General features: G+C 58.3%; 44 protein-coding genes and 5 pseudogenes (2 of these 49 cut by a window edge). 22 read left to right on the top strand and 27 right to left on the bottom strand.

What is annotated here, in order from left to right; all coding sequences use genetic code 11:
* The 5 genes from AC3ISI_RS10640 to AC3ISI_RS10620 all read right to left on the bottom strand — a co-directional run.
* On the bottom strand, positions 1 to 471 hold the 5' portion of the coding sequence (locus AC3ISI_RS10640) for a LysR family transcriptional regulator (protein ID WP_489336862.1). 468 nt of this gene lie to the left of the window's left edge; the window shows 471 of its 939 coding nt (coding positions 1-471); the start codon lies at positions 469 to 471; the stop codon falls past the left edge of the window.
* Positions 472 to 545: 74 nt separating this feature from the next.
* Positions 546 to 1496, bottom strand: a complete 951-nt coding sequence (locus AC3ISI_RS10635) for an aldo/keto reductase (RefSeq protein ID WP_489336861.1) — start codon at positions 1494 to 1496, stop codon at positions 546 to 548.
* A 31-nt stretch (positions 1497 to 1527) separates the two neighbouring features.
* Positions 1528 to 2994 carry an efflux transporter outer membrane subunit gene (locus AC3ISI_RS10630; protein ID WP_489336860.1) on the bottom strand — a complete coding sequence of 489 codons (1467 nt, stop codon included), beginning with the start codon at positions 2992 to 2994 and terminating at the stop codon, positions 1528 to 1530.
* A gap of 19 nt (positions 2995 to 3013) precedes the next feature.
* Positions 3014 to 4483, bottom strand: a complete 1470-nt coding sequence (locus AC3ISI_RS10625; RefSeq protein WP_489336859.1) for a DHA2 family efflux MFS transporter permease subunit — start codon at positions 4481 to 4483, stop codon at positions 3014 to 3016.
* Complete coding sequence (locus tag AC3ISI_RS10620; protein WP_489336858.1) at positions 4483 to 5616, bottom strand: HlyD family secretion protein; 1134 nt, start codon at positions 5614 to 5616, stop codon at positions 4483 to 4485. Before AC3ISI_RS10620 ends, AC3ISI_RS10625 begins: the two co-directional genes overlap by 1 nt.
* 227 nt (positions 5617 to 5843) lie before the next feature.
* On the opposite strand from AC3ISI_RS10620, the gene AC3ISI_RS10615 reads away from it, so the two are divergent.
* The 6 genes from AC3ISI_RS10615 (at position 5844) to AC3ISI_RS10590 (ending at position 12761) form a co-directional block, all read left to right on the top strand.
* Positions 5844 to 6467: a TetR/AcrR family transcriptional regulator gene (locus AC3ISI_RS10615; RefSeq protein WP_489336857.1), complete on the top strand. Its 624-nt coding sequence runs from the start codon at positions 5844 to 5846 to the stop codon at positions 6465 to 6467.
* A gap of 8 nt (positions 6468 to 6475) precedes the next feature.
* Complete coding sequence (gene mug / locus AC3ISI_RS10610; protein ID WP_489336856.1) at positions 6476 to 7000, top strand: G/U mismatch-specific DNA glycosylase; 525 nt, start codon at positions 6476 to 6478, stop codon at positions 6998 to 7000.
* 116 nt (positions 7001 to 7116) lie between these two features.
* On the top strand, positions 7117 to 8490 hold the full coding sequence (locus AC3ISI_RS10605) for a glutamine synthetase family protein (RefSeq protein ID WP_489336854.1): 1374 nt from the start codon (positions 7117 to 7119) through the stop codon (positions 8488 to 8490).
* A 7-nt stretch (positions 8491 to 8497) separates the two neighbouring features.
* The gene (locus AC3ISI_RS10600; RefSeq protein ID WP_489336853.1) at positions 8498 to 9889 is read left to right on the top strand and encodes an aldehyde dehydrogenase family protein; all 1392 of its coding nucleotides are present in this window, start codon (positions 8498 to 8500) and stop codon (positions 9887 to 9889) included.
* A 3-nt stretch (positions 9890 to 9892) separates the two neighbouring features.
* Positions 9893 to 11053 (top strand): iron-containing alcohol dehydrogenase, encoded by a 1161-nt coding sequence (locus tag AC3ISI_RS10595; RefSeq protein WP_489336852.1) that lies wholly within the window; start codon positions 9893 to 9895, stop codon positions 11051 to 11053.
* A 148-nt stretch (positions 11054 to 11201) separates the two neighbouring features.
* Positions 11202 to 12761: an amino acid permease gene (locus AC3ISI_RS10590; RefSeq protein WP_489336851.1), complete on the top strand. Its 1560-nt coding sequence runs from the start codon at positions 11202 to 11204 to the stop codon at positions 12759 to 12761.
* Between the two features lie 95 nt (positions 12762 to 12856).
* Here AC3ISI_RS10590 and AC3ISI_RS10585 read toward each other — a convergent pair whose 3' ends face one another.
* The gene (locus AC3ISI_RS10585) at positions 12857 to 13216 is read right to left on the bottom strand and encodes a DUF6124 family protein (RefSeq protein ID WP_007949545.1); all 360 of its coding nucleotides are present in this window, start codon (positions 13214 to 13216) and stop codon (positions 12857 to 12859) included.
* Positions 13217 to 13856: 640 nt separating this feature from the next.
* Here AC3ISI_RS10585 and AC3ISI_RS10580 point away from each other — a divergent pair.
* From AC3ISI_RS10580 to AC3ISI_RS10545, 8 genes and pseudogenes are all read left to right on the top strand, one after another.
* Positions 13857 to 14264: a hypothetical protein gene (locus tag AC3ISI_RS10580; protein ID WP_489336849.1), complete on the top strand. Its 408-nt coding sequence runs from the start codon at positions 13857 to 13859 to the stop codon at positions 14262 to 14264.
* A gap of 421 nt (positions 14265 to 14685) precedes the next feature.
* Positions 14686 to 14974, top strand: a pseudogene (locus AC3ISI_RS10575) (amino acid permease); the annotation flags it as partial.
* Positions 14975 to 15113: 139 nt separating this feature from the next.
* Complete coding sequence (locus AC3ISI_RS10570) at positions 15114 to 16058, top strand: chromate resistance protein ChrB domain-containing protein (RefSeq protein ID WP_489336847.1); 945 nt, start codon at positions 15114 to 15116, stop codon at positions 16056 to 16058.
* Complete coding sequence (gene chrA, locus AC3ISI_RS10565) at positions 16051 to 17409, top strand: chromate efflux transporter (protein WP_489336846.1); 1359 nt, start codon at positions 16051 to 16053, stop codon at positions 17407 to 17409. Before AC3ISI_RS10570 ends, chrA begins: the two co-directional genes overlap by 8 nt.
* Before the next feature lie 370 nt (positions 17410 to 17779).
* On the top strand, positions 17780 to 19456 hold the full coding sequence (phaC, locus tag AC3ISI_RS10560) for a class II poly(R)-hydroxyalkanoic acid synthase (protein ID WP_489336845.1): 1677 nt from the start codon (positions 17780 to 17782) through the stop codon (positions 19454 to 19456).
* 349 nt (positions 19457 to 19805) lie between these two features.
* Positions 19806 to 21338 carry a MocR-like pyridoxine biosynthesis transcription factor PdxR gene (gene pdxR, locus AC3ISI_RS10555; protein WP_489336844.1) on the top strand — a complete coding sequence of 511 codons (1533 nt, stop codon included), beginning with the start codon at positions 19806 to 19808 and terminating at the stop codon, positions 21336 to 21338.
* Between the two features lie 85 nt (positions 21339 to 21423).
* Positions 21424 to 22494, top strand: coding sequence for a sugar phosphate isomerase/epimerase family protein (locus AC3ISI_RS10550; RefSeq protein ID WP_489336843.1), 1071 nt, complete (start codon positions 21424 to 21426; stop codon positions 22492 to 22494).
* A gap of 33 nt (positions 22495 to 22527) precedes the next feature.
* Positions 22528 to 23793, top strand: a complete 1266-nt coding sequence (locus AC3ISI_RS10545) for an MFS transporter (protein WP_489336842.1) — start codon at positions 22528 to 22530, stop codon at positions 23791 to 23793.
* A gap of 248 nt (positions 23794 to 24041) precedes the next feature.
* Here the strand turns inward: AC3ISI_RS10545 and AC3ISI_RS10540 are convergent.
* From AC3ISI_RS10540 to AC3ISI_RS10530, 3 genes and pseudogenes are all read right to left on the bottom strand, one after another.
* A pseudogene (locus AC3ISI_RS10540) lies at positions 24042 to 24302 on the bottom strand (DUF6124 family protein); the annotation flags it as partial.
* A gap of 346 nt (positions 24303 to 24648) precedes the next feature.
* Positions 24649 to 26077, bottom strand: a pseudogene (locus tag AC3ISI_RS10535) (IS1182 family transposase).
* Positions 26078 to 26290: 213 nt separating this feature from the next.
* A complete protein-coding gene (locus tag AC3ISI_RS10530; RefSeq protein ID WP_489336840.1) occupies positions 26291 to 27934 on the bottom strand; it encodes a fatty acid--CoA ligase in 1644 nt (547 codons plus the stop codon).
* Positions 27935 to 28172: 238 nt separating this feature from the next.
* Here AC3ISI_RS10530 and AC3ISI_RS10525 point away from each other — a divergent pair, with 238 nt between their 5' ends.
* Positions 28173 to 29318, top strand: a complete 1146-nt coding sequence (locus tag AC3ISI_RS10525; RefSeq protein ID WP_489336839.1) for an AraC family transcriptional regulator — start codon at positions 28173 to 28175, stop codon at positions 29316 to 29318.
* 46 nt (positions 29319 to 29364) lie between these two features.
* Here AC3ISI_RS10525 and AC3ISI_RS10520 read toward each other — a convergent pair whose 3' ends face one another.
* The 7 genes from AC3ISI_RS10520 to AC3ISI_RS10490 all read right to left on the bottom strand — a co-directional run bounded on the left by AC3ISI_RS10520 (position 29365) and on the right by AC3ISI_RS10490 (position 38125).
* On the bottom strand, positions 29365 to 31332 hold the full coding sequence (locus tag AC3ISI_RS10520) for an acetoacetate--CoA ligase (protein ID WP_489336838.1): 1968 nt from the start codon (positions 31330 to 31332) through the stop codon (positions 29365 to 29367).
* 99 nt (positions 31333 to 31431) lie between these two features.
* A complete protein-coding gene (locus AC3ISI_RS10515) occupies positions 31432 to 32745 on the bottom strand; it encodes an MFS transporter (RefSeq protein ID WP_489336837.1) in 1314 nt (437 codons plus the stop codon).
* 125 nt (positions 32746 to 32870) lie between these two features.
* Positions 32871 to 33905 (bottom strand): beta-keto acid cleavage family enzyme, encoded by a 1035-nt coding sequence (locus AC3ISI_RS10510; RefSeq protein ID WP_489336836.1) that lies wholly within the window; start codon positions 33903 to 33905, stop codon positions 32871 to 32873.
* Positions 33906 to 33967: 62 nt separating this feature from the next.
* The gene (locus AC3ISI_RS10505) at positions 33968 to 34816 is read right to left on the bottom strand and encodes a TauD/TfdA dioxygenase family protein (protein ID WP_489336835.1); all 849 of its coding nucleotides are present in this window, start codon (positions 34814 to 34816) and stop codon (positions 33968 to 33970) included.
* Positions 34817 to 34882: 66 nt separating this feature from the next.
* Positions 34883 to 35854: a quinone oxidoreductase family protein gene (locus AC3ISI_RS10500; protein ID WP_489336834.1), complete on the bottom strand. Its 972-nt coding sequence runs from the start codon at positions 35852 to 35854 to the stop codon at positions 34883 to 34885.
* A gap of 211 nt (positions 35855 to 36065) precedes the next feature.
* Complete coding sequence (locus AC3ISI_RS10495; protein ID WP_489336833.1) at positions 36066 to 36386, bottom strand: hypothetical protein; 321 nt, start codon at positions 36384 to 36386, stop codon at positions 36066 to 36068.
* A 212-nt stretch (positions 36387 to 36598) separates the two neighbouring features.
* A complete protein-coding gene (locus tag AC3ISI_RS10490; RefSeq protein ID WP_489336831.1) occupies positions 36599 to 38125 on the bottom strand; it encodes a DUF1254 domain-containing protein in 1527 nt (508 codons plus the stop codon).
* A 489-nt stretch (positions 38126 to 38614) separates the two neighbouring features.
* Here AC3ISI_RS10490 and AC3ISI_RS10485 point away from each other — a divergent pair, with 489 nt between their 5' ends.
* Positions 38615 to 39421, top strand: a complete 807-nt coding sequence (locus AC3ISI_RS10485; RefSeq protein WP_489336829.1) for a lytic transglycosylase domain-containing protein — start codon at positions 38615 to 38617, stop codon at positions 39419 to 39421.
* A 224-nt stretch (positions 39422 to 39645) separates the two neighbouring features.
* On the opposite strand, the gene AC3ISI_RS10480 is transcribed toward AC3ISI_RS10485, so the two are convergent.
* Positions 39646 to 39954: a hypothetical protein gene (locus tag AC3ISI_RS10480; RefSeq protein WP_489336828.1), complete on the bottom strand. Its 309-nt coding sequence runs from the start codon at positions 39952 to 39954 to the stop codon at positions 39646 to 39648.
* A gap of 377 nt (positions 39955 to 40331) precedes the next feature.
* Positions 40332 to 40568: a hypothetical protein gene (locus tag AC3ISI_RS10475; RefSeq protein WP_489336827.1), complete on the bottom strand. Its 237-nt coding sequence runs from the start codon at positions 40566 to 40568 to the stop codon at positions 40332 to 40334.
* Between the two features lie 337 nt (positions 40569 to 40905).
* Between AC3ISI_RS10475 and AC3ISI_RS10470 the strand changes: the two genes are divergently transcribed.
* Positions 40906 to 41355, top strand: a complete 450-nt coding sequence (locus tag AC3ISI_RS10470) for a low affinity iron permease family protein (protein WP_489336825.1) — start codon at positions 40906 to 40908, stop codon at positions 41353 to 41355.
* A gap of 299 nt (positions 41356 to 41654) precedes the next feature.
* Here AC3ISI_RS10470 and AC3ISI_RS10465 read toward each other — a convergent pair.
* From AC3ISI_RS10465 to AC3ISI_RS10455, 3 genes and pseudogenes are all read right to left on the bottom strand, one after another.
* A pseudogene (locus tag AC3ISI_RS10465) lies at positions 41655 to 41844 on the bottom strand (hypothetical protein).
* 151 nt (positions 41845 to 41995) lie between these two features.
* Positions 41996 to 43186: a cation:proton antiporter gene (locus AC3ISI_RS10460; protein WP_489336824.1), complete on the bottom strand. Its 1191-nt coding sequence runs from the start codon at positions 43184 to 43186 to the stop codon at positions 41996 to 41998.
* Positions 43187 to 43453: 267 nt separating this feature from the next.
* Complete coding sequence (locus tag AC3ISI_RS10455) at positions 43454 to 43612, bottom strand: hypothetical protein (RefSeq protein ID WP_489336823.1); 159 nt, start codon at positions 43610 to 43612, stop codon at positions 43454 to 43456.
* 928 nt (positions 43613 to 44540) lie between these two features.
* Between AC3ISI_RS10455 and AC3ISI_RS10450 the strand changes: the two genes are divergently transcribed.
* The 5 genes and pseudogenes from AC3ISI_RS10450 to AC3ISI_RS10430 form a co-directional block, all read left to right on the top strand.
* Positions 44541 to 45392: a putative selenate ABC transporter substrate-binding protein gene (locus AC3ISI_RS10450; RefSeq protein ID WP_489336822.1), complete on the top strand. Its 852-nt coding sequence runs from the start codon at positions 44541 to 44543 to the stop codon at positions 45390 to 45392.
* Complete coding sequence (locus AC3ISI_RS10445; protein ID WP_489336821.1) at positions 45389 to 46186, top strand: phosphonate ABC transporter ATP-binding protein; 798 nt, start codon at positions 45389 to 45391, stop codon at positions 46184 to 46186. The genes AC3ISI_RS10450 and AC3ISI_RS10445 overlap by 4 nt, the downstream gene beginning before the upstream one ends.
* Positions 46180 to 47007, top strand: coding sequence for a PhnE/PtxC family ABC transporter permease (locus AC3ISI_RS10440; protein WP_489336820.1), 828 nt, complete (start codon positions 46180 to 46182; stop codon positions 47005 to 47007). Before AC3ISI_RS10445 ends, AC3ISI_RS10440 begins: the two co-directional genes overlap by 7 nt.
* Entirely contained in the window at positions 47004 to 47771 is a 768-nt protein-coding gene (gene phnE, locus AC3ISI_RS10435; protein WP_489336819.1) for a phosphonate ABC transporter, permease protein PhnE, read from the top strand. Before AC3ISI_RS10440 ends, phnE begins: the two co-directional genes overlap by 4 nt.
* 227 nt (positions 47772 to 47998) lie before the next feature.
* Positions 47999 to 48423 (top strand): annotated as a pseudogene (locus tag AC3ISI_RS10430) (DUF6124 family protein); the annotation flags it as partial.
* Here the strand turns inward: AC3ISI_RS10430 and AC3ISI_RS10425 are convergent.
* The 6 genes from AC3ISI_RS10425 to AC3ISI_RS10400 all read right to left on the bottom strand — a co-directional run.
* Positions 48341 to 48619 carry a hypothetical protein gene (locus AC3ISI_RS10425; protein WP_489337812.1) on the bottom strand — a complete coding sequence of 93 codons (279 nt, stop codon included), beginning with the start codon at positions 48617 to 48619 and terminating at the stop codon, positions 48341 to 48343. The pseudogene AC3ISI_RS10430 and the gene AC3ISI_RS10425 sit on opposite strands and share 83 nt — an antisense overlap.
* A gap of 237 nt (positions 48620 to 48856) precedes the next feature.
* Positions 48857 to 50977 (bottom strand): 3-hydroxyacyl-CoA dehydrogenase NAD-binding domain-containing protein, encoded by a 2121-nt coding sequence (locus AC3ISI_RS10420; RefSeq protein ID WP_489336818.1) that lies wholly within the window; start codon positions 50975 to 50977, stop codon positions 48857 to 48859.
* 73 nt (positions 50978 to 51050) lie between these two features.
* On the bottom strand, positions 51051 to 52829 hold the full coding sequence (locus AC3ISI_RS10415) for an acyl-CoA dehydrogenase C-terminal domain-containing protein (RefSeq protein ID WP_489336817.1): 1779 nt from the start codon (positions 52827 to 52829) through the stop codon (positions 51051 to 51053).
* 7 nt (positions 52830 to 52836) lie between these two features.
* Positions 52837 to 55329 carry an efflux RND transporter permease subunit gene (locus AC3ISI_RS10410; RefSeq protein WP_489336815.1) on the bottom strand — a complete coding sequence of 831 codons (2493 nt, stop codon included), beginning with the start codon at positions 55327 to 55329 and terminating at the stop codon, positions 52837 to 52839.
* A 28-nt stretch (positions 55330 to 55357) separates the two neighbouring features.
* Positions 55358 to 56431 carry a WD40/YVTN/BNR-like repeat-containing protein gene (locus AC3ISI_RS10405; protein WP_489336814.1) on the bottom strand — a complete coding sequence of 358 codons (1074 nt, stop codon included), beginning with the start codon at positions 56429 to 56431 and terminating at the stop codon, positions 55358 to 55360.
* A 109-nt stretch (positions 56432 to 56540) separates the two neighbouring features.
* A protein-coding gene (locus tag AC3ISI_RS10400) for a DUF1329 domain-containing protein (protein WP_489336812.1) crosses the window boundary here: on the bottom strand, positions 56541 to 57671 show its 3' portion. The gene runs 228 nt beyond the window's last position; the window shows 1131 of its 1359 coding nt (coding positions 229-1359); its start codon lies off the right edge, out of view; it ends in the stop codon at positions 56541 to 56543.

The following is a 57671-nucleotide window of genomic DNA, read 5'->3' as shown; positions in this document are numbered from 1 at the left end:
TTGCGCGACAAAGCCTGAATCGGGTAAGTCCCGCGCCAACACAATCGACATGTCATACCCCTCTTCCAGCAAGTCCGGCAGCCGATTGGTCAGGGTCAAATCAAACATCACCGAAGGATGCGCCTCTCTATACCGGGCGATGGCGTTGATCACGTAGTGATTGCCAACGGCTGACATCGCATGAATTTTCAGCCGGCCCACGGGCCTGATCTGGGCCGTCCCCGCTTCTTCATCGGCTTCACGCATCTCTTCAATAATCTTCTCGCAGCGTTGCAAATAGCGCAGCCCCGCTTCGGTCAGGGCCAGGCGCCGGGTCGTGCGGTTGATCAGGCGTGTTTGCAGCCGGGCCTCCAGGCTGGAAACCGCTTTGGAAATGTTAGTGGTCGAGGTGTCCAGCATCACCGCTGCGGCCGTGAAGCTGCCGCTCTGGGCCACCGCTATGAAACAACGCATGGTTTGAAAAACGTCCATCGTTTTTGCCTCGGCGCACAATTGACCAGTAAAAAAAACGGCGGCCTGTCATCAGGCCGCCGCTTTGGCATGGGTTACTTTGAACCCGGGATAAAGCCGGGGATACCGGTTTGCACAACCGAGTTGAAGCGCACCCGAGTCGTAATTTCCTCCTTGATTTCAAGCATGGCCCGGTGCGGCAGCGTGGCAATATCAAAGTTTTCTTTAATATGGCTCAGTGTTGCAGACGTGGTCAGAAACGCGACACCGCGCTGTACCGACCAGGCCAAAGCGACTTGAGCCGGGGTTTTCTGCACCCGTTGCGCGATGCCGGTAATCACCGGATCTTCCAGTACGGCAGGCTGCATGCCATGACCGAGCGGCGCAAATGCGAGGACGATGATGCCGTGCTGTTTGCAAAACTCCAGCAGCTCCCACTCCGGCAGATACGGGTGGGATTCCACCTGCACGACGGCGGGTTTTATCCGCGCTACTTCGACAATCGCCTTCAACGCCTGCAAGGTGATATCCGACAAGCCGATGGACTTGCAGCGCCCTTCATCCACGAGCTGTTCAAGCGCCCGCCATGTCTCGATCAAGGTCACGCCCGAGTCGTAGATCATGTGCCCGAACGGGTCTCTGGGTTCCTGGTCATCACCGGGTTGAAAGGCGAACGGCGTGTGGATCAGGTAGCAATCAATGTAATCCACCTGAAGCCGGCGGCAACTGGCCTCAAAGGCCGGCAACACGCGCTCGGGACGATGGTTGGTGTTCCACAGTTTGGTGGTGATGAACAGGTCCTCGCGCCGGGCCTTGCCCGTGTCCAGGAAAGCCTTGAACGCCACGCCGACCGCGTCTTCGTTTCGATATCGCTCGGCACAATCGAAATGGCGAAAGCCTGTTTCCAGCGCGTGGGTAACCGCTTGGGTCGTAACGCTGAGGTCACGGAATAACGTGCCAAAGCCTACGGCGGGCATCTCGGCCGAGCCGTGGTTCAGCGCAAATGTTGTCTCGCGAAGTTCGTCGTGAAAGGCTTCGTAGGTCATGTCTTTACTCCACTCTCTGAGGCCGCAGCCTTTACTGATATGAACGTTTGGATTCTTCGCGACTGGCCACTCGTTGCTCGAACACGCCGACGGAATTGCCGCCGAGGGCGACAAACAGCTGAACGGTGTCGAGGTACTGCGCGGTCTTCACTCTGATCTGCCCTAACAACGCCTGCTCATAGGCGCGCTCTGCTTCCAGCACCTGGAGAATGCTGTTCTCCCCTTGGCCGTACGCTTGCTGGTTCAAGCGAAAACTGCTGTCGGCGGCACGCAATGCGTCTTCCTGGGCGAGGTTTTCCTCGGCGTCATGGTTGATGGCTTGCAGCGTGTCAGCGACCTGACCGAACGATGTGATGACGGTCTGCTGGTAGTCAGCCAGCGACGCGTTGTAGCCGTCGACCGCTGCCTGGCGTTCCGCCTTGAGGGTTCCGCCATTGAAGATTGGCCCCGCCACCCCGGCGGCGAAGCCCCAAAGCGCGGCGCCGCCATTGCCTGTCGCCGACTGTGCGAGAAATGCGGAAAGCTCCACATGAGGATAGAGGTTGGCGGTTGCGACACCGACGGTGGCGCTGGCGATGTGCAGTTGCGCCTCGGCTTGCAGCACGTCCGGCCGGGTGTGGGCCATTTCCGAGGGCAGACTGACGGGGACATTGGCCGGTAAGGCAAATTCGCCCAGGTCGAAGTCCGGCGCGATCCAGTCAGCCGGTCCTTTGCCCGTCAGGATCGACAGCGCATGCCGTGCCGAATCACGCTGTTGAGCCAGCGGCGGCAACAGCGTGCGGTCCTGCGCGAGCCGGGTTTCGGCCAGCGACACATCGATCTGCGTGGTGCTGCCATTGAGGTGCGCCATGCGTACCAGTTCGAGGTTCTTGGTGTCTATGGCCAGCAGTTTTTCCACGGCTTGCATCTGTGCGTTCGCGGATGCCATCAACAACGCCTGGCTGGCGACGTTCCCCGTGAGCGTCAGATATGCCGCTTCGTAGCGATGTGTTTGAAAGGCCGTCAGCGCTTCCTGTTGTTCGACCTGGCGCTTGTTACCGCCGAACACGTCCAGGTCGAAGCCGACCCGTGGCCCGATGGCATAGAAGTTGGAAACGACAGGGTCACGACTGTTGTGCGTACGCACTCGGCCGGCCTGGGCGGAAAAATCCACCTGCGGATACAGCGCCCCCTGCGCCGCCGCTACGGAGGACGCCGCTTGGCGGATCGTGGCATCGGCAGCGACAAGTTCCAGATTGCCGTCGATGGCTCGGCGCACAACGTTGTCGAGTTTGGGCGAACGAAACGCAGTCCACCAATCGCCACTGACCTGCTTGCCCAGGTCAATGCGCTGGCCAAGCCGCTGCTCGGCCTGTTGATCGTAGTGCTGCGACGAGCTGGGTGGCGGCATTTGGTAATCGGGACCCACCGTGCAGGCGGTCAGGAACATCAGCACCGACACTGCACCGAACGTGGTGTTTATCGTCTGTCTGTTGAGAAAGCGCGCATTAAATGTCATGAGGCAAACTCCACGAAAACTAGTTGGTCGCAACGGGCTTGCGAAGGAAGATCACCAGTGGGCTGACCACCAGCATCGCGAACATCAAAATCTTGAATTGGTCGATCACCGCAATAAACGCCGCCTGGCCGGTGATCATTTCATTGAGCCCCGCCATGGCTTGCAAGGACGTCGCCGCCGAATGTGCCGCTGAGCCATAGGGCGTCAGGTTGCTGGCCAGCGCCATGTGCATCGCGTGGGTGTTGTTGAAGAAATACAACTGCACGATCGCCACACCGAGGGTGCTGCCGTACACACGCGACAAATTGAAAAGACCAGTGCCTTCCGGGCGCAGCGCCGGGTCGAGCGTGCTGAACGCGACCTTGGTCAGCGACGGCATCAACATGCCGATGCCTATGCCCTGAATCGCGCCGGCTACTGCCACCGGCGACCAGTCCATCAGCGGCGAATAGCCGAGCATGAGCCAGTTGGCATACACCACGATGGCCACGCCCGCCGCGACGAACAGCCGACGGTCTAAACGCTCCGGAACACGGCCCATCAACAGAAACGCACCGACCAGCCCTATTCCGCGCGGTATGGTCAGCGAACCGGTGGTGTCAGGCGGGTAACCGAGGATTTCATCGAGCATCGGCGACGTCAGCGCCATGGTCGACAGCAACACGAAACCCACGGCGAAAAAGATCACCGTCGACAACACGAAGTTGCGGTCGCTGAACAAACGCTTGTTGAGGAAATGCACCTTCGCGGTCAGCACATGCACCAGGAACAGGTAAAGCCCGAGCGCACAGCCGATCGCTTCCAGACAGATCTCGGTCGAGGCAAACCAGTCCAGGCGTTCACCGCGATCGAGCAACATTTGCAGGCTGATCAGCCCCAACGTGAAAGTGCCGAAACCGAAGAAGTCGAACGTTGGGCGTTTCTCGGCCTTCTTCTCGGCCAGCAACAGTGCGACCACCAGGAAGATGTACGTCGACAGCGGCAGGCTGATGTAGAAGATCGGGCGCCAGCCGAAATGTTCGGCGATCCAGCCGCCGATGCTCGGGCCGCTGACGATGCCCAACAGGACGATAGCCGTCCACGTCGCGCCGAACTTCGCGCGTTTCTCCAGTGGCAACGTTTCCAGGGCAATAGCCATCGACAGCGGCGCCAGCACGCCACTCGCCAGGCCCTGGATAATGCGCGCACCGATGAACTCCAGCGGCGTCGATGCCAGGGTGGCGAGCAGCAAGCCCAGGACGAACACGGCCAGCGCGGTTTGATACACCCGCTTCAGGCCGTAACGCCCAGCCAGCCATTGCGCAATTGGCATGGTGATCGCGCTCGCCGCAAGGTACGAGGTGAAAACCCATCCGGCCTGATCGTCGGTCATCGACATACTGCCCTGGATGAATCTGAGCACGGCATTGGGCAAAGGCAGGTTTGCCGATTGCATATAAGTCGCGAGCAATGCGGCGAACCTCAATGAACCCGCAGGGTTGGTGTTCATCAGGAGGCTCCAGCGGTCAACAGTTCCTTGAGCGGATGCCACCACGGCGTGCGGTGCCCGGTATCGACCTTGACCGTGGCGCTGATCCCCGAATAGAGCGGCATCTGCGGGTCGAGCTCGTCGAGTTCGAGCCGCACCGGCACCCGCTGCACCACCTTGACCCAGTTGCCAGTAGCGTTTTCCGGCGGTAGCAAGGCGAAGTCCGATCCGGCACCGGGGCTCATGCTGACCACGTGGGCTTTGAATTCGTGATCCGGGTAGGTATCGAGGTGAATGGTCGCGGCCTGCCCCGGATGCATGTGCGTCACCTCCGTTTCGCGGAAGTTGGCTTCCACCCACACCTGGCGATCGGACAGCAGCGCAAAGGCCGGTGCGCCGTTGTTCAGAAAATTGCCCACCTGCAAATCATCGACCTTGGCGACGATGCCATCGTCCGGCGCGTATACCGTGGCGTACGAGAGGTAGAGCTGCGTTTCATCCAGCTGCGCCTTGGCCTCGCGAACGGCCGGGTGGCTGTCAACGTCGATATTCGGATTACCGCTCAAGGCCACCACCGTGCTGGCGATCTGTTGTTCGATGGAGGCTATTCGTTGCCGCGACACTTTCAGGTCGGTGTCTGCGCGCTCATAAATCGACTTCGACACGAACTCGGAAGCGACCAGCGCCTTCTTGCGGCCAAATTCCTTTTGATCGAAATCGGCTGACTCTTTGGCCGATTGCAGTTCGGCCTGTTGCTGGCGGTAGCTGGCCTTGAGCCCATCGATGCGCAACCGCGCGACGCTCAGCTGGGCCTGCGCGCGGTCAACGGCGATCTGCAACGGTTTCGGGTCGATGCGGAACAACACTTGACCCTTGCGAACTGGCTGGTTGTCCTCCACTGCAATCTCGATGACCTGGCCTGACGTGCGCGCATTGATGGATGCCTTGGCCACTCGGGCGTAGGCGTTATCGGTCGAGATGTAAGGCTCGCCGACCACATAGTGTGCGTACCCGACCGCGGCGAAGAGCGCCGGGACACCCACCATCAGCAGTGGTCGAACGGTTTCTTTAAGCGTTTTTTTGTCGGGCGCTGTCGGGTTCGGCCCTGGGTGCTCAAAGGTTTGTGAAGCCGGGATATCGAACTGTTTAGTCATGATCGAAAACACCTTTAACCGGGAAGTCAGGGGCTAATACCCATAAAAAACAGCCATACCGTGCGCAGTCAGAAGGATCGCTCCGCCGCACCCTGTTTCGTCGCCGCTATACCCAGTTCGAGCTCCGCTACAACAAACTTCAAATTCAGGAACTTCTGGTTCCTTAATTTTGTGCGATGGTGTAAGAATATGCCTGACCCCACCTTCACACAAGGATTTTGTACGCCATGGCACAAAAAAAGATTACCGAAGCAAAAGGACGTGGACGCCCCCGCGCCTATGACCCACAGACCGCGCTGCAGCAAGCACTGGGGGTGTTTTGGAGTACCGGCTATTCCGCCGCGTCGCTGGACAGCATCGCCACGGCAGCAGGCATGAATCGCCCGAGCCTCTATGCCGCGTTCGGTGACAAACACGCGCTCTATATCAAGGCGCTGGAGCAGTACTGGGAATTCGCCGCCGCCGACATGCACACGGCGCTGACAGACAGCCAACTGTCCTTGAGCGAGGCGTTGATGCGTTTCTATGAGGGGCAGCTGTCGATCTACTTCTCGGGTGACGGCCAACCCCGTGGCTGTTTTGCGATTGGCACGGCAACCACCGAAGCCGTCGAGGATGTGGAAATCCGCGAAGTACTGTCAGATCGTCTGAGCCGGCTCGACGCCGATCTTGAAGCGCGTCTGCGAACGGCTGTTACGGCTGGCGAACTCAAGGACGACGTCGACCCGTCCGCCCTCGCCGTCCTCGCCTCCTCCCTGCTGCACAGCATTTCGATCCGGGCACGGGCAGGCAAATCCCGAGAGGAACTGACCGAGCTGGCGCGCAACGCAGTCAACGTGATCTGCGCTTGAGAGGCTTTATGGCGGGTGAAGGACTTGAAGACATTTTGGCCGATCAGCTCGACGTGATTTTCTGTGGGATCAATCCGGGCATAACAGCCGCCGCTCAAGGGCATCACTTTGCGGGCCGGGGCAATCGCTTCTGGCGCACGCTCCATCTCGCCGGGTTCACGCCAGAGGAAGTGCGCCCGGAAAACGACCGGACGATTTTGCACTACCGCTGTGGATTGACCGCCGTGGTCGACCGGCCCACGGCGCGCGCGGATCAGCTGTCATTGCACGAGTTCATCGCCGCCGCTGCGGACTTTGAACAAAAGATCTTGCGCTACGCCCCCCGCTTCGTAGCGTTTCTCGGCAAGGCCGCGTACTGCGCCTTATCCGGCCAGCGAAACATTGCCTGGGGGCTTCAACCCAACACCTTCGGCAACGCAAAAGTCTGGGTCTTGCCCAACCCGAGCGGGCGAAATCTTGCGTTCTCGCTTGATCAATTGGTGGGTGCGTCTCGCCAACTCCATCAAAACTTGCAAAAAACGACAGTAGGCTAAGCTAAGGATCAGCTTATTGCGCACGATGCTCGCTCCGGCAGGGTTTGGGTTTTTCTGAAGAGCGTCTGCAACAGCTATTTCAGACAGGCCCACACTATTCACGCAGGACTGACGTGATGACCGAGCCCCTCCTCAGCTTTGAAGAACTGAAGCGTGCCGCCGTTGCCGGCGAAATCGATACCGTACTGGTCTGCATGGTCGACATGCAGGGACGTCTGGTCGGCAAGCGATTCCAGGTCGAGTTTTTTATCGACAGCGGCCATGAAGAAACCCACTGCTGCAACTACCTGCTGGCCGACGACATCGACATGGAACCCGTGCCGGGTTACGCCGCCGCCAGTTGGAGCAAGGGCTATGGCGACTTTGTGCTCAAACCCGACATGTCCACCCTGCGCCGGGTGCCATGGCTGGAATGCACGGCGCTGGTGCTCTGCGATGTGCTTGATCATCACCATCGCCGCGACTTGCCGCACAGCCCGCGGGCGATCCTGAAAAAGCAGATCGAACGCCTGCGCGAACGTGGCTACACCGGCATGTTCGCCTCGGAGCTGGAGTTCTATCTGTTCGACGAGAGCTACGAGGCCATCCACGAACGCAACTACCACAAGCCAAAAACCGCAGGCCACTACATCGAGGATTACAACATCCTGCAGACCACCCGCGAAGAGCCTGTGCTGCGGGCGATTCGCAAGCACCTGCAGGCCAGCGGCATTCCCGTGGAAAACTCCAAGGGTGAATGGGGGCCAGGCCAGGAAGAGATCAACATCCGCTACGCCGATGCCCTGACCATGGCCGACCACCACGTCATTATCAAGCACGCCTGCAAAGAGATCGCGCAACTGCAAGGCAAGGCGATCACGTTCATGGCCAAGTGGCGCTATGACGCCGCCGGTTCCAGTAGCCACATCCATAATTCGCTGTGGGACAAGAACGGCAAGAAGCCGTTGTTCTTCGACGCCAAGGCCGAGTTCGGCATGTCGACACTGATGCGTTCCTGGGTCGCCGGGCAGCTCAAGTATGCCAACGACATCACCTGTTTTCTCGCGCCCTACATCAACTCGTACAAGCGCTTTCAGGCCGGCACGTTTGCGCCGACGCGGGCGGTGTGGAGCCGGGACAACCGCACCGCCGGCTTTCGCTTGTGCGCAGAAGAGAGCAAATCCATCCGCATCGAATGTCGCATCGGCGGCGCCGACCTCAACCCGTATCTGGCCTTTGCCGCGTTGATTGCCGCGGGCCTGGCCGGGATCGACGAGAAGCTCACCCTCGCACCGCCCTTTGAAGGCGACGCCTACCTCGACGAACACTTGCCGGAAGTTTCCAAAACCTTGCGCGAAGCCTGCGCCGCACTTCAGACCTCCAGCATGTTGCGCGAAGCGTTCGGGGATGAGGTGATCGACCACTACGTGCACACCGCCGAATGGGAACAGAAAGAGTACGACCGGCGGGTCACCGACTGGGAACTGCAGCGCGGCTTTGAACGCTATTGAGGTCACCATGACGGCAACCATCAAACTCATTTCCCCGGTCGATGGCCGGGTCTATGCCGAGCGCCGCTACGCCGACGCAACGCAGATCGAACAGGCACTGACAGCCGCATCCACCGCCCAGGCGCAATGGAAACGCCGGCCATTGAGCGAGCGCGCTGCTTTTTGCAGTGCGGTGGTGGACGCGATGCTGGCGATGAAAACTGACATCGTGCGGGAACTGGCCTGGCAAATGGGGCGCCCGGTACGGTTTGGTGCGGGCGAATTGCGCGGTTTCGAAGAGCGTGCCCGCCACATGATCGCCATTGCGCCTGAAGCCCTGGCAGCGATTGAACCCACGCCAGTCAGCGGTTTTCGACGGCACATTCAACGTGATCCATTGGGGACAGTGCTGGTCATTGCGCCATGGAATTACCCGTACCTGACCGCCGTGAACACGATCATTCCGGCGCTGATGGCCGGCAACAGCGTCATCCTCAAACACGCATCACAAACGCTGCTGGTGGGTGAACGGTTCGCCGAGGCCATGGCCAGCGCCAATTTGCCGGCCGGTCTGTTTCACAACCTGCTGCTCGATCACAGCCAGACCGCCGCGATCATTGGCTCCGGACGTGTTCACCAGGTCAATTTCACCGGTTCCGTCGGCGCCGGCAAGGCCATGGAAACCGCCGCCACCGGGCACTTCCTCGGCGTGGGCCTGGAGCTCGGCGGCAAAGACCCAGCCTACGTGCGCGCAGATGCCAATATCGACCATGCCGTAGAAAATCTGGTGGACGGCAGCTTCTTCAATTCCGGGCAAAGCTGCTGCGCCATCGAGCGCATTTATGTCGACAAGAAAATCTACCCTGCATTTATCGAGCGTTTCGCTGCCCTGACCCGCCAATACGTGCTGGGCAATCCGCTGGACGAAGCCACCACACTCGGCCCTATGGTCACTCCGGCCGCCGCTGATTTCGTACGCGGTCAGATCGCCGAAGCGCTGGCCCAAGGTGCCAAGGCACTGATTGAACCTCTGGCATTTCCCGCTGACGTGCCGGGCAGCGCCTACCTCGCGCCACAGGTCCTGGTCGACGTCACCCACCACATGTCAGTCATGCGCGAAGAAAGCTTTGGCCCGGTGGTCGGCATCATGCCGGTGGAGGGTGATGACGAAGCCATCGCCTTGATGAACGACAGCGAATTCGGGCTCAGCGCCTCAATCTGGACCCAGGACCTTGCCGCCGCCGAACGCCTGGGCAATGAGATCGACACCGGCACCGTATTCATGAACCGCTGCGATTACCTGGACCCTGCCCTGGCCTGGACCGGGGTAAAAAACAGCGGGCGCGGCGTCACCCTGTCACGCCTCGGTTATGAACACCTGACCCGCGCCAAATCCTTCCATTTGCGCCACGAGATCTGAGCCATGAGCCTGACCGCGAACTGGAATTACCCCACGAGCATCCGCTTTGGTGTCGGCCGCATCGCCGAACTCGCCGAAATCTGTCGCAGCCAAGGCATCGAGCGCCCGCTGCTGGTCACTGACAGTGGCCTGGCGCGTGCACCGATGACCATCGCCACCCTGGAAGCCCTGCGCGCCGCCGGACTTGGCGTCACGCTGTTTTGCGACCTCAAGCCTAACCCGGTCGAAGCCAACCTGGCTGGCGGGCTCGACGCTTGGCGCGCCGGCAATCACGATGGCGTGATCGCTTTCGGTGGCGGCAGCGGCCTGGACATGGGCAAGCTCATCGCCTTCATGAGCGGCCAGACGCGCCCGGTCTGGGATTTCGAAGACATCGGCGACTACTGGACCCGCGCTGACGAAAGCCGCATCGCCCCGGTGATTGCGGTGCCCACCACGGCGGGCACGGGCTCGGAAGTGGGCCGTGCAGCAGTGATCATCGACGAGGCCACCCACACCAAACGCATCATCTTCCACCCGAAAATGATGCCGCGCGTGGTCATCAGCGACCCGGCCCTGAGCGTCGGCATGCCGGCCAAAGTCACCGCCGGTACCGGCATGGACGCCTTGGCCCATTGCCTGGAAGCCTACTGCGCCCCCGGTTTCCACCCCCTGGCCGACGGCATCGCCGTGGAAGGCATGCGCCTGGTGGCCAACGCACTGGTGCGCGCCGTGCACACGCCCTCCGACCTTGATGCGCGCGCGCACATGCTCGCAGCGGCGGCGATGGGCGCCACCGCGTTTCAGAAAGGACTGGGCGGAATGCATGCCCTTTCGCATCCAGTGGGCGCGCTGTACGACACCCATCACGGCATGACCAATGCGACCTTCATGCCCTACGTCCTGAAATTCAATCGCCCGGCCATCGAAGAACGCATCACGCGTCTGGCTGCGTATTTGCGCCTGCCCTCCCCCGGTTTCGACAGTTTCCTGGCCTTCATCCTCAAGCTGCGCAAAGACATCGGCGTGCCGCACACACTGGTGCAGTTGGGGGTGGATGACCGACAGGCCGACCTGATCGCGGACATGGCCGTTGTCGACCCCTCTGCCGGCGGCAATCCGCTGCCCCTGACCAAGGCCGGCGCGGCAGAGATTTTTGACGCGGCATTTCACGGCCGCCTGTAGAGCAGTTGCCTGTCAGTGCTCGACATGTGAATGCCGGGCACGGGCAGGTTGTACCGGTTGGAGACAGGAGCAGTACGACAAGGGGTTGAAAGCCAGCCCGTCCGGCATTTCGGATGGATGCGTATCAAAACCTGATGGGGCACACAACATGAATCAAGCAAGCCAGCCCGGCACCGACGCCTCGCATGACGATGACGTCAAGGCGCTGCACAGCATGGGCTACGCCCAGCAGCTCTCGCGACGAATGGGCGTTTTCTCCAACTTTGCGATTTCCTTTTCAATCATCTGCATCCTCTCCGGGGGCATCAACTCCCTCGCCCAAGGCACCTCCGGTGGGGGCGGCGCCTCCATCGGCATCGGCTGGCCAATCGGCTGCCTGATCTCCGGGGTGTTCGCCATGGCCATGGCGCAGATTTCTTCGGCATATCCCACCGCTGGCGGGCTGTATCACTGGGGCTCGATTCTCGGCAACCGCTTCACCGGCTGGCTGACCGCGTGGTTCAACCTGTTGGGATTGGTCACCGTGCTGGGGGCGATCAATGTCGGCACCTATTACTTCTTTTTCGGTGCCTTCGGCCCGGCGCTGGGCATGGAGGACACGACCACCGTCAGGGTGATTTTTCTCGCCGTGCTAACCGGTCTTCAGGCCTTGTGTAACCACTTGGGCATCGGCCTGACCGCCAAGCTCACCGACTTCTCCGGCTACCTGATTTTCGCCACCGCCCTGGCGCTGACCATCGTCTGCCTGATCTCGGCACCGAGTTATGAATTCGCGCGGTTGTGGACCTTCAGCAACTACTCCGGCGATGCCGGCGGTGCGGTCTGGCCACAGGTGTCGAACGGCTGGGTGTTCATGCTCGGCTTGCTGCTGCCGATCTACACCATCACCGGCTACGACGCCTCGGCGCACACCTCCGAAGAGACGCGTAACGCAGCCATTTCAGTGCCACGCGGCATGGTCATGTCGGTGGTCTGGTCGTTGCTGTTCGGCTGGGTGATGCTGTGCTCGTTCGTGCTGATGCTGCCGAACATGGACGAGGCGGCCAAGCAAGGCTGGAACGTGTTTTTCTGGGCCATGAACACCCAGGTCAGCCCGACGCTCAAGCTCGCGCTGTATGTGGCGATTTTCGTCTCGCAGATCCTCTGCGGCTTGGCGACCGTGACCTCGGTTTCACGCATGATCTTCGCCTTCTCCCGTGACGGCGGCCTGCCCTGCTCCAAAGCGCTGGCCTCGGTCTCGCCGACCTTTCGCAGCCCGGTGGCGGCGATCTGGACCGGTGCCACCCTCGCCGTGTTGTTCGACTGGGGCTCGTCGGTGATCTCGGTCGGAGCCACGCCGGTCTATACCATCGTCGTTTCCTGCACGGTGATCTTCCTGTTCTTTTCCTTCATCATCCCCATCGTGCTGGGCCTGTTTACCTACGGGACCTCAAAGTGGCCGACCATGGGACCGTGGAACATGGGGCGCTTCTGGTACACCGTGTTTTCCCTGCTCTCGGTCCTCTCGATGGTGATTATTTTCATCATCGGCATCCAGCCACCGAACGACTGGGCGCTGTACATCACCATCGGTTTCCTGGTGCTGACGGCGATTGTATGGTTCGGTTTTGAAGCCCGACGCTTCCAGGGGCCGCCGGTGGGCGACGTGATTGTCCAGCGCCAGGCGCAAATTGCGGCGGCTGAGGCGGCGTTGAATAAGCGCGTTTGAAGCGGATCGCTGAACGCCAGCTGCTACAAAAATTGCGTTAGCGCAGAAATTGCTTAACTGATGAGGGAACAAGTTCCCTCATCACAGAACAGCGATTACACGGATGGCTCAACTTTATCCAACACTCGGTTCGCCGTGATCTCCGCCACCATGATGCTGTTGGAAATGCCCAGCAAGGCATAACGCGACTCACCCTCCAAATGGTCCACCAACTGATGGACCATCACATCGACCGAGGCCAGCGTCTCGACCAAAAATACCGCCAGGGTTTCGGCAGTGGCTTCTGGGTCCACGGAAAACAGGGTGCTGCGTGTTCGCTTGGTGGCTTTGATGTCGGCGTTCGATGGGAAGTGGAAGTTGAGGGCGCGTTCGGCGGCTTCGTTGAGTTTTTTTGAATCGGGTTCGTACGGGGAAACTGGATCGGTGTCTGGTGGATTGGGTGTGACCTTGAACATAGTTGCAAACTCCCTGAATGGAGCCTCAACCACTTCGCGACTAAACGAGTGGTGGCGGCTGTGCGCAGGTTAGTCGACCGGGGGAGTTAGCAAAACCGGCGCGCCCGAGGGCGCCCTGCGCACAACCACCATTAAGCACAGGACTGAAATACCTGACTGAATGACGCGCTATGCACCTTACTAACAACCCCGGGCGACTAAACCCGATCACTGATGGGCAGTGACGGGAATCAAGTTACCGAGCAGCACCAAGGCGCACAAGCCGGCGGATTCTGGCGTAGCCGTAGGCAACGGCGCAAGGATTTGTAGCTTTCAGGACGTAACCTTGAGCGCGTTTAAACAAGCACCCTCAAGCGTTGTTGAATGAGCTGACACGCACATCCTACAGGCGATGAAAACTGGGAAAGCACCCAGGAAGCCACTGCCGTATTTATAAGGGTGATCGTCGCGATGTGGTGGCAATGTGGTCTCTTGAGTCAGTCAGCTATCGGCCAGAAACGGGCATTCGCTCCCAAATCGCGCGCCCTATAGGCAGACGGTCTATCCTGTCACTGAACACAGGTAGAAAAAATCAGAGATCCGCTATTACATTAGTAACTACCACCTCATTCATTGCAAATCGTCAAAGGAACGTCCCACGATGCGAAATCAACTTAACTATTCGAGACTTCGTTTTTGTTTTTTAATTTGTGTTATCTCAATGGGATTGACTGCTTGCAGCAGCGATAAAAATATTACTTCACCTAATAAAGAAATCACTCAACCACCTGTCGATGACAGCGAGACTTCGTCTGTGCGTGTAACGACGAGTTGGATACAACACTCGCTTAGCCAAACTGACTGCCTGAAACACGCCAGTGCGGCTCTTACCAAAGCGAGATATTTTGTTGATGCAGGAGACCGATCAGTCTATGGGTTGCGTGAAGGTATGACTTTTTCGATTCGCTGCGACTACGAAGGCGTTGCTTTTTTGGCAGTAGCTTATCGCCACAGACCCAGTACTCAAACCCAGGACCGGATCTTGAATGAAATCACCAGGCTATTTTAAGGACTCCAGGCTAGAGGCATAGGGGCTCTCCACAGCGAGTTCAATGCCGGTCCTCTTTTATGAGGCAACGACTTTGACTTACCCCTCCTAGACGATACCCAGGAATACATTTTCGAGAAATATGAAACCGCTTCTGGGGCGTGCCTGGCCCGTTCTCAGTCCAAACGGAATTGCTGGGATGGTAGGTATTTATTATTTTTTCGAAAGTTGAATACATAAACGCAACAACTGATCTGTTTTGTTATTTTTATCACCCTATTGGGGACGTACACTTCTGACATTTTCATAGCAATTAAAAACAACAACACAACGCACCTACAATTCGTCACTGACTGGGCCGTAGAAACCATCAGTACGATCTACATTTGCTCTGGAGTACTGGGAGCAGTGACGAAAAATAGCACTCGAAAACGCGAACAAAAGTTTTCCTTTAGTCACGAAGGGTTTTACACATGGCACTGCAGACAGCTTCTGGTACACCGTGATTTCCCTGCTCTCGGTCCTCTCGATGGTGATCATCTTCATCATCGACATCCCGCCACCGAATGATTGGGCGCTGTACATCACCAGCAGCTTCCTGGTGCTGACGGCGATTGTCTGGTTCGGCTTTAAAGTCCGACACTTCCAGGGGCCGCCGGAGGGCGAGGTGATTGTCCAGCGCCCAGGCGCAAATTGCGGCGGCTGAGGCGGCGTTGAATAAGCTCTGTTGAAGCGGATCGCGGGGTGGCTGCTGCTCGCTCTCTGGTCTCCAGTTGGTCTCGCCAAACTTAGAGTGTTAAAGGACCGCTTCCCAAGCGCCAAAATCAGGTATAGCGTAGTTATTACTACATAATAAATAGCTGACTCTACATGAATAATTGGCTTGCTCTGATTCTTGGCTTACCCACCGCCAATGCCACCGAACGCATGCGAGCCTGGCGTGCCTTGAAAGCTTCAGGTGCGGCGGTCTTGCGCGATGGCGCCTATCTGTTGCCTGACACCACTTTCTGCCGTGAAGTGCTGGCGTCTGTCGAGCGTGACATCCTTGCCATCAATGGCACCGCGTTCATCCTGCCCGTCGTCGATCCTGACGGTAAGCGCTTTGTCGAATGCTTCGACCGAGGCGATGACTACAGCAAGCTCCGTGCGCAAATCGAAGAATGCCGTGGGCAGTTGAATGCTGAAAATGCGCTGGCAACGACCAAACAAATTCGTAAGTTGCGCAAAGCCTACGATCAACTGGTCAGCATCGATTACTTCCCGGGCAAGCCGATGCAGCAGGTGGATTCGGCGTTGCAGGAGCTAGAGACGGCGGTCAGCAGAGCCCTATCGCCGGATGAGCCACACAGCAGCAACCAACCCATCACTGCGCTCAGTCTTGGCGATTATCAGGGTCGTGTCTGGGCAACACGTAAGCGTCCCTGGGTCGATCGGCTGGCTTGTGCCTGGCTGATTCGGCGCTTCATTGATGCGCAAGCTCAGATCCTCTGGCTGAACACGCCCCAGGACTGTCCCGTAGATGCACTGGGTTTTGACTTCGATGATGCGACCTTCAGTCATGTCGGCAACCGCGTGACCTTCGAAACCCTGCAAGCCAGCTTTGAACTTCAGGAGCCAGGCCTGAACCGCATTGGCGCACTGGTGCACTACCTCGATATCGGGGGCATTCCGCCTGTGGAGGCCGCGGGCATCGAACGTGTATTGGCTGGGCTGCGCGAAACCATTACCCACGACGACCATTTGCTGGCGGCTGCGAGCGCCCTCTTCGACGGTCTGCTTGCCGGGTTTGTGAAAGAGGAACAACCCAATGAATAAGGTTTTCGCACCCGCAGCTGAAGGTGATCTGTCGAAGCCAAAGCCGATCAGTTTGCGTGAGGCATTCTGGTTCTGGTTGAAGCTGGGTTTCATCAGCTTCGGTGGGCCAGCAGGACAGATTTCGATCATGCACCAGGAACTGGTGGAGCGGCGGCGCTGGATCTCCGAACGACGCTTTCTGCATGCCCTCAATTACTGCATGTTGCTGCCTGGACCAGAGGCACAGCAATTGGCAACTTACATCGGTTGGCTGATGCATCGAACCTGGGGCGGAGTCATTGCAGGTGCATTGTTTGTGCTGCCCTCACTGTTCATCCTGATTGCACTGTCCTGGATGTACATTGCCTTCGGCGAGGTGCCCGTAGTGGCCGGGCTCTTCTATGGCATCAAGCCCGCCGTGACGGCCATCGTGGTACAAGCAGCCCATCGAATCGGCTCTCGGGCGTTGAAGAATAATTGGCTGTGGGCGATAGCGGCGGCGTCATTTACCGCGATCTTCGCCTTCAATGTCCCCTTCCCGTTGATCGTGTTGGGTGCAGCATTCATCGGCTATGTCGGTGGACGCCTGGCGCCCGAGAAGTTCAGAACCGGGGGCCATAGCGCTGCCAAAAAGTCCTTTGGCCCGGCCTTGATTGATGATGACACTCCGTCCCCGGCACATGCCCGCTTCAGCTGGTTGAAACTGGTGTTGCTCGCACTGACCGGCGCCGCACTTTGGGGGTTGCCAATGGGGATTTTGACCGCCCTCTTTGGCTGGGAAGGCACCTTGACCCAGATGGGCTGGTTCTTTACCAAGGCCGCGTTGCTGACCTTTGGTGGGGCCTATGCTGTGCTCCCTTATGTCTACCAAGGCGCGGTCGGTCATTATGGCTGGCTAACCCCGACGCAGATGATCGACGGGCTGGCGCTTGGAGAAACCACACCAGGGCCACTGATTATGGTGGTGGCTTTTGTCGGCTTTGTCGGCGCCTATGTCTTGCAAGTATTCGGTGCCGATCACGTATTTCTGGCGGGTGCTGTGGCTGCCTCCCTGGTGACCTGGTTCACTTTCCTGCCCTCGTTCCTGTTCATTCTCGCGGGTGGCCCGCTCGTAGAATCGACCCATAACGAACTCAAATTCACCGCGCCGCTCACCGCCATTACGGCCGCCGTCGTTGGTGTAATCCTCAATCTGGCGTTTTTCTTTGGATATCACGTGCTGTGGCCAAAAGGCTTCAGCGGCAACCTCGACTGGCCTTCGGCACTGATCGCCATCGCAGCGGCGATTGCCTTGTTCCGCTTCAAGCGGGGCGTCATCCAGGTGTTGATGGCCTGCGCACTCGCCGGGTTGGCAGTACATCTAATGCGCTAGACCGCACGAGTGGATTAACCCTCTCTGGCGGGCACGGGGTCCGCCAGATCGCCCAGCGCTCCGGAAATACAGCCTGGCGTGAGCCCAACCTTTTTGCAGCATTCAGCACAGGGTGATGATGCCGCGTAACTGGCCGTCCGCCCGCTTGAGACGTGCACAATCCCGGATCAAAGGTCATGGATTGTCATGAATTGAAAAAGCGTTGTCGTCAAATGAAATGTTGGCCGCCCTCCCTTCTATATGCTCGTCAAGATCTGCGTGGCAAGCCCTGCCTTTCTGCTGCTCGCCCGACCGGCACTATTTCCGGTCGCTTGCCCGCAGCCATATAACTACCGGGCGCCCGTCCTGGTTGCCTTACCGGAATGTCACAATGAATAAGAAAGATAAAGAGATCTCCCAACAAGCTGCGATGCACACGTTGAGCCTGAATCCGGCGTTCGGTCCTCGCGGGCGCGACCTGCTCGGCACCGCCCGCATGGTCCTGCGACAAGCGTTGAAGCAACCCGTGCATAGCGCTCGGCATATGGCTGCATTCGGTATTGAGCTGAAAAATGTCCTGCTCAACCGCTCGCAGCTCGAGCCAGCGGCGGGAGACAAGCGCTTCGACGAGCACACCTGGCAGCACAACCCGCTATACCGTCGCTACAAGCAGACTTACCTGGCCTGGTGTCAGGAGATGAACGACTGGATCAGCACCAGCAACCTAAGCGAACAGGACGCTCAACGTGGTCAGTTCGTCATCAGCCTGCTGACCGAAGCGATGGCGCCGACCAACACCCTGGCCAACCCGCTAGCGCTCAAGCGCTTCTTTGAAACCGGCGGCAAGAGCGTTCTGGATGGCTTCTCGCAGCTGACCCGGGACCTGATCGAAAACGGCGGCATGCCCAGCCAGGTGGACAAGAAGGCTTTCGGGGTGGGCCATAATCTGGGCATCACCGACGGTGCGGTGGTGTTTCGCAATGAGGTGCTGGAGTTGATCCAGTACAAGCCCCGTACCGAACGGGTGCATGCACGTCCGTTGTTGGTGGTGCCGCCACAGATCAACAAGTTCTACCTGTTTGATCTGACGCCGGAGAAGAGCCTGATCCGGTTTCTCCTCGACAGCGGTATCCAGACCTTCGCTGTCAGTTGGCGCAATCCGGGCAAGGCACAGCGTGAGTGGGGTTTTTCCAGCTACGTTGAAGCCCTGAAGGAAGCGATCGAAGCGGTTCTTGCGATAACCGGCAGTGCCGACCTGAACACTTTCGGAGCCTGTTCCGGAGGCTGCACCATGTCCTCGCTGTTGGGTCACTACGCCGCCCTGGACGAGAAAAAGGTCAATGCCTTTACCCTGGCGGTCAGTATGTTGGACATACGCCCCGACACCCAGATCGGGCTGTTCGCCGACGAGAAGACCCTGGAGGCAGCCAAACGCCGCTCCTATCAGGCTGGCGTGCTGGAGGGCCGCGAGCTGGCCAAAGTCTTCGCCTGGATGCGCCCCAATGACTTGATCTGGAGTTACTGGATCAACAACTACCTGCTCGGCAAAGCACCGCCGGCATTCGATGTCCTCTACTGGAACAACGACACCACCAACCTGCCCGCCACGCTGCACGGCGAATTCATTGATATGTACCAGGCCAATCCGTTTGCCCGTGCCGGTGCCATGGAGGTCTGCGGCACTCCGATAGACCTCAGTCAGGTCACCAGTGACTTCTACTGCATCGCAGGCCTGACCGACCACATCACCCCGTGGGACGCCTGCTACCGCTCCATGCATCTGTTTGGCGGTCAGGGAGAGTTTGTGGTGTCCAACAGCGGGCATATCCAGAGCATCCTCAACCCGCCGGGCAACCCCAAGGCGCACTTCATGACCGGCAGCGACCTGCCAGTCGAGGCTCAGGAGTGGATGGAAACTGCCAGCAAACAGGCGGGTTCCTGGTGGTCCCACTGGCTGGCATGGCTGCAGACACGTTCGGGCGATCGCAAAAAGGCTCCCGCTAAACTGGGCAACAGGGCTTATGCCGCTGGCGAGGCTGCACCGGGTACCTACGTGCACATGCGCTGAACCTGTTGTCATCGGATGGGCGTCTGTGCCCGGCGCCCCATCCATTCCTGGCTTTCTGCCCCATGGCCCTGCGCCGCAGTACGCAGTGAGCTATTGGATTAGACTCTGGTTCCAGCATCCCAATGGTGTGTTTTGCGGTACAGGATTACTAAATAAATCCCTTTTCGCGGGCTTTTTCATCGAGCGGGTCAACGCCGTAATCATCGCCCTGTTCAGCGGCATCCAGCGACCAGATTGCGCCAAACCTCAACCCCAGACAGATGACTTATCAGGCACCGCTCGATACCCTTCCCTCTCCATCGCCTGACGGCTTCCAGGTCAAATCCCACTTCATCCAGACGAGCATGTCATGAAATCCCCCGCAGGTTTGCTGCTGTCGGCTATCGAGTTGGACCGTGCCAGTGCCATTCCCCTGTACCGCCAACTGTATCTGCAAATTCGCAAACAGATACTCAACGGCAGAATCCAGGGGGGCGTGCGCCTGCCATCGACCCGGACCTTAAGTAACGAGTTGGGGTTGTCGCGGATCACCCTTCTCAATGCATTCGATCAGCTGATTGCCGAAGGCTTCCTGGCCTCGCGCACGGGCGCCGGTACATTTGTCGGCACTGAGTGGGAAAGCCGGGGGAGCGAGGACGAGCAACCGCACCAGCCACCGCGCCTGTCCGACCTGAGCCAGTCGATGCTGTCGCTGCGCAGCGATCATTTTCGCGGGGTGTCCTATGCCGACTGGGACCCCGCGACCCCGACCTCCTTCCTGCCCAGTCACAGCACTTATGACGCCTTCCCGCAGGCGATCTGGCGGCGCCTGATGAACCGCCATCTGCTCAAGCCAACCAAGGCCATTCTGGGTTATGGCGAGTTGCAAGGCTTGCAAGCGTTTCGCAGCGCAATTGCCGAATACGTCTTCGATGCGCGTGGCATCGACTGCGATGCCGGGCAAGTGGTGATCGTTTCCGGCGCGCAACAGGCGTTCAATCTGCTGGGCATGCTGCTGCTCAATCCGCAGGACAGCGTCTGGATGGAGGATCCGGGGCACATCGCCGCGCGCATTGCGTTGCAGGCCCAGGGCGCTCAGGTCATTCCCTTGCGTATCGATGAACAGGGGATCGATGTCCAGCAAGGCCTGACCGAGTGCCCTGATGCCCGCTTGGTGTTTTGTACGCCGTCGCGCCAGCATCCGTTGGGCGTCACCCTGAGTTATGCGCGGCGCCAGGCACTCATCGACTGGGCTGCGCAGCATCAGAGCTGGATTATCGAGGACGATTGCGACAGTGAGTTTCGCTACAGTGGCCGTCTCCTGCCGGCGCTGTATGCCATGGACCAGATGGCCCGGGTGATCTACGTCGGCACGTTCAGCAAAGTTCTCTTTCCGTCACTGAGACTGGGTTACGTGATTCTGCCGCAAGCACTGGTCGAACCCTTTTGCACCCTGCGCGCGGTCATGGATCGCAGTCCTCCCACACTGCTTCAGGCGACAACCGCGGACTTCATGGGCGAAGGCCACTTCCTGGGGCACATCCGCCGCATGCGTGCGCTGTACAAGGCGCGCCAACAGGCATTGATCGAACAGCTTGAAAAGCAGATTGGCAGCTTCTTCAGGATCACCCCGGCGGACGCCGGCATGCACCTGATCGCCTGGCTGCCCCCCGAACTCAGTGACACTGACATCGCCCGGCAATTGGCCCGGCACAACATCCACACTTACGCCTTGAGCGACTACCGCATCAAGCATGCCCTGCCGCCGGCCCTGTTGATCGGCTTTGCCGGCACGCCTGAAAACCAGGCCCGGGAACGAGTCGAGGCGCTGGCCCAAGCCTTGCGCACATTGGGTTATCTGCCGCCGACCACTGGAGGCCAAGCAAGTGGTCTTATCAAATAACTGATAGTGGATCTATCGAGAGTTCCTGACTGGCGCGATAAAGGCTGCGCCGGTAGACCCGGTGTCTGAACCAGGAACGACTCTAATGAACAATAAGATCCAGGAACGATTCAACGCCTTGCTGAGCCATAAGGTGGTCGAACACGGGGCTGCTCCCGTGCTGACGGACGCACTGGCCCGGCGGTTGCTTGAGCGTCTCGGGCAATTGCGTCTGTTTGCCCACGCCTACCCGCTACTGACCAACCTCACTCACGGTCGTGTCACCCCGGCCGACTTGCTGGACTTCGCCTATCGCCACGAGCTGCAAGGCCTGAGCCTGCACTTGCTCGACGGCGAGGAAAACAGCCTGAGCCAGATGACACCCGCGCAACTCCAGGTGTTTGCCGCCAAGGCCAAAGCGCTGGGGCTGGATGTGCACCTGGAAATCAGCAGCACGCTGAAAAAGGATGTCGACCAGGTGATCGCCATCGCCAGGGCGCTGGGGGTGCGCAACATCCGCGTCTACTCACGTTACGAGGGCACGCTGTCGCGGGTCATGGACGTGATCGAGACCGACCTGCACTACCTCGCGCAACAGGCCGACGAACACGATCTTTACTTTGACTTCGAGCAACATGAAGAACTCAAGAGCGGCGAAATCGCGCAACTGCTCAACCGCCTCAACCACCCTCGCCTGCATGCCCTGTTCGACTTCGGCAACATGATCAATGCCTGTGAACAACCCCTGCAGGCCCTGCGCAACCTGGCGCCACACATCCGCCAGACTCACCTCAAGGGCGTGCGCATCGTCCCCGAACACAACGGCTTCGGCCATTACGGCGTATTACAGGGCAGCGACGAAGACGATCTGCCCAGCGCCCGCATGCTGTTCGAGCTGTTGATGCTGGGCGAAGCAACCCCGCAGGTGATCGCGTTCATTCTTGAGCAGGAAAACCACTACGTGGCCCCGGCCTTCCGCCAGAGCCTTGAGGCGGCCGATCCCTTCATTGCTTACCGGGAGATGAGCGAAACGCTGCTCCCGAACGGCTACTCGCTTGAGCAAATGCTGGCCGATGAACACCGCTGGGCGAACAACCAGGTCGCCTATGTCCGAAGCCTGCTGGCCGAATTTCGCACCCTGGCCGAACTGACCCTGGCCCGCCCTTCCAACGCCTGAACCTGACAATACGATTACGCCCGGAGAACAATAATGACAATTCAAAACAAGGCCAAATGGCTCAGATTCCTGATCCTCATCCTCGGTGGCGGCACCATCTACAAGCTGGCGAACCTCAAGGACGCCTTCTATGTCCCCATGCAGGAGTTCATGGGTCTGAGCCACACTGAAATCGGCATGTTGCTGAGCGCCAACGCAATCATCGCGACCGCACTGTTTGTGCTGGGCGGCCTGCTCGCCGATCGCTACGACACACGCAAACTGATCCCCCTCGGCCTGATCGGAACCGGTGGCCTGGGCTTGTACCTGGCGACCTTTCCGCCCTTCAGCAGTTTGCTGATTGTGTTCAGTCTGCTGGCCGTCTGTGCCGACTGCCTGTTCTGGCCATCGCTGCTCAAAGCCATCCGCAACCTGGGTGACGATCAGGAGCAAGGCCGGTTGTTCGGCCTGCTCGAAGGCGGGCGTGGCGTGGTGGATACACTGGTGGCCTTTTCCGCCCTGGGCGTGTTCGTCGCCATGGGTTCGGGTGAAACCGGCCTGAAGTCGGCGATCCTGTTCTACTCGGTGATCGACATTCTGGCCGGCACCCTGACCTGGTTCCTGCTCAAGAGCGGCAACGCGCAGTCAGTGGCCAAGCCGAAAAATGGCCTGGCGAACCTGATGGAAGCGATCAAGGTTCCGGGCATCTGGCTGGTCAGCCTCAACGTGTTCATGGTCTACATCGTCTACTGCGGCCTGACCTATTTCATTCCCTACCTAAAGGAAATGTACGGGTTGCCCGTGGCGTTGGTGGGCGCCTACGGCATCATCAACCAGTACTTCCTGAAAATCCTCGGCGGGCCTGCCGGCGGTTTCATTGCCGACAAGCAATTCAAGAGCACCAGCCGCTACCTGAAGTGGGCATTCCTGGCGCTGTTGCCGCTGATGGGCGTGATCATGCTGATTCCGAAAAGCCCGGGCTTCATCTATGCGGGCATGGCCGCCACCCTGTCCTTCGCCCTGATCGTGTTCTCCATGCGTGGCGTGTTCTGGGCGCCCATGGGGGAAGTCGGCATTCCCCAACACATCACCGGCTCGGCCTTCGGCATCGGCTGCCTGATCGGCTATGCACCCGGTATGTTTGCCTACGTCATCTATGGCGCGATCCTCGACCACTTCCCCGGTCAACAGGGTTACAACTATGTCTTCAGCCTGATGAGCCTTCTGGCCGTTGCGGGCTTCATGGTGTCCAGCCTGCTGTATCAAGCAGTGCGCAAAAAATCCATGGCCACTGGCGGGATGAGCGCGGCGCAAGCCTGATCATCGGCATGGCATCCATGGAGAAGGTGCTTCGACAATAAGTCCCATGGGCAAAACGGGACGTTTAGCATAGTGCGGATCAGTTAAGGAGCAAAACCTGTGGGAGCCGGCTCACTCCCACAAGGACTGCGGCGTTCAATGCCTTATCTGATCGGCATTAAACGCTGAGTGTCCCGTTTTTATAAAAATAGAAAGATCGATGATCAACCTGCGGTGAGGGAAATGCTTCCCCCACCACAGGTCAGCGACTACACGGATGGCTCAACCTTATCCAACACCCCGTTCGCCGTGATCTCCGCCACCATGATGCTGTTGGAAATACCCAGCAACGCATAGCGCGACTCCCCCTCCAAATGATCCACCAACTGATAAACCATCACATCAACCGAGGCCAGCGTCTCGACCAAAAACACAGCCAGAGTCTCAGCGGTGGCTTCTGGGTCCACGGAAAACAGCGTACTTCGCGCTCGTTTGGTGGCTTTGATATCGGCATTCGACGGGAAGTGGAAGTAGCTTTCAGGGCGTTACCTTGAAGGTGTTTAAACATGCGCCTTCAAGAGTTAGTTGTCGAATAAGCTGATACGCACTTCCTACAGACGGTGAAAACTGGAAGCATCCAGGAAGCCTCTGTCGATTTTATAGGGGTGGCCGTCGCAAATGTGGTGGCAACGTGGTCTCTTGAATCAGTCGGCTATCGGCCCAGAGTGTGTAAAAACGCATTCGGGCCTTGTCGGCGCGAAGAGCCGACGGCTGTTCGCTGAGTGAGTCCGCTTAAGGCACCCTAGTTGATCAATATCGCATCGGTGCCCTTCCGCAAGGTTCTACAGCTATCTAGATCGTCCAGAACGAACCTTTTCAGGCCGACAGCGCCTTCATCAAACCATCAGCACCCATGATTTTCATGACCCGTTTCAAGTTGTAGGCGAGCACGTTCAAGCTCATCTCTGCACTTACCCCTGCCAGCTTCGCGTCAGGAAATGCGTTGCACCTATCCATTGTTTAAGCGTCCCGAAGGGATGCTCCACCGTCCGTTTACGGATTCGCATCATGTCCGGCGCATTGCGCAGCCTGTCCTGCATTTGTTCCAGTACGGCCTCATGTTCCCAACGTCGAACCCGTCGCTCCGTGCTCGGTGTGCACTGCGACTTCAGCGCGCAGCCCTGGCATTTCGAACTCAAGTAACGGTGCAGCTTCAGGCCTTTTTCAACGTAGGAGTAGTGCCAGATCAGCGCTTCGCCAGCCGGGCATATGTATTCGTTTTTTGCCGAGTCATAGATGAAGGCATCGATATTGAAACGCCCGTACGCCTTGGCTCCAGAGGTCATTGGCTTGGGCACATAGGCGGTGATGTTGGCATCGTGACAAGCCAGGATTTGTTCGCTTTTGAAGTAACCTCGGTCAGCCACTACCGACAGCGTTTCCGATGCCATCGCCTCGCGGGCCTGCTTGGCCATCGAGCTGAGTTGATCGCGGTCGGAACCGACGTTAGTCACCTCATGTGCAACGATCAAATGGTGCAGAGTATCGACTGCCGTCTGCACGTTGTAACCGACGATTCCGGTGCCGCGCGTCATCATGGAACGGGCGTCTGGATCGGTCAGTGAAACCTGTTTATCCGGCGATTCGTTGAGCTGGATTTCAATCGCTTGAAGCTCCTTCATTTGCGTCTTCAGCTTGGCGATTTTCTCTTCCAGTCGCACGGCGTTGGCCTCTGAGACATTTGGTGATTGCCGATCGGCAGTATCGAGCGCGGCCAGGTAACGGTTGATGCTCGACTCATGTCCTCCATTCGCCATTTCAGTTTGGCGCTGGTGAAGTTTCGGTCGCGATTGTTGACCGCCTTGAACTTGCTGCCGTCGATGGCGACCAGATGTTCTCCGAACAGCCCCAACTGCTGACAGAGCACAACGAACTGACGGCAGACGCCTCGGATCGCCTTGCTATTGTCTTTTCGGAAGTTGGCGATGGTCTTGAAATCGGGTGTCAAACGCCCGGTCAACCACATCAACTCGACATTGCGCTGGGCTTCTCGCTCCAAGCGTCGGCTCGACTGAATGCGGTTGAGATAGCCGTAGATGTAGATCTTCAACAGGACTGCGGGGTGGTAAGCGGGACGGCCTGTGTCAGCCGGAATAGCACCGTCAAAACCCAAGGAAACCAGGTTGAGTTCATCGACAAAGACGTCGACTACGCGCACCGGATTGGTATCGCCGACGTAGTCGTCGAGGCTTTCGGGAAGTAAGGTACCTTGGCCTCGATGTTCACCTTGGATAAAGCGCTTCATAGCGATCCCTGCGATGAATTCCTCAGAAATCATAGCAAGGGTTCACGAATGCGTTTTTACACACTCTGGGCCATTATCGGTCATTGGGGGTGCGTACAATTACACCCCCTGTAAACCTCTGCCCAATTGTCCAAATCTCTATCAAAGACTGCGCACGCAGCTCACCTCACGGACGATACTGTGCATTTGAGAGGGTCTGCATTCCCAGGGAGTTCAGCTGGATTCACATTCTCGGATCAGTTTTTTGTTGATCTTTCCAACGCTGGTTTTTGGAATCTCTGCAACGAACTTGAACTGCCGGGGAATCGCCCATTTGTTGATACGGCCGGACGCTACAAACTGCTGTAAATGGGCCTCGAGCTGCGCTTGATCAAGGTACTTGCCTGGCACGCAGACCACTATTGCCATGGGTCGCTCACCCCATTGCTCATCGGCGATGCCGACTACAGCGACAGCGCTGACAGATGCGTGCTCGCTAATGAGGCTTTCCAGCTCCAGCGAACTGATCCATTCCCCTCCCGTTTTGATCACATCCTTGATTCGATCCTTGATTTCCACCACGCCTGCTGGATCGATCGAGGCCATGTCACCGGTGTGCAGCCATCCGTTGCGCCAGAGTTCTGCACCCATGTCCTCATCCTTGAAGTAACCCTGGGTCAACCATGGCGCTCGTACCACGACTTCGCCCAACGATTCACCGTCATGTGGAACGGCGTTACCGCCGGCATCGATGATTTTCAGGTCGACCAGCGGTATTGGCGTCCCCGTCTTGATACGAGCGCCAAGCTGGGATAACGCAGGCTGCTCAAGATCCTGGGCATGCAGATAAGTGGTGCAGAGCAACGGGCAGGTTTCCGACATCCCGTACGCGCTATGCAGGCGAATACCTCGGCTGGTGGCTTGCTGTGCGATGCCCATGGTCATGGAGCTACCGCCCAGTAGCATTTTCCAGCGAGCGAAGTCGGTATATTTTGCCTCTTCACAGCCAAGGATCATCTGCAGAATCGTTGGTACGCAGTGAGAAAACGTAACCTTCTCTTCCCGGAAGAGTTTTACCAGGCGATTGGGTTCGTAGCGACCGGGGTAAACCTGCTTTACCCCCATCAGAGTGGCTACATACGGTACACCCCAGGCATGTACATGAAACATGGGGGTGATGGGCATGTAGACGTCGTCGGAGCGCAGTAGCGGCTGGCCTTGAAAGGCGCTCAACGTGCCGACTGCGTTCAAGGTGTGCAGCACCAATTGACGGTGCGAGAAATACACGCCCTTGGGGTTACCGGTAGTGCCTGTGGTGTAAAAAAGTGTCGCTACCGAGTTTTCATCAAAATCGGGAAAGTCGTATTGCTCACTGGCCGCTGCCAGCAAGTGCTCATACTCCCCCAGCACCGGCAGGTCGGTAGCGGTAGCCTCGTCGTCAGTCAGTTGAATGTAACTTTTGACGGTCGGCAACATCTCGTGAATCTGCTCGATCAGGGGGAGAAAGTCGTCATGGACCAGCACCACATCATCTTCGGCGTGGTTCATGGTGTAGCGTACCTGGTCTGCGGACAGCCGGATGTTCACCGTATGCAGAACCGCACCAATCATCGGCACAGCAAAAAAACACTCCAAGTACCGATGGCTATCCCAGTCAAGCATCGCTACGGTATCGCCTGCCTTGACGCCCGCCGCCGTCAGGGCGTTGGCCAAACGCTGTATCCGTTCATTTAACGTGCGATAGCTGTAGCGCAACTTGTCGGCATAGACAATTTCCTGCTCTGGCTCGTACCGCCCCCCTGAAAGCAACAAGCGCTTGATCAATAAGGGGTAGGCATAAGCGTCTGACGCTGGACTGATTATTTTTGTTTTCAGCATGGTGTAACTTCTCACTCCTGTCTCTCAGGCATTGGCCCGGCTTCCTCTCGCCGATAAACAGCCAGATTGAAGCCGCATACAGTTCAAACCGTGGTGAGGCACAGTAGGTTTTGCCTGTTAGACAAGCTGTACATTCGGTGTCAGTGGTTACTCTTTTGATGACAGAAATCAATGAGTTCCTTGTCCCGAATGACGACAGGACAGGTTTGCACACTCACTTGGAGGGAATACTGCCCAGGTGGTTTTCATTTTATATTCAACCCTCTATAAAGGGTTCGACGCTGCAGACTCGCTTGCCATCGACGACAACTACTATCGCCCCAGGCATTTCGCAGTAGAGGCAAGTGAACATAAAAATAATGAGGCAACCTTAATGGCCCTGATGGCTCGTACCGCGGCCCTGACGAATTACCTGGAACTCTGTACGCAACTCGGGGCTAACCCTCAGCAGCTGCTATCCGAGTTCGAACTCAGCGCGCCGATGTTAAAGAACCCGGAATTACGTATTCCCATGACAGTCGTGGCTTTGCTGCTGGAAGCGACTGCAAAAGCCAGCGGTTGCGAAACATTCGGCTTGCGCATGGCCGAGTCGCGACAGCTTTCCAACTTTGGTGCAATAAGCCTGCTGCTGACCCACCAGCCCACCCTGCGAGACGCCTTGAATGTCATCGGGCAGTATCGACATCTGCTGAACGAATCCCTGGCAATGGATATCACCGAGACAGACAAGATAGTGATCATTCGCGAGGAAATCGTAATCGACCCGTCTACGCCGAAGCGGCAGAGCATCGAGTTGGCTATTGGCGTGCTGCATCGGTTATGCGGTGCACTGTTGGGTAAGAGCTGGCGCCCGCTGAGCGTCAGTTTCACTCACCCGGCGCCGAAAGATTTAAATGTTCACCGTCGGGTTTTCGGTTGCAACGTTGAATTCAACGAGCAGTTCAACGGCATTGTCTGTCTGGTGTCGGATCTGAATACCAGCAACCCAAACGCAGACCCGGCGATGGCGAGTTATGCACAGGGCTTTTTCGAAGCGCTGCCTGGCGCAAACAAGAGCTCCACACTCAATGAAGTGCGTCAGGCCATTTACCTGTTGTTGCCCATGGACCGTGCCACGATCAGGCAAGTAGCCCCATCCCTTGGCATGAATGTACGTACCTTGCAGAGAAGGTTGGAAGAAAGCGGTGTCAGCTTTTCTGAACTGCATGAGCAGGTACGGCAAGATCTGTTGATGCGCTATATGGAAAATCCACGGTATTCGTTAAGCCAGGTTGGCGGGCTTCTGGGCTACTCGACGCCCAGCTCGTTCACCCGCTGGTTTACGGCCCAGTTCGGTATGGCACCAGCGACCTGGCGGCGCCAGCATTTAAAGAACGGCGAGTAATGGAAGTCACTGCTGATCCACAGATCAGCAGCTCAGGCTCAGTCCTTCAGACAGCCAGCTCCTTTCGACCCCGGAAGTATTCCAGGGCCTCGGGATTGGCCAGGGCCTCGACGTTCTTGACCGCCTCACCATGCACGACGTTGCGAACCGCCAATTCGACAATCTTGCCGCTCTTGGTACGAGGAATGTCCACGACCTGGAGCACCTTTGCAGGAACATGGCGTGGCGTAGTGTTGTTGCGGACCTGCTGTTTGACCCGCGCCACCAGATCCTCGTCCAGCTGCTCGCCCTCTCGCAGTTTCACGAACAACACAACGCGGGTGTCGCCTGCCCATTCCTGCCCGATCACCAGCGACTCGACAATCTCCGGCAACAGTTCAACCTGGCGGTAAATCTCCGCGGTGCCGATGCGTACGCCTCCGGGATTGAGGGTGGCATCGGAGCGTCCATAGATAGCAAAACCACCTCGACCATTAATCTCGGCGAAATCACCGTGGCACCAGATATTGGCAAAACGGTCGAAATACGCCGCGTGATAACGCGAGCCGTCAGTGTCATTCCAGAAACCTACCGGCATGCACGGGAACGGCCGGGTGCACACCAGCTCGCCTTTGACTTCCCGGACGGACTCCCCCTGCTCATCGAACACCGCCACCGCCATGCCCAGGCCCGCACGCTGGATTTCGCCGCGATACACAGCCTGGACAGGTACGCCGACCACGAAGCCCGACAGGATGTCGGTGCCCCCGGCGACCGATGCCAGGTGCAAATCGCTCTTGATCTCGCGATAGACGTAATCGAACCCCTCTGGAGCCAGCGGACTGCCGGTCGACAGGAACGCCCGCAACGTCGTCAACGAATGGCTCTGTCGTGGTGAAAGACCCTGCTTGAGCAACGCATCGATAAACTTGGCAGACGTGCCGAAATGGGTCATGCCTTCGTCGTCGGCGTAATCAAAAAGAACGCTGCCAGCACGCCCATCCCGACCGGCCAGGAACGGTGACCCGTCGTAGAGCAGCACGGTGGCGCCGGAAGCCAGGGCGGACACCAGCCAGTTCCACATCATCCAGCTGCAGGTGCTGAAGTAGAACAGGCGGTCATCGGGATGCACATCCGTGTGTAGCTGGTGTTCCTTGAGGTGTTGCAGCAACGAGCCGCCGTGACCGTGAACGATGCATTTGGGGATACCGGTCGTTCCCGAGGAAAACAGGATGAACAACGGATGGTCGAATGGCACATGGACGAATGCGATTTCGCCAGCGGCATAGGGCTCGATAAAGTCGGCGAAACGAACAGCGCCGACAATGTGGGCGACGTCCGGCACATCCTCCACATAGGGCACGACCACAGTACGCAGGAGGGTCGGCAGTTGCGCCGCGATTTCGCTGTTTTTCGCCAGGCAATCGACGCGTTTGCCGTTGTACCAATAGCCGTCTACGCACAAGAGCAGCTTGGGCTCGATTTGGCCGAAACGGTCGAGCACACCCTGCACTCCGAAGTCTGGTGAGGCAGAGGACCAGACTGCACCCAGTGAAGCGGTGGCCAGCATGGCAACCAGCGTTTCGGGCATGTTCGGCATTACGGCAGCAACACGGTCCCCTTTGCCGATTCCCAATACCTGAAGCCCCTGGCGAAAGCGCGAAACCTGAGCATAGAGTTCTGCACGGGACAAACGGCGTCGGACCTTGTCTTCACCCCAGAATACCAATGCATCATCGTCGTCACGACGGGCCAGCAGCGATTGTGCATAGTTCAGTTGCGCATCCGGAAACCAGCGGGCTCCGGGCATCTGCCCTGGGTTTTCCAGGACGGCATCGCCCAGTTCGCCGACTCCGCCACAGAACTCCCACACCAGTGGCCAAAACTGCTCGATGTCCTCGACTGACCAGCGCCACAGCGCGTCGTAGTCGGAAAATTCACGCCCGGTACGCGTCTGCGCCAGTTGCATGAATGCCTTCAGGCGCGTGTTGGCGATGCGCTCGGCGCTGGGCTGGAAAATGGGTTGTTCGTTCATATCAGTCTCTCTCGGTACAGGCAGACGGCCAGAGCGAAACGGCCGAAACAAAAGGTGTGTAGGTCAGAACCTGGATGCAGTAACAAAAACGGCTGAGTTTCATGGCGCCGCGGCCACCATCTGGGCGGTAGCATCTGTTCCCATCTTTGCGATATCGCGGTGGTAGTGGCGCTTGCCGTACCAGAACACCAGGGCAGATGCGCCCGCCATCAGCGGGATGATCTGGAAAGCGTGGTCCAGACTGACCGCGTCGGCCAGCATGCCCGTGACCAGCGGGCCGGGCGCCAAGCCCAGAATATTGTTGGCCAACGCCAGCACCGCGAATGCCGTGGCGTGCACCGAGGGATGCGTCAGGTTAGCCACCATGGCACCGGCCGGCCCGCAGGTTCCACTGGCAACCAGCATCCCCATGCCGATCAAAGTGAGTTGCGCGACACCGGGCGGCAAATGGAAAGCCACCACCAGTAACAAACCGCTGATCAGGCAATAGGCGATGGCCAGGGCAATTTTGCGGTCGGGTGCATTGCGGCACAGGCGATCACTCAACATGCCGCAAAAAATCATGCCTCCACCGCCAATCAGGACGATCAATGCCGACAGCATGCCGGCCTTATCGGTGTTCATGTGGTAGTAGCGATTCAAATAGCTCGGAAACCAGGCGAGCACCGAGCCAACGACAAAAAGCTGGAGGCCGTTGCCAACGTAGGCGCAGATCACCGAACGACTGGCAAACAGTGTGGCCAGAGGGCGTTTAATGGCGGCGGCCTGGCCCCGGGAATTGCATGGGCGTTGTGCGGTGATGCGCCGCTCGCGAACCACAATCAGGTAAATCACCGCCAGGCACATTCCGAACAGCGCCATGCTGGTGAACGCGACACGCCAACCCAGGTGCGCGGCGATGACGCCGCCCAACGCCATGCCCAGCACCGAGCCAAACATGCTGCCGGCCATGAAGGCACCCGACAGGGACGCGCGCATATCCTTGGGGAACACGGATAACACAACGGCAATACCGACACTGCCATAGGCTGCTTCGCCGGCACCGACCAGAAAACGCGCAACGAACATCTGATTGAAATTTTCCGCAATGGCGCAGCCCAGTGTTGCCAGGCTCCAGAACATGGCCATCAGCACCAGACTTTTGACACGGCCCCAACGGTCTGCAAGCAATGACAATGGAATGGTCAGCAAACCGACCATGACCGAGACGATACTGCTGAGCATCCCCAATTGTGCGTCACTCAGCGCCCATTCGGCCTTCAGCAGCGGAAAAACTGCGTTAAGCACCTGGCGTGACATGTAATCGGAGATCAGCAGGCCAAAGGTCAGTGCGAACACAACCCAGGCAAACGTGCGAGGAACGCTGACGGCGACGTCCGCGCAATCGCCGACAGTGGCGTGATGGAAAGCCATGGCAGATCCTTGAGTCGATGTGTCTTGTTGTTATTGGGTACAGCGACAGGGAACGTTTAACGTTCCCTGCCTTGGCCAGTCTGACTGGCCATCGATAGCACAGGTCTTGGGCGAAGGTAGATCGATTACTGTCGCGGCTTGCGATTGGGTGCGAATCCGTTGGCGGCCAGGGTTTCGTCCGCGTCCTTGTAGAATGTACCGATCTTGTAGATTTCCCGCGCTTCCTTGCCGTTGGCCACCGGTCGTGCGCATTCATTGGCGATGCGCACCAGTTGCTCGATCTGCTCCACACTGCTCATTTTGCGCGAGCGATCAGGCGTCCAGATCGTGTCTTCGATACCACAGCGCACATGCAGGCCCATGGCAATAGCCATCATGTTCAGCGGCAGCACGTTGTTCATCTGGCCTTCGAATGTCAGTACAGCACCGTCCGGCACTGCCCGCATGAAGTTGGTCATGTTGTAGGGCGTCATAGAGTCTGCGCCGCCACCGATGGGAATCCAGGTCAGAATCAACGGCACGTTGCACACACCACGGCGCATCATGCGCTCGACGGTTTCCAGCGAGTTGATGTTGCCCATCTGGAATTGCACCTGAATGCCGTTCGCGCTCAGGCGTTTGACGTGCTCTTCGACCCATCCCGGGCCGGCCGGAATGGTCATTTCGCGGTAGGCGATCTGCTTCACCGGATCTGCGAACGAGGTGCCGGCAAGATCGGTATCGGACAACGCCTCGATGATGTTGAACTGGTTTGAGTTGATAGCCAGCGTTACCTGATCCGGCTTCGGTGTCAGCTCGGCCAGCATGTGGCGTGTGTCGTCGGACAGCCATTTGGCGACTTCGCCGTCCGACTCAGGCGCAAATGAAATCGAGCCTCCCACCTGAATGATCATGTCCGGTACGGCCTCTCGCACTCCGGCGATCAGCTCGTTGAACTTGGACAAGCGCTTGGAGCCTTTGCCGTCGAGTTCACGTACATGCAGGTGCAGCACGGTGGCACCCGCTTCATAGCAGTCGACCGCCTTCTGTACTTGTTCATCCATGCTGACCGGAATGTCTTCCGGAAAGTCGCTGACCTCGAACTGAGGACCATAGGGAGCCACAGTAATGACCAGCTTTTCCTGGTTTTCGGGGTACAGCGATCCGTCAATGAAATTCATCGTTATCTCCGAGGACTTATTGTCTGGTTAAGCGTTTTTTGTCTGTCGACTGGAAGAAATAGCTAATAGGGCTTGGTGCCTATGATTCCGGCACGATCCATCTTTCGATGGCACGGCGGGTAATCCATGACTGCGTAGTGCTGCGTAGCGCTGTTGTCCCAGATGGCGACACTGTTGGGCTGCCAGCGCCAACGCACCTGATATTCAGGGATATAGGCCTGACTGATCAGATAGCGCAGCAATTCCCCGGCTCCGGGGTTCGCGTCCTGCCCATAACGGACATGTTCACTGGTGTGAAAGTTGGTGAAGTGAGTGGTAAAGACGTTGACGTACAACAGCTTCTCGCCGGTTTCCGGATGCGTTCGCACGACTGGATGCTCGGCGTCTGGATATTGGGCTTTGAGTGCCAGGCGCTTCTCCACCGGCATCGTTGCACCAAAGGTGGCCTCGATGCTGTGGCGAGCCCTTAAATCGGCAATCTTTTCCTTGATGTGGGCAGGCAGATTTTCATAAGCCAGCGCCATATTTGCCCACATGGTATCGCCCCCGACGGGAGGGCATTCAACGCACCTCAAGACAGCTCCCAAGGGCGGTGCTTCCCGCCAAGTCGCGTCGGAGTGCCATGCATTTTCGTAGCGGTCCGGTGCTTGATCCGGTGTCTTGTAAATACGGACCAGGCCTGGACAATCTGGATCACTGCCCGCGACCGGGTGATCCTCAAGTTCACCAAATCGCCGGGCAAACGCCACGTGCTCCGCGCTGCTCAGGTCCTGATCCCTCAGGAACAGCACACGATACTTGAGCAATGCGGCACGGATTTCGGCGAACAGTCCGTCATCGTGAATGGCATCCACCAGCTTCACGCCCTCCAGTTCGGCGCCGAGTGCACAGGTCTGTGGTTTTATGTGCATTACGCAAATGTCTCCCAATTCTTCCAGGTGCAAGCCTCAAGCAAGAGCGTCGGCGCCCCTGCGACGTTACGGAACCAGTACAGTCGCCCCGACCGTCTTGCGCGACTCGAGCATGCGATGGGCTTCGGCGGCTTCGGCAAGTGCGAAGGTCTGTTTCGGGTCGCTCGAAATCTTCCCGGCAAGCACCAGGTCGAACAGTTCGTTGGCCATGGCGAGCATGTGCGAGCGAGGCTTGATGTAATGCACCATCGCCGGACGCGTGAACCAGATCGAACCCTTGAGGGCGAGTGTCAGCGCATCGACGTTGACGGGGCCGGAACTCGTCCCGTTGCTGACCAGCGTGCCGCGCACCTGCAGGCTGTCGAGCGACGCCTGCAGGGTGTCCTTGCCCACAGAGTCATAGACGACCGGCACACCCTGTCCATCCGTCAGTTCGCGCACACGCTCCGCGATGTTCTCGCGAGAGGTAACGATGGTATGGGTGCAACCGTTGGCCTTGGCTATTTCCGCCTTTTCGTCACTGCTGACGGTGCCGATCATCCTTACCCCAAGCGCCCGCGCCCATTGGCAAGCGATCAGGCCTACGCCACCGGCAGCAGCGTGGTAGAGAATCGTCTCGCCACCGTTCAAAGGATAAACCTGACGGAAAAGATATTGAGCCGTCAGGCCCTTCATGATGAGCGTCGACGCCGTGCGATCCGAAATCCCGTCAGGCAGCGGAATCAGCACCTCGGCGGGAATCAGACGCACGTCGGAATAGGCACCCTGGGGCCCCATCAGGTAACCGACCCGATCTCCGACCTTGATGTCGATCACGCCCGGCCCTACCGCCTCGACGACGCCTACAGCGTCCGAGCCCAGGCCGCCCGGCAGCTGTGAAGGGTAATAGCCGGTGCGATGGTATATGTCGATGAAATTGACGGCGATGTAACTGTGTCGAACGCGAGCCTGCCCCGCCCCCGGTTCACCGACCTCGACGTCTTCATAACGAAGCACCTCGGGTCCACCGGTTTCGTAAAAGCGAATAGCTTTGGCCATCTCGTTTCTCCAATCTGAATGTTCTTGTTGGGCTACGGCCCTTTGGACTGGAATATACGAATGTTCGAGCGCGGTTTATGTACATCTGGTGACGGAGGCTGTCCAGTGCATGACAGGCCGCTTCGCAAAACCAAGGAAAACTTTGGCTCGCCGAGACTGATTGGGGCCAAGATCGAAGAGGTAAAGAATGGCTGCTTTGGGTCGGTGTCAGTCAAGGCCCATCCTTGAGATTGAGATTGAAATAGACGCAATGCGTTGAGGCGTTAGGGGTGGTGAACTGAAACTTCCAGTCAGAGGACTTTGACCAGAAAAGGATGTCGTTGTAGTTGGCCTTCGCATCACGAAAGAGCGCTTCGCGCATGACATCGATACTGACCATGGGCATGCCCCAGATCGCCGCCTCGACCGCGCGCCGCTCCACCATTCGGCGGGTCAATTGCTCGGCGCTGAGGTCTTGGGCGGCAATAGGGGAAACGATCACCGTCAACCCCGAGAGTACCAACAAGAGCGCCTGCACAAGACTCGCGTTCATCCTTCCTCCAACACTATTTGCCAAGTGGTTTAGAGGATAGGTGATGTCTTTAAACAGGCTTGCCCATGCAGTCGGCTTGAGTCGATCTCCGTCCTTCGGCTCAGGCAGAGATCGGCCAATAGCCGCCCTTTATGATCGGCTGCTATTGGCAAAAAGGTAACTGGCCTACACTGACCTACGGCGAGTGCCAGCAATGGGTCGCAAGAGTCGCACTACTTCGATACCACCAGCGCCGGCGGCTGCCAGCTGCCCGCGCCAGCGGGAAGAATCGAAGGTGGCGTGGCCTTCGGCCAATAGAGGCGCATCACCAGATAGGCCGTGTCGTCAGGCGCGGGCAACCAGTTGGACTCCTTGCTCTTGCCTGGCGAATCCTTCTGGACGTACAGCGTCAGTGAACCATCCGCATTCTTTTTCATGGCCGACAGCATCGGTGAATTGATCAGGTAGCGGTTGATCGGATTCTTAATCAGCAGTTGGCTCTTGCCGTCGTACATGGTTACCGACCAGAAGGCATTGACCGGAGGCAATTTGCCGGCGGGAAAGGTGAGCGTGTAGCGGTGCTTGCCGGTATTCAACGTCTGGCCGGTGCCATCGGTACGCGTAATGGGGTACATCGCCTCGACGGCGTCATTACCGTACAGACCAGCCTTCGCAGCGCCGGCACGCATCAACCAGTCGCCTTTGTAAAACGCCTGGTCGCCGAAAAACGCGCCGACGCTCCAGCCGTTGATATTCTTCATTCCGCTCGAGAGGAATTTGTCGACCTTCTCGTCGCCAGCCTTCATCCCGAGCAGGACCACGGCCTTGTGCTCAAGCGAGAGGTCTTTGAATTCGAAATTCCGGCCTGGGCCTACACCGATGCTGGCCAGCCTGGCGCGGATCTCCTTGTCCTCCGCTGATGGCGGCACAAACTCCAACGCGGCGGACAGGTACTCGAAGAAGTTGGCCTTGATGCCCTCCGTGGTGGCCGGTACGAAATCAATCTTCGATGCAGCGGGCGGCGCAGGTTGGTGGAGGAAGGCGGACAGCGGCTGGATCTTGTAGCCCGCCTGCAACTTCTCGACATTGGTTATGTCGGCCGGGTTGAACAATTGGGTCCGGATCAGGGTCAGTGCGAAGGGAGTCGTGGAGCTGAACACCTTCTGTATGCCTGGAGGTGTCGCACCCTTCCAGTCAGGGCCTGCAATCAGATAGCTCCCGGGGGCGCTGGCCGTTGCCCGGCTCCCGACGTAGCCGTAGTTATAGGTGTTGCCGTCGATCAGTTGCACCGAGTAGTAGCGATTTTTGGAGACGGCCGGCACGGTGATCACGAGCGGTTCTGCGCGCAGGTCGGCCCAGAGTATCGAGTACGGCGTGTCGCTGTTGGGTGTAATGACGGCTGTGTCAGCCGGTGTCGCGACCCGATGCTCATTGTGCAGTTGGTTGAAAGGCGCCTTGAACTGGCTGGACTTGGAGTCCACCGCGAATTCGTTCATCACGGCGTAGTTCATGACCAGCGGCAAGCCGTAAATAAAGCCTTCCTCGGCGATCGCCTTGGTTTGCTCCAGACTCGGCGCGGGCACGCCCTTGGCCACATCCGCCTTGTCTGCCTGAGCGATCGGATCGTTCTTACCTGCACACCCCGCGAAAAGCGTTGAACCCAGTACGACGACTGCCGCAGCTATTGTCCAGCCCTGGTTTGACTTCCTGTTCATTTCCACCTCATTAGTTTTGACCAAGCTGGCAACGTGAGTGTTCATGACCACGGTGAGTTAATTTGAAGCCTGAAACCCTCCCGACTCTTTTCAGTAGCGACTAAGCAAATCCTGTGACGAAGCGCCAACTCACGCGCCCAGGGAGTGTAGATCACAATAAGGCTTCGTCCCTTGTGCAGATATTTCGCGCCCGTTATTTGTACGTCTTATTGCCACACTCTAAAGGCCTGCCACCGACCGCTATGGGTCGACACCTGCCCTTCACGACAGGCAGAAATCGGCCAGAAGGAGACATTCGTTTGCGTCGGGATGCGCCCTGCCCTGACAAGCCGGGACGACGCGTCGTACGAGCAATCAGGCCTGCGCCTCGCCTGGGAACGCCGGCAGCCCGTACGTCAACGCAAGTTCCAAGACCGGTTACAAGGGGTATAACTATCAGAACAAAAGACCGGTCACCCAGAATAGATCCTACAAAGACAGCGCCCGGACCAGGCGCCCCAAACCTGATCGGCGCCTTCGGCGCGGAGCGATGTGATGAGTTCCAGAGCATGGCGATGGGCTCGCAAGAGCCTTCTTGGCTGTATCGAGTTGGCCTTGCTGGTCGCTCCACTGTGCGCCAGCGCCATGTTCAAGTGCCAAGCCAGGGATGGAGTCATCAGCTACACCAGCGAAGCCATCGCCAACGCCCGTTGCACTCGCCTGAATGGAATGGCGGGCTCCGGTGTCGGCGCCAAGGCAATGGCCCTGCCACGGCTTGCGCGGGACGACAACTCAGGCGCGGTGCGGATTCGGGTGTTCACCTTCATCCACAAGGGTATTCGTCAATATGTGAGCCGACGCCCCGTCGGGATCTCCGCACGGGTCGATGTCCTTGAGCTCTATGTCATCAAGGACTGCTATCTGTGCATGGCGCCGAAGGATTTCAAGGTCGCCTCACTGCGCCTGGACACCTATTCCTATCGGCGGGAGATCGAAGCCGCTTCGGATCATTATGGTGTCGACAGCGCGCTGGTCCGCGCAGTGATGCATGCCGAATCGGCGTTTCGCCCCAACGCCATTTCCGAAGCCGGCGCCCAAGGGCTGATGCAGTTGATGCCCGCCACCGCCGAGCGCTTCGCCGTGGACGATCCGTTCGACGCACGACAGAACATTCTTGGCGGCGTGCGCTACCTGGCCTGGCTGCTCAAGCGTTTCAACGGCAACCAGGTACTGGCGTTGGCAGGTTACAACGCCGGCGAAGCGTCCGTGGTCGAGTACAACGGGGTGCCTCCCTACGCCGAGACGCAATCCTACGTCACCCTCGTGCAGTCCTTGACCGAACGCTATCGCAACCATCGTTAGTACCGTAGGGCGCATAACCCGGAATAGGTAATACGCCGGGCAGGGAATGGCTCAACCGAACTTCCACGTTCACCGGGGGGATATCGACCCAGGTTGTGTGAAAACGCATGGAACGTTTTGTAGCCTGCGTTGCTACATAAGTCTATTGTCGGTTCACGCTAGTAGCGTGGCCTCAAACCAATGCCTGTATTAAAACAGCCGGCCATGCGACCGGCTGGAAGCGGTTAACTAAACGCTATGCAAACAGGTTCCATCTCTACCAACGCATTTTCACAAGTACCTACGAGATCTCGCACGCAGTAAAGTATCCATCCGTTACCCGATCCCCACTTGGCAGCGACCGTTTCAAACGAAAACTCCTCCTGCGTTGCCCGAGTCCAATCATCGTGCCCGATCTCAGCGATCAGTTGCGCCTGGTAGACCTGCAAAAATGGAAGCAAGCTTTTCGCTTGTTCTACATCTATGAGGACAAAGTCTGCTGTATCGAGTTGCTGTTTAACATTCTCGATCAGTTCGTGAGCCTGCAATGGCATCTAACACTGCCTCCAAGGCTGATCCCGACTTGTCGGCACTTTGGTACGTACCGCAAAGGATATTCCCACCTGCCATATCCTTTTCCCTGTCGTGACTTCAGAGGCTAGATTAGGCACCTCGCGATCAAGTGTCTATCGTCAACTCTCGGCTGATTTATGCCCGTCATGAGCGACCATTTGGTCCCAGGCTTGGTGCCCCCCCCCAATTGTCTAACCTTCTGAACGCCGAGGTAGTAACGGGGACAGTCATGAAGCGATTCATTGAAGGTGAGGCTCGGACGTAAGCAGCGACATGCTTTATCGCCAGGTTTCCTGCTGGTTTCAAATGGGCATGACTGGAGACTTCACTCGTGGGTAACTGGTCGCTGCACCGAGCATCAATTCAAGTGATCGGTCACCTTAATCTCACTCAGCCCTACCCGCTCAGCCTGCTCTAAAATCTGCGCTGGCGTCGCGTTTGCAGTGGGCATGATCAAGCTGTTCTCTCCATCACCAAAATGAAGCTGTAGTAGGTTCATCGCCGCCTCATGTAATGGCAGCTGAGTCTGCTTGAGTTCAATCAGGTGTGTACGGGGCTCGCCGTTGAACAGGTATTCCAAAAGATATTTGCACATGGTGGGGTCCTTGTTATGGGCGAAATGTAGCTGTCATCCCGAATAGCCTGCAATCATGAGGAACGGTTCTGCACTGAACGGTGAACCTTCATAAGATTGATCTTCTATGCACACCGAACGTTCACTTTTGAAGCGCTCTCTGCATATTCATGGTTAAGCTCGCCTGCCGGCGATTTTGAACAGCACCCTCAACGCCAGGTCATCGTGGACGCACCCAGTAGCGAATCCAGGTTCCTCACGATTCCCAGTAAGCGCCAGGCGATGAAAGGATATGTGTAAAAAAGAATTTTCAACGCACCGCTGAGGTCTATCAGTGACCACACCGGAGCTCGCAATCATGAAATTCTCAAAATTCTGCCAATCGCTCTCTAACCGGGCGGGGAGCTCGAAGACATTCCTGACTGCCGTCGTCTTAATCGTCGCATGGGCACTTACCGGGCCCTACTTTCACTACAACGATACGTGGCAACTGATCATCAACACCTCAACGACCATCATCACGTTCCTGATGGTGTTTCTGATCCAGAATACGCAGAACCGGGATAACGACATTTTGCACCTGAAGATTGATGAGCTGATTCGGGCAACCAAGGAAGCGCAAAACGCTACTTTGTCTTTGGACAAAATGGGCAGTAGAGAATTGAGAAAACTGCGTGAGCAATACAGCTCGTTGGGGGAAGAGGGTCAGATCAACATTGATTCAGTTGAAGAGAAGGATGCAATACCCAAGGGGCTGCATCCGCAGCTGGCATCAAATGATCCCAACCCAAGCGGCCTACCGGGCTGAAACCTAAAGGGAGCGATCTGGTGTTGCCGTTGATGTTAGTGCTTCGGCAATAAATCCCGGAGCAAAACCTGCGAGAGCGAGCCTGCTCGCGATGGCGGACTGTCAGCCAATACAAATGTTGAGTGTGCCACCGTCATCGTCGGAACGCCGCCCGGAGCCGGCTCACTCCCACAAGGACTGCGGCGTTCAATACCCTATCTAATCGGCATTAAACGCAGAGCGTCCCGTTTTTATAAAAATAGAAACATCGATGATCAACCTGCCTTGAGGGAGATATTTCCCCCGCCACAGGTCAGCGACTACACGGATGGCTCAACTTTATCCAGCACCCGGTTCGCCGTGATCTCCGCCACCATGATGCTGTTGGAAATACCCAGCAAGGCATAACGCGACTCCCCCTCCAAAGGCAGCGTCGTTGAGTTTTTTTGAATCGGGTTCGTACGGGGACACTGGATCGGTGTCGGGTGGATTGGGTGTGACCTTGAACATGTTCAGTACTCCAATTGGAGCTTTCACCGTGTCGCTGCTAAACGATGAGGGGCAGCTTGAGGGTGTTTAAACATGCGCCTTCAAGAGTTGTTGAGCAGGCTGATACGCACGTCCTGCAGACGGTGAAAACCGGGAAGTATCCAGGTAAATATCAATGACCACGACTGGCCAGCCGTGCAACCCATGGGTTGGCACTCAGACCATGTAATAGCACGCTGAGTAAAACGGTACAGACAGCAGTAGCCACCAAGGTACGACTTGCTTGTAGAGGGGAGGCCAATATCATGACGGCGAAGACAATGCTGGCCAGACCTCGCGGGCCGAACCAACCGATGAAGAGGCGGGTTTCGAAATCGAAGCGGGTTCCCACCAGACTGATCAGCACGGGCAGTATGCGAATCACGGTCAGGCTGAGCACCGAGTAAATCCAAATGTTCAGGGTGAGACTGCTCCAGGCCCAAGGGATCACCAGTGCGCCAAATACACCCCAGGTAATGACCGATAACAGGTTGGCGAACTCTTCGCTGGCCTTGAGCATCTGGTGCTTTTGCTCGGTAAAGAGAAAACTTGCGAGCAACCCACCGACGAACGCGGCGATAAACCCGCTACCACCTAGTGTTTGCGCTGTGGCAAAGCACAGAACAGCGAGCCCGGGCAGGGTTAACTGTGACCACATGGGCGTTTGCCACTGGTGATTTGCGGAGTAGCGCTGCAACCACCAGGCGATGAACGTAAAAGTAATACCGATGAGTGCACCGATGCCCAGTTCCTCGATAACCAACTCTAATGCCAGTGAGATAGGGGACTGTGTCTGCTGTTCGACCAGCAATGCCAAAAACATAAGCAACACTGGAACGCAGATTCCATCATTCAACCCGCTCTCAACGTTTAACCCTTCACGCACGGACGCGGGAACTTTGGGATTGCTCACAACAGCGTTACCTAGCGCAGCATCGGTGGGAGCCAGAAGGGTTGCCAGTATTGCCAATTCCAACGGTGGGACCTGTGGGAACAGCCAGATGCCGACTAGCCAACCACCCGCGATGGTCAGTGGTAGACCTATCATCAGCAAGCGCAGCGGAAGTCCTTCATTGGCCCGCAGGACCTTCAGGTTGGCGTTGGCCGCATCGCTGAACAGAACAATCGCCAGCGTCAGCTCAGCCAAGAACTTGAGGCCTTCCTTGTCAATTCGGGGTTGCAGAATGCCCAGAAATGCCGGGCCGAGAAACAGGCCGGCAAGCATGAACATAAGCGGGCCATTGAGCAGACGAGACTCGAAACGCCCCGCAAATATGCTGTAGGCAAGGAGGAAGGCGGCAAGCAGCGCTAAGTTCTGATACATCGATGACCTGCCTGTTCAGGGTGGGCAACTGGAACACGCAGCCTTGAGGTAAGCAACTTGGAGGGGACGGGCTTCAGGCATGGGAGATAACGCCTAATGAGGAGTTTGCTAAGCATAGGTGGTGTCCTTTGGATGCGCCTCTCCTTCAGGTGTTGGTGTGATCCACTACGGATTGAAGGCTGCCCATGGCAACCGGTAAATCAAAAAAGAAGATGGATTTACTTTCAAAAAGGGGGCGGAAAAATAAATCCGCGCCCTTTCACTACTTTAATCCAGGGATTCGTTGAGCTGGATTTCGATCGCTTGAAGCGCTTTCAGGTGCCTTGGCCTCGATGTTTGCCTTGGATAAAGCGCTTCATGGACGATCCCTTCGATGAAATCTTCAGAAATCATAGCAGGGCTAACGACGGCGTCATGTTCAGACATAGATGCCTTTTTCGACCGCCTGTAGCTGCCTTACCGGGTCCCAACCACTCGGCGACGTTTGAGCTTTGCTCCACCAAAGCATTCCTTTAAAGATCCATAATCTCCGCAAATCAGCATGAGCCGATGTCGCGTCATCTGCTGCCCCCTCACCATAGGCAAAAACCGGCCAGAAGCAGGCATCGAGAACGCCAACTTCAAAAGAGCCCGAACCTTGAGACCGCTGTCTATTTAAACAACGGCGCCCTAGAAACTTTTCCCTGTTTACCGGTCTATGTGGATAGGCACATCGACTCGGTAGGCACTGCCCTCGCAGGCTTGCCTCAGCCAGATGGCCACACGTCCAATGGTCAATCAGAGGTTGTTCTCGCTCATGAAATTCCATGTCCCACGGATGGTGCTCTTCGGCCTGTTCGCGTTTGCGGCAGTGAGCTCGGCATCAGCAACACAGATGAAAACCTCAACCCCTGCTTTCGCAACTGAAATCACAGCCGCTCAAGCGCCTGTCCAGGCCGCTGAGACCCCTTGGCCGACCTTGGCCAGTATGACCGACAAGCAGCCAGGGCCGTTGCTTGCCCATGACGACCGCTACTGGCACGACGGCCGTTGGCACGATCGTAGAGACGATTGGCGCAGAGATAATTGGCGTAGAGAGCAAGCCCGCCGAGAAGCTGACCGTCGTGATTGGGAGCGCCACCAGGATCGGGCCATGCGGCACCGTTACGAGGACGATCACCGTTACTATCGACGCTAGGCAGTGTTGCGTCGATCGGTTGAATCCACAGTCGATTGCTGCCCTTCGCGACAGATAGCAATTGGGGCAAAAGCAGTTAATTTCGCACCTTTTCGTCTACCATCACCAGGCGCCAGGCAGCAATCAGCTTGTGCCAGGCGCCTCGACATTCTTTCGTTAATGCACCGGAGAAGTTCCATGCTCAAGCGTACCCTGGCATTAGCCGTCGGCTTGTCCCTGTCATTTTGTACCCTGTTGGCGCAGGCCGCCGACACCCTGAAAGTCAGTGCAATTCCCGATGAAGCCCCTACCGAACTGCTGCGCAAGTTCAAGCCGCTTGGCGCCTATCTGGAACAACAGTTGGGCATGAAAGTCGAGTTCGTGCCCGTGAGCGACTATCCGGCCGTGGTCGAGGCGCTGGCCACCGACCGAATCGACCTGGCCTGGCTGGGCGGCTTCACGTTCGTGCAGGCACGCCTGAAAACCGGCAATGCCATTCCGTTGGTACAGCGCGAACAGGACGCTCAATTCACCAGCAAGTTCATCACCGCTGACCCCGCCATCAAGTCCCTCGCCGATCTCAAGGGCAAGACCTTTGCATTCGGTTCGGTGTCCTCCACGTCGGGCAGTCTTATGCCTCGCTACTTTATGCTTAAGGACGGCATCAAGCCTGAAACCTACTTCAGTCGCGTCGGCTACTCCGGCGCCCATGACGCCACTGTCGCCTGGGTCCAGGCCGGCAAGGTGGACGCCGGGGTACTGAACGCCAGCGTATGGGAAAAACTGGTCGCCGCCGGCAAGGTCGACACGACCAAGGTAAAAGTGTTTGCGACCACCCCGGCCTACTTCGACTACAACTGGACGGTGCGCGGGACCCTCGACCCGGCGCTGGCGGCCAAGATAAAGGCAGCCTTCCTTGCTCTCGATCCGGCAAACCCCAAGGACAAGGAGATTTTGGACCTGCAGGCCGCCAGCCGCTTCATCGAAACCACGCCTGAGAACTACAAAGGCATCGAGGAAGCCGCACGCGCCGCCGACCTGCTCAAATGACATTGCATCTGACCCAAGTCAGCCTTACCCACGCCAACGGCGTCCAGGCGCTGCGTGACGTAGACCTGCACATCGGTGCCAGCGAACAGGTCGCCATCATCGGCCCGTCCGGCGCGGGCAAGTCGAGCCTGCTCAACGTGCTGGCCACCGCCCTGCGACCGGGCAACGGCGAGCTGCAGGTACTCGGCGAGCGAGCCTGGCAGCTTTCTGCCCGTCAGCGTCAGCGTCTGCGCGCTCGCATCGGTCTGATTCATCAGTCGCCCCCCCTGCCACCGCGCCAGCGCGTGGTCACCGCGGTCCTGGCCGGAAAGCTGGGTCAGTGGGGGCTGGGCAAGAGCCTGCTCAACCTACTGCATCCACTGGATATTCCAGGCGCACGCGCGGCATTGGCCAGACTGGACCTGAGTGACAAGTTGTTCGCGCAATGCCAGCAACTGTCCGGTGGACAGCTACAGCGCGTGGGCATTGCTCGCGTGTTATACCAAGCGCCCGAGGTGCTGCTGGCCGATGAGCCGGTATCGGCCATGGACCCCGTGTTGGCCCAGCACACGCTTTCGGTACTCTGTCGCCATGCCCGGCAGCACAACGTCACCCTGGTCGCCAGCCTGCATGCGGTGGAGCTGGCCCTGGCGCACTTTTCGCGGATCATCGGCTTGCGTGATGGACAGATTCTGTTCGACCTTGCGGCCAGCGAAGTCGACCGTGAGTTGCTCGACAAGCTCTACGCCAACGAACAACTGCAATCCCCACCGATTGCTCCGCCACCCTTGAGTGTGCAGATTCCCCGATGCTGACCCGTGATACCCGAGATCCGGCCACCCTGCCCCGCCTGCTGCTCAGCTTGCTGGCCCTTGCCTTGCTCTGGCCGGGCATCCGTTTCAGCGAGCTGGACCTGAGCGTACTGGTGGCGAGTGACAGTCAAAGCGAGATGGGCCGGTTTGTATCAGCCTTCTGGCCACCGGCTCATGGCGAAGAGTTCATCGAGCTGTTGTTGCAAGCCACCCTGCAGACCCTGGCTATCGCCACGGCCGGCATGGCCCTGGCGTTGCTGTTGGCAGTCCCCGCCAGCCTGCTGGCCAGTCGTGCTCTGTCGCTGTCTGCTGCCTCCCGTGCCGGCCACCCGAGTTATTGGGGCCAACTGCTGCGTTGGCCTGTACGCGGCTTGCTTATCTTCCTGCGCAGCGTGCCGGAAATCGTCTGGGCCCTGCTGTTCGTGCGCGCCGTCGGCCTCGGCCCGACGGCCGGGGTACTGGCCATCGCCATTACCTACAGCGGCATGTTGGGCAAGGTTTACGCGGAAATTTTCGAGTCGGTCGACCAGCGCCCGGCCCATGCGCTACTGCAGTCCGGCAGCGGTCGGCTCGCAGCCTTTTGCTACGGGATCCTGCCCAATGTCGCTGCGGAACTGCTGTCATACACGGTGTACCGCTGGGAATGCGCAATCCGCGCCTCGGTGGTGATGGGCTTCGTCGGTGCCGGCGGTCTGGGCCAGCAAATGGATCTGTCGTTGCGCATGTTCGCCAGCGGTGAAGTGGCCAGTCTGTTACTGACATTCCTTGTACTGGTGCTGCTCGCCGATCAACTCAGCCGCCTGCTGCGCTGGAGGCTGGCATGAATCGCCTGATCAACCTGGCATTGTTGCTCTGCATCGGCGCAGCGGTGGTCGCCTCGTTCAGCTACCTGGGCATCGACCTCGGCGAACTCGGCGACACCGGCAACCTGCATCATATGGGCGCTTATGCGCAGCGTTTTCTCAGCCCGGACCTGAGCTCAGGCCATCTGCAAGCCATCGGTCACGGCGCCCTGGAAACCATTGCCATGTCCGCCCTTGGCACCCTGCTCGCGGCGGTACTCGGTCTGCTATTGGCATTGCCCGCGGCCGGGCGCTTCGGCTGGCCACTGCAGAGCGCGTCGCGCCTGGTGCTCAACGCCTTGCGCGCGGTTCCGGAACTGGTGTGGGCCGCGCTGATGGTCCTTGCTGCCGGTCTCGGTCCCAATGCCGGTACCCTGGCATTAGCCCTGCACACCACCGGCGTGCTCGGCCGGCTGTTCGCCGAAGCGTTGGAAAACACCCCACCAGAACCGGCCGACGCCATCCGCCTGCAGGGCGGCAATGCCGTGTGGGCTTTCTGTTACGGCACGCTGCCCAACCTGTTGCCACAGCTACTGGCCTACATCCTGTACCGCTGGGAAAACAACATCCGCATGGCCAGTGTGCTCGGCTTCGTCGGCGCCGGTGGTTTGGGGCAAATGCTCTATGTCAGCCTCAGCCTGTTCCAGGAAGCTCAAGCCAGCACGGTTATTCTGGCCATGTTGTTACTGGTATTGGCCGTCGACACATTGAGCAGCTGGAGCCGTCAACGCTGGGTCAAGGCCTGACTGCTTTCGCAGAAAAATCGCTATAACTTGATCGGAATGTGGGTTGAACCCACTGTACGTGGCACTGATGTAGCGACTGAGCTTGTTGCGGCGGTGAAATCTCGCGCGATATGAAAAAGGCATGATCGCGTTTTTTGGACGGTCTACCAACCCGCGTATGGCCACTACCCTCGTTTGGTAGCAAGGGTGATGGCTCCTTCAAATCTGCAGTAGGCGTTTCATCTACGTTCAAACCAACAGCCAACCCACCGGACACCAGTCCGGCATCGCCCTGCGAATCCCTCGATTCCAAAAAATTCCACGAAGCGGCCGAACGCGCACTCGACCATTACCTCAACCCTGGTGTCCGAATCATGGTCAGCACCACGAACCCGAACCGAGGTTCCTCGCCAACCCCAAGTACGACACCGAATCCCTGCTGGCCAACGCCAGCGAATCACTGGGCTCGGCCACCGCCATGCTCAGCAATTTCGCGGCGTTGTTGGAGAACTCGCACCCTGAGACCCTCGGTGCGTGTCAAGGTACCTGTCGCCTTGTCCTACAGTTGTTAGCCCGTTGCGCCCTTAATTTCAGGGCGGGCGTTCTGGGTTTAAATACACCGCATCTGCCAGCTTCCAGTTGCGTGCTCGGATGCTCCAGCGGCTCGGATTAGCTTCCCTGGCATCCTCATAAAGCAGTGCTCTAGCTTGTAACAGGGCCGTTGTTTTGCCTTCGTGCCGACCGTTTGGCGTCACGTATTTCAAGGCGCTGTCGGCATAAAAAAGGCTGATTTTGGCCCATCCCAGAGGCTGTAAAAGCAGCGTTTCGTGTTCCAGGACGCTACCGATGCGACCCGCGGCACTGACCATGCGATCGCTCAACCAACGAACGTCGATGCTCCAAGCGATGAGCCCCCGTGAGCGTTTTTACACACTCTGGGCCAGAAGCAGACGTTCAAATCGCCAAGCGCGCAGGCTAGGACAGGCCCGGGGGTTGCATCTGATTTAGCTCTACTAGTAGGGACTAATGGGACCTCTAAGGGTAACAAGGCGGACGATTAGCACGGATGGCTGCCAATTTGCGATGGCCGCCAATGACCGCAAAGATCAGATACGTTCGACGCCGGTCTTGCCAGATGCGACCAAGCGCTCCAGCAAATGTGCTGGTTGGAACCACATGTCTCCGTAGGTACCAAGTGCATCTCGGTAATAAGCGGTTCGCTCCAGCACATGCGCAAGCCCCAGTCCTTCGGCGTAATGTAATGGGCCGCCGCGCCAGGCCGGGAAGCCGTAGCCATTAATCCAGACCAGATCAATGTCGCTGCTGCGCTGGGCGATGCCTTCATCGAGAAGCTGGATACCTTCATTAACCAGCATCAACATACAACGGTCGTGGATTTCCTGATCGCTGATAGTGCGACGCTGGATGCCCAGTTCGCCTGCGATGCGCTCGGCCAAAGCGACCACTTCAGGATCATCCTTGCGCTCGCGACCTTCATAAAGGAAGTAGCCACGGCTGTTTTTCTGACCATAACGACCCAGTGCGTAAAGCGCATCGGCGAGCTTGCAGTAGCCGGGATCAAGGGAAATAACCTCACGGCGCGACTCACGAACCAGAAAGCTGACATCGATGCCCGCCAGATCGTGCATCGCAAAGGCACCCATCGCCATGCCAAAACTGGTGAGCACATTGTCAACCTGCGCAGGCGTGGCGCCTTCCAGCAGCAGGCGGTGCGCTTCGCGGGAGTAAGGTTCGAGCATGCGGTTGCCGATGAAGCCAAAGCACACCCCGGAAACCACCGGGATCTTACCGATGCGTTTGGAGATTTTCAGCGTAGTGGCCAGGACATCCGGGGCCGTGACTGCGCCCCTCACCACTTCAAGCAGGCGCATGACGTTGGCCGGGCTGAAGAAATGCAGGCCGACCACGTCCTGCGGCCGGCGGGTGACAGCGGCAATGGCGTCGAGATCCAGGGTGGAGGTATTGCTGGCGAAAATCGCGCCTGCCTTGCACACCTCGTCCAGGGTACGAAACACCTGCTGCTTGATGGACAGGTTCTCGAACACGGCTTCGATCACCAGGTCAGCGTCGGCGATATCGGCGTAGTCCAGAGTGCCGTGGATCAGCGCCAGTCGCTCATTCACTTGCTCGGCTGTGAGCTTGCCGCGCAGGACACTGGTGTCGTAGTTTTTGCGGATCAGTGCCAGGCCGCGCTCAAGGGCATCGGCCTTGAGCTCCAGCAGCGTCACCGCCATACCCGCGTTGGCGAAGTTCATGGCAATCCCTCCGCCCATGGTGCCGGCACCAATGACCGCGACCCGGTTGACCGGACGAATCGACGTGCCGGCGTCCAGCCCCGGCAACTTGCCGACTTCACGCTCGGCGAAGAACACATGGCGCAGGGCCTCGGACTCGGTGGAAGCCTCGGCCTCTTTGAACAACTCGCCTTCGCGGGCAAGGCCTTCGGCAAGCGGCAGATTACAGGCTGCTTCAATTGCCGCCACCACCCGCTGCGGTGCGCTCTGACCTTTCCAATGAGACTGATTCGCCGCGCGGTAGTCGGCGAAATAGCCCGGCAGCAAAACTGCGCCCGGGTTTGGATGCGGCCAGTTCGGGCGGCACGGGCGGTCCGGTGCCTGTCTGGGAATCAATGCTGCGGCCAATACCATAGCCGTTTCGAGCAAGCTATCCGCAGTGGGTGCCACCCAATCCAGCAGCCCCAGCACCTGTGCTCGATGGGCGCCTATCGGCTCGCCGGACATAATAAATTTCAGCGCCGCAGCGGCGCCAATCAGACGCGGCAAACGCTGCGTACCACCAGCGCCGGGTAGCAAGCCAAGCTTGATTTCCGGAAGGCCCAGGCGCGCGTCGGCTTCAGCCACCCGGTAGCCGCAGGCCATGGCGAGCTCAAGCCCACCGCCCAATGCCAGCCCACCGATGGCAGCGATTAGCGGTTTGTTTAACTCGGTCAGACGGGTCAGCAGACTTGGCAGGTCTGGCTTGGCGAAGGACGCCGGGCTACCGAACTCGGAAATGTCAGCGCCGGCGCTAAACACAGAACCATCGCCGTGGAGAATAATCGCTTTCACACTGGCGTCCGCAGCGGCCCGTTCGCAAGCATCCAGCAATTGTTCGCGCAAAGCCTGGCCGAGAGCGTTGACGGGAGCACTGGCGAGGCCGATCAAGGCCAGCGGACCTTCACAGCGATAATTGATCAAGCTATACATATGTGATCTCTCTGGCGGATGAAGCAAACGAGCTGTCTTCACCCTGTTTGGCTCTTCCTGAAACTGATCATGTTCAGAACTGTGCGGCATCCAACGAATAGAGGCAGTCGCTGCCGGCCTTGGCTGATGCGCTCAACGAGTGGATACGCGGCAGCAACCGGGCGAAATAGAAACGCGCAGTGGCCAGTTTGCTGGTGTAGAAATCGTCCTCGGCATTGCCACTCATGGCGGCTTTGGCCATGCGCGCCCACATATACGCGTAGGCGGTGTAGCCGAACACGTGCAGGTACTCGACAGAGGCCGCGCCGATTTCATTCGGGTTGCTTTGCGCCCGGTCCAGCAACCACGCAGTCAGCTCATCGAGGGTATCGACAGCTGCGTTCAGTGGCTGGGTAAACTCGCCGAGATCGGCACAGGCATTGGCGGAGAAGTGGCGGATTTCCGAGGCGAACAAGCGGTAGAGCGCCCCGCCGCTGCCGACGATCTTGCGCCCTACGAGGTCGAGAGACTGGATGCCGTTGGTGCCTTCGTAGATCTGGGTGATGCGCACGTCACGCACCAATTGTTCCTGACCCCATTCGCGAATGTAACCGTGGCCACCGAAAATCATCTGACCGTGCAACGTGGTTTCCAGGCCCATGTCGGTGAGGAACGCCTTAGCCACCGGGGTCAGCAACGCCACCAAATCCTGGGCACGCTGGCGGGTCGCTGCGTCCTCGCTGTACTTGGCGGTGTCCAGTTGCAAAGCCACATAGCTGGAGAAAGCACGTCCACCTTCATTCAAGGCCTTCATCGTCAGCAACATACGGCGCACGTCCGGGTGCACGATGATCGGATCAGCGGCTTTTTCACTCTCCTGTGGACCCGTCGGGGCACGGCTCTGAATACGCTCGCGGGCATACTCGACAGCGTTCTGATAGGAGCGCTCACCTTGTGCCAGGCCCTGGATACCGACACCCAGACGCTCGTAGTTCATCATGGTGAACATCGCCGCCAGGCCTTTGTTCGGCGCGTCGACGATCCAGCCAGTGGCGCCGTCGAAGTTCATCACGCAGGTGGCGGACGCCTTGATGCCCATCTTGTGCTCGATGGAGCCGCAGGACAGTGAGTTGCGTTCGCCCAGCGAACCATCGGCATTGACTATCACCTTGGGCACCAGAAACAGCGAAATACCTTTTGCCCCGGCGGGAGCACCCGGCAGTTTGGCCAGTACCAGGTGGATGATGTTTTCGGTCAGGTCGTGCTCGCCGCCGCTGATGAAAATCTTGCTGCCGCTGATCTTGTAGCTGCCATTAGCCTGGGGCTCGGCCTTGGTGCGAATCAAGCCCAGGTCGGTGCCGGCGTGGGCTTCGGTCAGGCACATCGAACCGGTCCAGGTGCCGGCGTACATATTTGGCAGATAGCGTTCCTTGAGTTCCTGGCTGGCGTGGGCCTTGAGTGCCAGGCAGGCACCCGCCGTCAGCATCGGGTACAGGCCGAAAGACAGATTGGCCGAGTTGACCATTTCTTCAATCTGGGCGGAGATCGCCTTGGGCATCCCCATACCGCCAAACTCGGGATCGCCACCGACACCGCCCCAGCCACCTTCGGCAAAAGCCCGATAGGCTGCCGGGAAACCGTCCGGCGTGGTCACTGCACCGTCGTTCCAGGTGCAGCCTTGCTCGTCGCCACTGCGTAACAGCGGGGCGATGATATCTGTGCTGATCTTGCCGGCCTCTTCAAGGATCGCGGCTGCCGTCTCTTCGTCGATAACCTCGGCCAACCCGGGCAATTGAGTCCAGAGTCTGGACACTTCGAAGACTTCATTGAGAACGAAGCGCATATCGCGCAGGGGAGCTTTGTAAACAGACATGATTGGCTTACTCGGACACTGTGAGGGCATGCGGCACGCCCGGTTTGTTGGAATTATCGCTATCGCTGGTTTGTCTCCCCGATTCAGCCGGCGCAGAACGACGGTTCAGCGAGGGCCCACGTAACAGGAACCAGGACAGGGCCGGAATCAGGATCAGCGCGCCGAGCATGTTCCACAGGAACATGAAGGTCAGCAGGATGCCCATGTCGGCCTGAAACTTGATCGGTGACCAGGCCCAGCTCACCACACCGGCAGCCAGCGTGATGCCGACCAGGCCGACCACCCGGCCGGTGAAGGCCACGGCGTTGCGGTAGGCTTCGGACAGCGGCATACCGCTGCGTTGGTAGTGCAACTGCACGCTGAGCAGGTACAGCGCGTAATCCACACCGATGCCCACGCCCAGGGCAATCACCGGCAAGGTGGCGACTTTCACGCCAATGCCCATAGCGACCATCAAGGCCTCGCAGAGGATCGAGGTCAGGACCAGGGGCAACAGCGCGACCAGCGTCGCGCGCCAGCTGCGGAAGGTGATCAGGCAGAACAACGTCACCGCCAGGTACACGTACAGCAGCATGGTGTGGTTGGCTTCGCGCACCACGATATTGGTTGCCGCCTCGATACCCGCAGTACCGGCGGCCAGCAGGAACTGACGATCCGGGGTGCTGTTTTCCCTGGCAAACTTGTCGGCGATCGCCACCACGGCATCCAGGGTTTCGGCCTTGTGGTCCTTGAGGTAGGCAATGACCGGCATCACCGAACAGTTGTTATTGAACAGCTCCGGCGCATTGACCGAGGCCTGTTGCGCGCCGTAGTTCAACACGTCCTGGTTGCGCTGGATGTTGTTGAGTTTGGGGTTGCCCTCGAAAGATCCGGCAGTGATCTGGCGCACCGCATTGACTAGCGATGAGGTCGCTTGCACACCCGGATATTGCTGCAGTTCCCAGGCCAGGCGATCGGCCAGGACCAGCGTTTGATAATTCAGGCAGCCCTCTGGCGGGGTCTTGATCATCACCGCGAACAGATCGCTGGACAGCGCGTAATGGCCGGTGATGTAGGCGTTGTCGCGGTTGTAGCGCGAGTCGGCACGCAGCTCCGGAGCACCACTGTCGAGGTCACCGATCTTCAGATGCGTACTGACCGCGAAACCGGCAATACCCAGCACCAGGGCACCGAGCACAGTGCCAATAGCCCAGTTACGGGTGGTGAAGCGGTCGAGCAAGTCCCACAACTTGCCGAAGCCACGATGCGCGGCAGCGCGGCTGTCGATCTTCAAGGCGCGCTCGGCGGCCTTCTTGCCAACGCCGACGTACGACAGCGCGACCGGCATCAGCAACAGTGAGGTGAAGATCAGCACAGCGACGCCAATGCTGGCGGTGATCGCCAGGTCCTGGATCACCGGAATGTCGATCAGCATCAACACCGCAAAACCCACGGCATCTGCCAACAGCGCAGTGACCCCGGCGATGAACAGACGGCGGAAGGTGTAGCGCGCGGCGATCAGTTTATGGGTGCCACGGGCGATGTCCTGCATGATGCCGTTCATTTTCTGCGCGGCGTGGGACACGCCGATGGCGAAGATCAGGAATGGCACCAGCACCGAGTACGGATCGATGGCGTAACCGAGCCAGGCGACGATGCCCAGTTGCCAGACCACCGCAATCAGCGAGCAGCCGACCACCAGCAAGGTGCTGCGTACACAACGGGTGTAGGCGTAGATGATGATCAGCGAGGTGATCACCGCCAGGCCGAAGAACATCATCACCTGGATCAGTCCGTCAATCAGGTCGCCGACCAACTTGGCGAAGCCGATCACGTGGACCTTGTATTTGCCGGAGCCCTCCTTGTCATGCATTTGCCTTTCAAGTTTCTTGGCGAACGTGTGGTAGTCGACGCTGTGTCCGGTTGCCGAAGCAGTGTCGAGCAACGGCACGATCAACATGGTGGACTTGAAGTCGCTGGCCACCAGATTGCCGACAATGCCGGAGCGGTTGATGTTCTCGCGCAGTTGTTCGATATCCGCAGGCGTACCCTGATAGGTATCGGGCATCACCGGTCCACCCTGGAAACCTTCCTCGGTGACTTCGGTCCAGCGTACCGCAGGGCTCCACAGCGACTTCATCCAGGCGCGGTCGACGCCTTCGGTGAGGAACAGTTCGTCGTTAACCTGTTTGAGCACGTTCAGGTAGTCGGGGTCGAAGATGTCGCCTTCGGTGTTTTCAACCACCACCCGCACCGAGCTGCCCAGGCCGCGCAAAGACTTGCGGTTTTCCAGGAAATTTTTAATGTACGGCTGGCTCTGCGGAATCATCTTCTCGAAGCTGGGACGCAGCTCGAGACGGGTCGCCATCATGTAACCCAGTACCAGGGTGATCACTGCCATGAGCAACATGAACAGGGGGCGGTGATTGAAGACCCACCTTTCCAGCCGGTTTCCGGAACTTCGATCGAAGTCTTGCAAGTTGCAAATCACCGGCATCGTGTCTTGTTGGATATTGCCCATGTCTGGGTACCTCGAATTGATACAGTTCTTATTCTTGTGAAAGCACGCGCGCACCACGGTTGCCGACCAACACCAATGCGCCGTCGGCTGCCTGAACGGCGCCGGCAACCGGTGACGGGTTTTGCTGAGCCATCAATTTCAAGCCTTGCCCGCCATCCTGGCTGACCAACCGTTGCCCGGCCTGGGTAAACAGCTCGTAATGGCCGTCGGTGTCCAGGGTGGCGGCGGTGATGTTCACTTGCAGCCCCGTATTGAGTGAGGTCCAGTTGGCGCCGCCATCGGTGCTGCGAAACACATGCCCGCGCAGCCCGTAGGCCAGGACTTCGCCAGGCTTGCCAATCACACCAAAAAAGCTGCCTTGATAAGGCGTTGGCAGGGCCAGGAAACGCTGCTGCACGTCATCGAATTTGAGCAGCAAGCCCTGTTCGCCGGCGATGTACAGCGCATCGCCGGCAGAAGCGATGGCATTGAGGTGCAGACCCTGCGGGTTATCGATACGGTCCTGGAATGGGGTCCAGTGCTTGCCGCCGTCTTCAGTGCGCAGGATCAGATTGAATACACCCACCACATAACCGAGTTGGTCATTGGCGAACCAGACGTCGAGCAGCGGCTTGTCGGCGCCCTCTTTCGTCAACCGCTGGCCGTCTTCGACGAGCTGCGGCCATTGTTCATTGCCAGGTTCTGCCTGGACCAGGGCGCCGTAGTGTTTGACCAGCAAGTCGCCGATCTGGCGGCCATCGAGTTGTTTACTCCAGGTTGCGCCGGCATCGCTGCTGTGCAGCACGACGCCATCGCTACCCACGGACCAACCTTGTTGCGGCGTAGGAAACGAGACGGCATTGAGGTCAGCACTGACCGGCACGCTGGCCTGAAGCCAGTTCTTGCCGGAGTCGTCGGAGTAGAGAATATGACCACGCTGCCCAACAGCGACCAGGCGATCACCCGCGCGGGCCGTGGCCAGCAAAGGGCTGCGCACGGCCAGGGTACTAAGCCTGGATGGCTGGTCCAGCACGTCAATGAAGTTGGTGGCCTGGGCGATTCCCTGTGACAGAACCAGTGAGGCGCCCAGTGTCAGCAACAGGCACTTTTTGTAAGAACCCATACTGCATCCTCTTGAGAAAACTGCGCTGGGGCGCGCAAGGCGCACCCCGAAGCTGGAGTCAGGCGCCCAGGTAGGGTGTGAATCATCTGGGCGCTTTATCGCGGGATGCTTAGCGGATGCCTGCACCGGCCAGGGACTCAGCTGACCACTGCGCCTTGGAGAGCGGCTCGATGTACTTGATGCCGCCGTAGGGACCTACCACACCATTGATGTTGTAGGACCCGCCGACCAAGTCGTAGATCATGAACGGCGTAGAGTCCGGCACCTGTTTGTCATAGCTCTGGCTGAGGAAGGCGAAAGAACCACGGTAGAGCTGACCATGTGCGTCGTACTGGTCGGAAGCCAAAGCTGTCCAGCTGTCTTCATCCAGGTAGAAGCGACGCTTCTGGTAGATGTGACGAGCACCTGGCTTGAGGTTGCCTTCAACGACCCACACACGGTGTTTCTCCCAACGCACGAAGTCGGGTGACAGGTGATTAGGGGTGGTCAGCGACTTGGGATCTGCAACGTAGGTCAGCTTGTAGGTGTTGTAAGGCAGGATCATTTCCTGCTTGCCCACCAGCGTCCAGTCGTAGCGGTCCAGCGCGCCGTTGAACACAAACCCGTCGTCGAAGGTCCCGGCACCGGAGGTACCTGGATTAGGCGTGTCATAGGCCAGGCTGGGAGCCAACTTGACTCGCCGCTGGCCCGGCAGGTACTGCCAGGCGCGGCGTGGCTGTTGCAACGGGTCGGCGGCGTCCTTGATCATCAGCGCCTCGCCGGCTCGGCGGGCAGGGCCGGTGTAAGACACCTTGATCTGGTAGTACACGTCAGCGCTGCTGATCGGCTGCGACATGTTCTCGTAGATTGGGTAGTTGATGAACGTCTGTCCGGTAGTGGCCAGGCTTGGCACCCCCGCCGAGTCAACGTTCCAGGAATCATACTTGGTGGTGATGTTGACGCCCTGGTAACGCAGCAGGAAGTTCCACATCGCTTCGGCACCGTTATGCGGGACCGGGAATGGCACACCAGGCAATACGTTGTCGATGGCCAGACCACCTTGCACGGACTTGGCACCGCTGGCGTTTTTCACGCTGTTGTCCAGCACAGCCTGAGGCAACGCAACGGTGCGGTGAGTCGGGTAGACATCAACGCGAAACGTGGGAAAGCGCTTGGCCAGTTCAGCGGTGGTGGCAGTGAGCATGCCCTTGTATTTGTCGACGTTTTTGCCATCGATTACGAGCAGCGGTTTTTCGCTGGC

Source organism: Pseudomonas sp. GL_139_B (assembly GCF_057834475.1).
Note: the sequence above shows the minus strand (reverse complement) of the source record. Positions and strands in the feature narration are given on the sequence as shown.

What these genes read in the sequence shown, in the direction of transcription:
- AC3ISI_RS10635 (WP_489336861.1), bottom strand. Translation starts at nt 1,496, where the DNA reads ATGACCTACGAAGCCTTTCACGACGAACTTCGCGAGACAACATTTGCG.
- AC3ISI_RS10630 (WP_489336860.1), bottom strand. Translation starts at nt 2,994, where the DNA reads ATGACATTTAATGCGCGCTTTCTCAACAGACAGACGATAAACACCACG.
- AC3ISI_RS10625 (WP_489336859.1), bottom strand. Translation starts at nt 4,483, where the DNA reads ATGAACACCAACCCTGCGGGTTCATTGAGGTTCGCCGCATTGCTCGCG.
- AC3ISI_RS10620 (WP_489336858.1), bottom strand. Translation starts at nt 5,616, where the DNA reads ATGACTAAACAGTTCGATATCCCGGCTTCACAAACCTTTGAGCACCCA.
- AC3ISI_RS10615 (WP_489336857.1), top strand. Translation starts at nt 5,844, where the DNA reads ATGGCACAAAAAAAGATTACCGAAGCAAAAGGACGTGGACGCCCCCGC.
- mug (WP_489336856.1), top strand. Translation starts at nt 6,476, where the DNA reads ATGGCGGGTGAAGGACTTGAAGACATTTTGGCCGATCAGCTCGACGTG.
- AC3ISI_RS10605 (WP_489336854.1), top strand. Translation starts at nt 7,117, where the DNA reads ATGACCGAGCCCCTCCTCAGCTTTGAAGAACTGAAGCGTGCCGCCGTT.
- AC3ISI_RS10600 (WP_489336853.1), top strand. Translation starts at nt 8,498, where the DNA reads ATGACGGCAACCATCAAACTCATTTCCCCGGTCGATGGCCGGGTCTAT.
- AC3ISI_RS10595 (WP_489336852.1), top strand. Translation starts at nt 9,893, where the DNA reads ATGAGCCTGACCGCGAACTGGAATTACCCCACGAGCATCCGCTTTGGT.
- AC3ISI_RS10590 (WP_489336851.1), top strand. Translation starts at nt 11,202, where the DNA reads ATGAATCAAGCAAGCCAGCCCGGCACCGACGCCTCGCATGACGATGAC.
- AC3ISI_RS10585 (WP_007949545.1), bottom strand. Translation starts at nt 13,216, where the DNA reads ATGTTCAAGGTCACACCCAATCCACCAGACACCGATCCAGTTTCCCCG.
- AC3ISI_RS10580 (WP_489336849.1), top strand. Translation starts at nt 13,857, where the DNA reads ATGCGAAATCAACTTAACTATTCGAGACTTCGTTTTTGTTTTTTAATT.
- AC3ISI_RS10570 (WP_489336847.1), top strand. Translation starts at nt 15,114, where the DNA reads ATGAATAATTGGCTTGCTCTGATTCTTGGCTTACCCACCGCCAATGCC.
- chrA (WP_489336846.1), top strand. Translation starts at nt 16,051, where the DNA reads ATGAATAAGGTTTTCGCACCCGCAGCTGAAGGTGATCTGTCGAAGCCA.
- phaC (WP_489336845.1), top strand. Translation starts at nt 17,780, where the DNA reads ATGAATAAGAAAGATAAAGAGATCTCCCAACAAGCTGCGATGCACACG.
- pdxR (WP_489336844.1), top strand. Translation starts at nt 19,806, where the DNA reads ATGAAATCCCCCGCAGGTTTGCTGCTGTCGGCTATCGAGTTGGACCGT.
- AC3ISI_RS10550 (WP_489336843.1), top strand. Translation starts at nt 21,424, where the DNA reads ATGAACAATAAGATCCAGGAACGATTCAACGCCTTGCTGAGCCATAAG.
- AC3ISI_RS10545 (WP_489336842.1), top strand. Translation starts at nt 22,528, where the DNA reads ATGACAATTCAAAACAAGGCCAAATGGCTCAGATTCCTGATCCTCATC.
- AC3ISI_RS10530 (WP_489336840.1), bottom strand. Translation starts at nt 27,934, where the DNA reads ATGCTGAAAACAAAAATAATCAGTCCAGCGTCAGACGCTTATGCCTAC.
- AC3ISI_RS10520 (WP_489336838.1), bottom strand. Translation starts at nt 31,332, where the DNA reads ATGAACGAACAACCCATTTTCCAGCCCAGCGCCGAGCGCATCGCCAAC.
- AC3ISI_RS10515 (WP_489336837.1), bottom strand. Translation starts at nt 32,745, where the DNA reads ATGGCTTTCCATCACGCCACTGTCGGCGATTGCGCGGACGTCGCCGTC.
- AC3ISI_RS10510 (WP_489336836.1), bottom strand. Translation starts at nt 33,905, where the DNA reads ATGAATTTCATTGACGGATCGCTGTACCCCGAAAACCAGGAAAAGCTG.
- AC3ISI_RS10505 (WP_489336835.1), bottom strand. Translation starts at nt 34,816, where the DNA reads ATGCACATAAAACCACAGACCTGTGCACTCGGCGCCGAACTGGAGGGC.
- AC3ISI_RS10500 (WP_489336834.1), bottom strand. Translation starts at nt 35,854, where the DNA reads ATGGCCAAAGCTATTCGCTTTTACGAAACCGGTGGACCCGAGGTGCTT.
- AC3ISI_RS10495 (WP_489336833.1), bottom strand. Translation starts at nt 36,386, where the DNA reads ATGAACGCGAGTCTTGTGCAGGCGCTCTTGTTGGTACTCTCGGGGTTG.
- AC3ISI_RS10490 (WP_489336831.1), bottom strand. Translation starts at nt 38,125, where the DNA reads ATGAACACTCACGTTGCCAGCTTGGTCAAAACTAATGAGGTGGAAATG.
- AC3ISI_RS10485 (WP_489336829.1), top strand. Translation starts at nt 38,615, where the DNA reads ATGAGTTCCAGAGCATGGCGATGGGCTCGCAAGAGCCTTCTTGGCTGT.
- AC3ISI_RS10480 (WP_489336828.1), bottom strand. Translation starts at nt 39,954, where the DNA reads ATGCCATTGCAGGCTCACGAACTGATCGAGAATGTTAAACAGCAACTC.
- AC3ISI_RS10475 (WP_489336827.1), bottom strand. Translation starts at nt 40,568, where the DNA reads ATGTGCAAATATCTTTTGGAATACCTGTTCAACGGCGAGCCCCGTACA.
- AC3ISI_RS10470 (WP_489336825.1), top strand. Translation starts at nt 40,906, where the DNA reads ATGAAATTCTCAAAATTCTGCCAATCGCTCTCTAACCGGGCGGGGAGC.
- AC3ISI_RS10460 (WP_489336824.1), bottom strand. Translation starts at nt 43,186, where the DNA reads ATGTATCAGAACTTAGCGCTGCTTGCCGCCTTCCTCCTTGCCTACAGC.
- AC3ISI_RS10455 (WP_489336823.1), bottom strand. Translation starts at nt 43,612, where the DNA reads ATGTCTGAACATGACGCCGTCGTTAGCCCTGCTATGATTTCTGAAGAT.
- AC3ISI_RS10450 (WP_489336822.1), top strand. Translation starts at nt 44,541, where the DNA reads ATGCTCAAGCGTACCCTGGCATTAGCCGTCGGCTTGTCCCTGTCATTT.
- AC3ISI_RS10445 (WP_489336821.1), top strand. Translation starts at nt 45,389, where the DNA reads ATGACATTGCATCTGACCCAAGTCAGCCTTACCCACGCCAACGGCGTC.
- AC3ISI_RS10440 (WP_489336820.1), top strand. Translation starts at nt 46,180, where the DNA reads ATGCTGACCCGTGATACCCGAGATCCGGCCACCCTGCCCCGCCTGCTG.
- phnE (WP_489336819.1), top strand. Translation starts at nt 47,004, where the DNA reads ATGAATCGCCTGATCAACCTGGCATTGTTGCTCTGCATCGGCGCAGCG.
- AC3ISI_RS10425 (WP_489337812.1), bottom strand. Translation starts at nt 48,619, where the DNA reads ATGGTCAGTGCCGCGGGTCGCATCGGTAGCGTCCTGGAACACGAAACG.
- AC3ISI_RS10420 (WP_489336818.1), bottom strand. Translation starts at nt 50,977, where the DNA reads ATGTATAGCTTGATCAATTATCGCTGTGAAGGTCCGCTGGCCTTGATC.
- AC3ISI_RS10415 (WP_489336817.1), bottom strand. Translation starts at nt 52,829, where the DNA reads ATGTCTGTTTACAAAGCTCCCCTGCGCGATATGCGCTTCGTTCTCAAT.
- AC3ISI_RS10410 (WP_489336815.1), bottom strand. Translation starts at nt 55,329, where the DNA reads ATGGGCAATATCCAACAAGACACGATGCCGGTGATTTGCAACTTGCAA.
- AC3ISI_RS10405 (WP_489336814.1), bottom strand. Translation starts at nt 56,431, where the DNA reads ATGGGTTCTTACAAAAAGTGCCTGTTGCTGACACTGGGCGCCTCACTG.